General features: G+C 62.2%; 46 protein-coding genes and 4 tRNA genes. 5 read left to right on the forward strand and 45 right to left on the reverse strand.

Features of this window, described 5'->3' with window-relative positions; genetic code table 11:
* Window positions 1-128: 128 nt before the first annotated feature.
* On the forward strand, window positions 129-1217 hold the full coding sequence (locus AB5202_RS01465; protein WP_368144402.1) for a M24 family metallopeptidase: 1089 nt from the start codon (window positions 129-131) through the stop codon (window positions 1215-1217).
* 105 nt (window positions 1218-1322) lie between these two features.
* On the opposite strand, the gene AB5202_RS01470 is transcribed toward AB5202_RS01465, so the two are convergent.
* The 29 genes from AB5202_RS01470 to AB5202_RS01610 form a co-directional block, all read right to left on the reverse strand.
* Window positions 1323-2666: a bifunctional folylpolyglutamate synthase/dihydrofolate synthase gene (locus AB5202_RS01470; RefSeq protein WP_368144401.1), complete on the reverse strand. Its 1344-nt coding sequence runs from the start codon at window positions 2664-2666 to the stop codon at window positions 1323-1325.
* Between the two features lie 278 nt (window positions 2667-2944).
* A complete protein-coding gene (locus AB5202_RS01475; protein ID WP_368144400.1) occupies window positions 2945-5641 on the reverse strand; it encodes a valine--tRNA ligase in 2697 nt (898 codons plus the stop codon).
* A gap of 287 nt (window positions 5642-5928) precedes the next feature.
* On the reverse strand, window positions 5929-7335 hold the full coding sequence (clpX, locus tag AB5202_RS01480; protein ID WP_368144399.1) for an ATP-dependent Clp protease ATP-binding subunit ClpX: 1407 nt from the start codon (window positions 7333-7335) through the stop codon (window positions 5929-5931).
* 1 nt (window position 7336) lies between these two features.
* Window positions 7337-7957: an ATP-dependent Clp protease proteolytic subunit gene (locus tag AB5202_RS01485; RefSeq protein ID WP_022095182.1), complete on the reverse strand. Its 621-nt coding sequence runs from the start codon at window positions 7955-7957 to the stop codon at window positions 7337-7339.
* 163 nt (window positions 7958-8120) lie between these two features.
* Window positions 8121-9422, reverse strand: a complete 1302-nt coding sequence (gene tig / locus AB5202_RS01490) for a trigger factor (protein WP_161145190.1) — start codon at window positions 9420-9422, stop codon at window positions 8121-8123.
* Between the two features lie 88 nt (window positions 9423-9510).
* Window positions 9511-9594: transfer RNA gene (locus AB5202_RS01495), tRNA-Leu, on the reverse strand.
* Window positions 9595-9732: 138 nt separating this feature from the next.
* Window positions 9733-12564: a molybdopterin-dependent oxidoreductase gene (locus AB5202_RS01500; RefSeq protein ID WP_368144398.1), complete on the reverse strand. Its 2832-nt coding sequence runs from the start codon at window positions 12562-12564 to the stop codon at window positions 9733-9735.
* Window positions 12564-13466, reverse strand: a complete 903-nt coding sequence (locus tag AB5202_RS01505; RefSeq protein WP_368144397.1) for an FAD binding domain-containing protein — start codon at window positions 13464-13466, stop codon at window positions 12564-12566. The genes AB5202_RS01500 and AB5202_RS01505 overlap by 1 nt, the downstream gene beginning before the upstream one ends.
* Before the next feature lie 241 nt (window positions 13467-13707).
* The gene (gene gdhA / locus AB5202_RS01510) at window positions 13708-15063 is read right to left on the reverse strand and encodes an NADP-specific glutamate dehydrogenase (protein WP_368144395.1); all 1356 of its coding nucleotides are present in this window, start codon (window positions 15061-15063) and stop codon (window positions 13708-13710) included.
* A 332-nt stretch (window positions 15064-15395) separates the two neighbouring features.
* Window positions 15396-15791 carry a putative Se/S carrier protein gene (locus tag AB5202_RS01515; protein ID WP_368143476.1) on the reverse strand — a complete coding sequence of 132 codons (396 nt, stop codon included), beginning with the start codon at window positions 15789-15791 and terminating at the stop codon, window positions 15396-15398.
* A gap of 15 nt (window positions 15792-15806) precedes the next feature.
* The gene (gene mobA / locus AB5202_RS01520; protein ID WP_368143477.1) at window positions 15807-16439 is read right to left on the reverse strand and encodes a molybdenum cofactor guanylyltransferase; all 633 of its coding nucleotides are present in this window, start codon (window positions 16437-16439) and stop codon (window positions 15807-15809) included.
* 155 nt (window positions 16440-16594) lie between these two features.
* Window positions 16595-16691, reverse strand: a tRNA-Sec gene (locus AB5202_RS01525).
* 36 nt (window positions 16692-16727) lie between these two features.
* Window positions 16728-18695 carry a selenocysteine-specific translation elongation factor gene (gene selB, locus AB5202_RS01530; RefSeq protein WP_368143478.1) on the reverse strand — a complete coding sequence of 656 codons (1968 nt, stop codon included), beginning with the start codon at window positions 18693-18695 and terminating at the stop codon, window positions 16728-16730.
* A complete protein-coding gene (gene selA / locus AB5202_RS01535) occupies window positions 18692-20149 on the reverse strand; it encodes an L-seryl-tRNA(Sec) selenium transferase (RefSeq protein WP_368143479.1) in 1458 nt (485 codons plus the stop codon). The genes selB and selA overlap by 4 nt, the downstream gene beginning before the upstream one ends.
* Window positions 20150-20225: 76 nt before the next feature.
* Window positions 20226-22343, reverse strand: coding sequence for a molybdopterin-containing oxidoreductase family protein (locus AB5202_RS01540; protein ID WP_368143480.1), 2118 nt, complete (start codon window positions 22341-22343; stop codon window positions 20226-20228).
* 123 nt (window positions 22344-22466) lie between these two features.
* Complete coding sequence (locus tag AB5202_RS01545) at window positions 22467-23306, reverse strand: formate/nitrite transporter family protein (RefSeq protein WP_368143481.1); 840 nt, start codon at window positions 23304-23306, stop codon at window positions 22467-22469.
* 39 nt (window positions 23307-23345) lie between these two features.
* The gene (hycI, locus tag AB5202_RS01550; RefSeq protein ID WP_368143482.1) at window positions 23346-23849 is read right to left on the reverse strand and encodes a hydrogenase maturation peptidase HycI; all 504 of its coding nucleotides are present in this window, start codon (window positions 23847-23849) and stop codon (window positions 23346-23348) included.
* Complete coding sequence (locus AB5202_RS01555; protein WP_346964727.1) at window positions 23849-24430, reverse strand: formate hydrogenlyase maturation HycH family protein; 582 nt, start codon at window positions 24428-24430, stop codon at window positions 23849-23851. Before AB5202_RS01555 ends, hycI begins: the two co-directional genes overlap by 1 nt.
* Window positions 24431-25213, reverse strand: a complete 783-nt coding sequence (locus tag AB5202_RS01560) for an NADH-quinone oxidoreductase subunit B family protein (RefSeq protein ID WP_022095195.1) — start codon at window positions 25211-25213, stop codon at window positions 24431-24433.
* Window positions 25214-25215: 2 nt separating this feature from the next.
* Entirely contained in the window at window positions 25216-25932 is a 717-nt protein-coding gene (locus AB5202_RS01565; RefSeq protein WP_346964729.1) for a formate hydrogenlyase complex iron-sulfur subunit, read from the reverse strand.
* Window position 25933: 1 nt separating this feature from the next.
* On the reverse strand, window positions 25934-27706 hold the full coding sequence (locus AB5202_RS01570; RefSeq protein WP_346964730.1) for a hydrogenase large subunit: 1773 nt from the start codon (window positions 27704-27706) through the stop codon (window positions 25934-25936).
* A 3-nt stretch (window positions 27707-27709) separates the two neighbouring features.
* Complete coding sequence (locus tag AB5202_RS01575; RefSeq protein WP_117847577.1) at window positions 27710-29269, reverse strand: hydrogenase 4 subunit F; 1560 nt, start codon at window positions 29267-29269, stop codon at window positions 27710-27712.
* Window positions 29270-29272: 3 nt separating this feature from the next.
* The gene (hyfE, locus tag AB5202_RS01580) at window positions 29273-29926 is read right to left on the reverse strand and encodes a hydrogenase 4 membrane subunit (RefSeq protein ID WP_368143484.1); all 654 of its coding nucleotides are present in this window, start codon (window positions 29924-29926) and stop codon (window positions 29273-29275) included.
* Between the two features lie 13 nt (window positions 29927-29939).
* Window positions 29940-31397 (reverse strand): hydrogenase 4 subunit D, encoded by a 1458-nt coding sequence (locus tag AB5202_RS01585; protein WP_368143485.1) that lies wholly within the window; start codon window positions 31395-31397, stop codon window positions 29940-29942.
* 15 nt (window positions 31398-31412) lie between these two features.
* On the reverse strand, window positions 31413-32339 hold the full coding sequence (locus AB5202_RS01590; protein WP_368143487.1) for a respiratory chain complex I subunit 1 family protein: 927 nt from the start codon (window positions 32337-32339) through the stop codon (window positions 31413-31415).
* Between the two features lie 12 nt (window positions 32340-32351).
* Complete coding sequence (hyfB, locus tag AB5202_RS01595; RefSeq protein WP_368143488.1) at window positions 32352-34370, reverse strand: hydrogenase 4 subunit B; 2019 nt, start codon at window positions 34368-34370, stop codon at window positions 32352-32354.
* Window positions 34363-34980 (reverse strand): 4Fe-4S dicluster domain-containing protein, encoded by a 618-nt coding sequence (locus AB5202_RS01600; RefSeq protein WP_117746396.1) that lies wholly within the window; start codon window positions 34978-34980, stop codon window positions 34363-34365. Before AB5202_RS01600 ends, hyfB begins: the two co-directional genes overlap by 8 nt.
* 78 nt (window positions 34981-35058) lie before the next feature.
* On the reverse strand, window positions 35059-37281 hold the full coding sequence (fdhF, locus tag AB5202_RS01605; protein WP_082222889.1) for a formate dehydrogenase subunit alpha: 2223 nt from the start codon (window positions 37279-37281) through the stop codon (window positions 35059-35061).
* 75 nt (window positions 37282-37356) lie between these two features.
* The gene (locus AB5202_RS01610) at window positions 37357-37950 is read right to left on the reverse strand and encodes a 4Fe-4S dicluster domain-containing protein (protein ID WP_368143532.1); all 594 of its coding nucleotides are present in this window, start codon (window positions 37948-37950) and stop codon (window positions 37357-37359) included.
* Between the two features lie 352 nt (window positions 37951-38302).
* Here AB5202_RS01610 and AB5202_RS01615 point away from each other — a divergent pair, with 352 nt between their 5' ends.
* The 3 genes from AB5202_RS01615 (at window position 38303) to AB5202_RS01625 (ending at window position 40357) form a co-directional block, all read left to right on the forward strand.
* Window positions 38303-38626: a type II toxin-antitoxin system RelB/DinJ family antitoxin gene (locus tag AB5202_RS01615; protein ID WP_368143489.1), complete on the forward strand. Its 324-nt coding sequence runs from the start codon at window positions 38303-38305 to the stop codon at window positions 38624-38626.
* Entirely contained in the window at window positions 38619-39095 is a 477-nt protein-coding gene (locus AB5202_RS01620) for a type II toxin-antitoxin system VapC family toxin (RefSeq protein ID WP_368143490.1), read from the forward strand. The genes AB5202_RS01615 and AB5202_RS01620 overlap by 8 nt, the downstream gene beginning before the upstream one ends.
* Before the next feature lie 266 nt (window positions 39096-39361).
* Entirely contained in the window at window positions 39362-40357 is a 996-nt protein-coding gene (locus tag AB5202_RS01625) for a hypothetical protein (protein WP_349070074.1), read from the forward strand.
* Window positions 40358-40567: 210 nt separating this feature from the next.
* Here AB5202_RS01625 and AB5202_RS01630 read toward each other — a convergent pair.
* From AB5202_RS01630 to AB5202_RS01705, 16 genes are all read right to left on the reverse strand, one after another.
* Window positions 40568-40641: transfer RNA gene (locus AB5202_RS01630), tRNA-Gly, on the reverse strand.
* Window positions 40642-40647: 6 nt separating this feature from the next.
* Window positions 40648-40724 (reverse strand) — tRNA-Pro (locus AB5202_RS01635).
* A 91-nt stretch (window positions 40725-40815) separates the two neighbouring features.
* Entirely contained in the window at window positions 40816-42174 is a 1359-nt protein-coding gene (gene brnQ, locus AB5202_RS01640; protein ID WP_368143491.1) for a branched-chain amino acid transport system II carrier protein, read from the reverse strand.
* Between the two features lie 77 nt (window positions 42175-42251).
* The gene (locus AB5202_RS01645) at window positions 42252-43391 is read right to left on the reverse strand and encodes an aminotransferase class V-fold PLP-dependent enzyme (RefSeq protein WP_161159916.1); all 1140 of its coding nucleotides are present in this window, start codon (window positions 43389-43391) and stop codon (window positions 42252-42254) included.
* On the reverse strand, window positions 43388-43639 hold the full coding sequence (locus AB5202_RS01650; protein WP_161159820.1) for a putative Se/S carrier protein: 252 nt from the start codon (window positions 43637-43639) through the stop codon (window positions 43388-43390). Before AB5202_RS01650 ends, AB5202_RS01645 begins: the two co-directional genes overlap by 4 nt.
* A 19-nt stretch (window positions 43640-43658) precedes the next feature.
* A complete protein-coding gene (gene yedF / locus AB5202_RS01655; RefSeq protein ID WP_055286145.1) occupies window positions 43659-44285 on the reverse strand; it encodes a sulfurtransferase-like selenium metabolism protein YedF in 627 nt (208 codons plus the stop codon).
* Window positions 44286-44342: 57 nt separating this feature from the next.
* Complete coding sequence (gene selD, locus AB5202_RS01660; RefSeq protein WP_368143492.1) at window positions 44343-45392, reverse strand: selenide, water dikinase SelD; 1050 nt, start codon at window positions 45390-45392, stop codon at window positions 44343-44345.
* Entirely contained in the window at window positions 45385-46602 is a 1218-nt protein-coding gene (locus tag AB5202_RS01665) for a glycosyltransferase family 4 protein (RefSeq protein ID WP_368143493.1), read from the reverse strand. Before AB5202_RS01665 ends, selD begins: the two co-directional genes overlap by 8 nt.
* Before the next feature lie 14 nt (window positions 46603-46616).
* Window positions 46617-47381, reverse strand: a complete 765-nt coding sequence (locus AB5202_RS01670; protein ID WP_368143494.1) for an acyl-CoA dehydratase activase — start codon at window positions 47379-47381, stop codon at window positions 46617-46619.
* Window positions 47382-47536: 155 nt separating this feature from the next.
* The gene (locus tag AB5202_RS01675; protein ID WP_055286141.1) at window positions 47537-48700 is read right to left on the reverse strand and encodes a double-cubane-cluster-containing anaerobic reductase; all 1164 of its coding nucleotides are present in this window, start codon (window positions 48698-48700) and stop codon (window positions 47537-47539) included.
* Window positions 48701-48854: 154 nt separating this feature from the next.
* On the reverse strand, window positions 48855-50138 hold the full coding sequence (locus AB5202_RS01680) for a double-cubane-cluster-containing anaerobic reductase (protein ID WP_368143495.1): 1284 nt from the start codon (window positions 50136-50138) through the stop codon (window positions 48855-48857).
* A gap of 429 nt (window positions 50139-50567) precedes the next feature.
* On the reverse strand, window positions 50568-51638 hold the full coding sequence (locus AB5202_RS01685) for a sulfate/molybdate ABC transporter ATP-binding protein (protein WP_368143496.1): 1071 nt from the start codon (window positions 51636-51638) through the stop codon (window positions 50568-50570).
* A gap of 3 nt (window positions 51639-51641) precedes the next feature.
* Window positions 51642-53084, reverse strand: a complete 1443-nt coding sequence (gene modB, locus AB5202_RS01690; RefSeq protein WP_368143497.1) for a molybdate ABC transporter permease subunit — start codon at window positions 53082-53084, stop codon at window positions 51642-51644.
* A gap of 68 nt (window positions 53085-53152) precedes the next feature.
* Window positions 53153-54025, reverse strand: a complete 873-nt coding sequence (modA, locus tag AB5202_RS01695) for a molybdate ABC transporter substrate-binding protein (protein ID WP_368143498.1) — start codon at window positions 54023-54025, stop codon at window positions 53153-53155.
* Between the two features lie 205 nt (window positions 54026-54230).
* A complete protein-coding gene (locus AB5202_RS01700; RefSeq protein WP_368143499.1) occupies window positions 54231-54710 on the reverse strand; it encodes a MogA/MoaB family molybdenum cofactor biosynthesis protein in 480 nt (159 codons plus the stop codon).
* Between the two features lie 10 nt (window positions 54711-54720).
* Window positions 54721-55983, reverse strand: a complete 1263-nt coding sequence (locus AB5202_RS01705) for a molybdopterin molybdotransferase MoeA (RefSeq protein WP_368143500.1) — start codon at window positions 55981-55983, stop codon at window positions 54721-54723.
* Window positions 55984-56193: 210 nt separating this feature from the next.
* On the opposite strand from AB5202_RS01705, the gene AB5202_RS01710 reads away from it, so the two are divergent.
* Entirely contained in the window at window positions 56194-57615 is a 1422-nt protein-coding gene (locus AB5202_RS01710) for a chloride channel protein (protein ID WP_368143501.1), read from the forward strand.
* The last annotated feature ends 56 nt before the right edge of the window (window positions 57616-57671 follow it).

The following is a 57671-nucleotide window of genomic DNA, read 5'->3' on the forward strand; positions in this document are numbered from 1 at the left end:
GCCTGACCCCATATCGTTGGGGCCAGGCCCGATTTTGCCTCTTGACAATGTCCTGCTCATATTAAAAGGAACGTCCCTATCTGCCGGGCTTGGGATACCATGGTGGCACCCTAGCGAAAGGATGTTTCATGGCACATGTCGATGACCAGCGTGTGGCGCGCGTGCTCGATGCGCTCGAGGCTCAGCATCCCGGCGCGCAGCTGCTTGTGAATGACCCGTGGTCGATCTACTATCTGACCGGGTTTTATGCCGATATGTTTGAGCGTTTTTGTGGCGTGCTGCTCGCGCGCAATGCCGAGTCGGTAATCCTAGTCAACGCTCTACACCAGCTGCCGGAATACGACAATGCCCGCGTCGCCTACCACACCGATACCGACGTCGTAACCGATGCCATCGCGAGTGAGATCGACCCAACCAAGCCGCTCGGCATCGACGCCGTCATGCGCTCCGGCTTTTTGATGCCGCTTATGGAGCGCCACGCCGCCAGCGAGTTTTTCCTGGGTGACTTTGCCGTCACCGCCGCACGCACCTACAAGGATGCCGCCGAACAGGGGCTGATGCGCGCGTCCTCGGTCGCTAACGACGCCGTAATGGCCGACGCCATCAAGCTCGTCCACGAGGGCGTGACGGAACGCGAGATTGCCGACCAGATGCTCGGCCTGTATCGCAAGCACGGCTGCGAGGGCTTTAGCTTTCCGCCCATCGTGAGCTTTGGCGCCAACGCCGGCGACCCGCATCATGAACCCGACGACACCGTGCTCAAGCGTGGCGACGTGATGCTGTTCGACATTGGCGGACGCCATCGCAACTACTGCTCGGACATGACGCGCACGTTCTTTTGGGGCGAGCCGGACGAGAAGACGGCGCGCATCTACGACATCGTGCGCCGTGCCAACGAGGCCGCCGAGGCGCTCATCGCACCGGGCGTGCGCATGTGCGACCTGGACCGCGCCGCACGCGACGTGATTGAGGATGCGGGCTATGGGCAGTACTTTACGCACCGCCTGGGCCACTCGATTGGCCTGCAGGACCACGAGCCGGGCGACGTCTCGCTTGCCAACGAGCAGGTTGTCGAGCCGGGCATGACGTTCTCCATCGAACCGGGCATCTACCTCCCCGGCCGCACCGGAGTCCGCATCGAGGACTTGGCCCTGGTCACCGAGTCCGGCGTCGAGATTCTCAACGCCTACCCCCACGACCCAGTCCGCCTAGACTAGCCTGGTCCCCAAGCCCCCAAACTAAGTTGCGGTGGAATAGTTCCTGGATGGGCTGCTAGAACCCAAAAACAGGAACTATTTCACCGCAACTGATGAGGGGATGGGCTAGCGCAACAGGCCTGCTACTTCGCCGGCTAGGGTGATGGTGCCGGCTGCTACGAAGGGCTCGTTGGCGGCATCGAAGGCAGCGAGGGCCTCGGACACACTCGGATATACGCCAGCGAGCTTATCGGCGTCCACCAGGGCGGCGAGCTCCTCTGCCGGCAGGGCGCGATCGGAATCGGTCTGGGTCACGACTACGCGAGGGAACGCCGGAACCAGAACGTCAACGATGCCCGCCACGTCCTTATCGGCCAGTGCGGCACACAGCAGCGTGGGGCGCTTCTCCACGCACGGATCGATCTCGTCCAGCGCGCTCACAAAGTTCTCGCAGCTCTGAGGGTTATGGCAGGCGTCGATCAGCTTGAGCGGATCGGTTCCCAGCACATCAAAGCGACCCGGCGTGGGGCAACCCATAAGCGAAGCGTCGAGTGCATCGTGGTCGAGCTCGCGACCCAAATAGCCCTCGCACAGCATAATCGCACACGCGGCATTCTGCGGCTGATACGCCGGCTTAACCATCCTCGACGTATAGATCGCGCGCGGCGTGGTGCAGCTAAACTCCACCGTATCACCCACGTGTGTCGGAAGTTTGGTCGTCGTATGGCTCACCACGAGCGGCACAACGCCGCACTCACGGCAACGAGCATCCATCACACACTGAACACTCGCCTCATGCGTACCCTCGCCCAAAACAACCAAACGCCCAGGCTTTATAACCGCAGTCTTCTCCCCCGCAATGGCCTCGAGGGTATCACCAAGGACCTTCGTATGGTCGAGTCCAATGCCCGTAATGGCGACGGCCACGGGATCGGTCGCACTTGTGGCATCCCAGCGTCCGCCCATGCCAACCTCAAGCACGGCCACGTCCACGCAAGCCTCGGCAAACATAGTCAAACCAGCCACGGACAAAAGATCGAAGGGCGTAATAGAACGGAGCTCCTCGCCCGCCGCCTCACGACGTGCGTTGAGACGACGACCAGCCTCATACGCCGCAGAGACACCATGGGCAAAGACCTCGTCTGAGACGACCTTTCCGTCAATCTCCATACGCTCGGGATATCGCACCAGATGAGGCGACGTAAAGAGTGCCGTCTTAAGGCCCTCACCACGAAGAATGGCAGCCGAGAATCGCGTCGTCGAGGTCTTTCCGTTGGTACCGGCTACCTGGATGCAATCATAGAACTCGTCAGGACGACCAAGCTCATCGAGCATCTCGACGACGGTCTCGAGCAGCGGCGTGGAATAACGCGCGATCTTGCCCGTATCGGCCGCAAGTGCAACAGCCTCATCAAAAGAAAGCTCCGGAACCTCAAACGGCACCGAATACAACCCCGAACGCTTCGCCATAACCAAAGTCCCCTCAACATAAAAAGAGGCCCGTAATAAACAACGAGCCCCTCCCATTCAAAATATCAGCCAAACACCGCTTGCAGCAGAATCAAGGCCACAACCCAGTGGCCCTAACGCACCAGATGCAAACAACCACGTAACTGCACTAGGAGCGGCCCGACGCTTTGCTCGATACAAGTTCCGCACGCAAAGGACAGCACTTAATGTGCTGTCCGTCTTGCGCAGGACTGTCCGCAGTAGCGAGCAAAGCATCGGGACGCGCCCCTCAGTAAGCCCTACGAGAAGTCAGCAACCTGAGCAGTCAGCGCCGCCAGGATCTCCTTGAGCTCAGCTGCACGGTCCCTCTTCTTCTGGACCACCGCGGGCGCGGCCTTAGCCACAAAGCCCTCGTTGGCCAGCGTCTTCTCGCAGCCGGCGAGCTCCTTCTGAGCCGCGGCGATCTCCTTCTCCAGGCGTGCCTTCTCGGCCGAAAGGTCAACCTTGCCCTCAAGCACCACAAAGACCTCGACGCCGCTGTCAACAACAGCGATGCTCGCAGACGGCTTCTCGACATCGGTACCCATGACCAGCGAGGCGGTGTTTGCCAGCGGCTCGATGGTCGAGCGCAGGCTCTCGAGCTTCTCGATGTCCTCGGCACCGGCACGCACGACCACGTCGAGCTCGGCCTTGGGGCTCAAGCGATAACGCGAACGCGTGGCGCGGGCGGCGGACACGACGGCGCGGCACAGCTCAAACGCGCGCTCGGCGTCCTCGTCAACATACTTGGCGTAGTCGGCTGGCTCGGGCCACTTGGCGATCATGAGTGCCTCGGCGCGGTCAACGTTGCCCTCGGCATCCAGGTCGAGCACGCTCGCCGGCATGTTGTCCCAGATCTCCTCGGTAACGAACGGCATAAGCGGGTGCATCAGGCGAATGGAAGTATCGAGCACAAAGATCAGGTTGCGCTGAGCCTGCAGACGGCCCTCGCCCTTCAGGCGGGCCTTGGTGACCTCAACGTACCAGTCGCAGACCTCGTTCCAGAAGAACTGCTGCACGCCGCGGGCCATGTCGCCAAAGGTGTAGTTCTCGATACCCTCGGTGACCATGTTCACGGCCTTGGCCAGGCGGCTGAACATCCAAGCGTCGGCCGGCGTCTCCACGACGGGCTCGCCGGGCGTGTAGCCCTCCATGTTCATGAGCAGGAAGCGGCTGGCGTTCCAGATCTTGGTCACAAACGACTTGGCCTGGTCGGTGCGCGGGCTGTCGATAAGCTTCTTAGTCTTCTTGTCGATGTTCGCGTCGAACTTAACATCCTGGTTGTTAGTGCACAGCGTGAGCAAGTTGTAGCGCATAGCATCGGCGCCGTACATGCCGATGAGGTCCATGGGGTCAACGCCGTTGCCCTTGGACTTGGACATGCGGCTGCCGTCCTTGGCAAGGATCGTTGGGTAGATGACGACGTCCTTAAACGGCACCTCGTCCAGGAAGTACAGCGAGCTCATGACCATGCGGGCGACCCACAGCGCGATGATGTCGCGCGCGGTGACAAGCGCCGTCGTGGGGTGATGGCCCTCGAGCAGCTCCGGCTTTTGCGGCCAGCCCTGCGTGGCGAAAGTCCACAGCTGAGAGCTGAACCAGGTGTCCAACACGTTCTCGTCCTGATGCACGTGATGACCGCCGCACTTGGGGCACACATCGGTGTCCTCGGTAAGGGCGTCCTCCCAGCCGCAGTCCTCGCAGTAGAACACAGGGATACGGTGGCCCCACCATAGCTGGCGGCTGATGCACCAGTCCTTGAGGTTCTCCATCCAGGTGGTGTAGGTCTGTGTCCAGCGCGCGGGATGGAAGGTAACCTTGCCGGAGTTGACGGCGTCGAGCGCCGGCCCCTTGAGCTTGTCGACGGCGACGAACCACTGCTCGGACAGCCACGGCTCAAGCACGGCGTCGCAACGGTAGCAGTGCATGACAGAGTGGTCGTGGTCCTCGACGTGATCGAGCAGGTCATGCTCCTCAAACCACTTGATGACGGCCTCGCGGCACTCCTCGCGGGTCATGCCGGTGAACTCGCCGTAGCCCTCGACGACCACCGCGTGCTCGTCGAAGATATTGATCTGCGGCAGGTCGTGAGCCTGACCCATGGCGTAGTCGTTGGGATCGTGAGCCGGGGTGACCTTAACGAAGCCGGAGCCAAAGTTGGCGTCGACATGCCAATCCTCAAAGATGGGGATCTCGCGGTCGACGATGGGGAGCTTAACGGTCTTACCCACGAAGGCGGCCTTCTCGGGATCCTTAGGAGAGACGGCAACGCCCGTGTCGCCGAGCATGGTCTCGGGGCGCGTGGTGGCAACGACGATGTAGTCCTGGCCGTTGACCGGCTCGGTCAGCGGGTAGCGCAGGTGCCACAGGTGGCCCTTCTCGTCCTTGTACTCGGCCTCGTCGTCCGAGATGGCGGTGGTGCAGTTGGGACACCAGTTGACGATGCGCTTGCCGCGATAGATCAAGCCGTCGTGGTACCAGTCGCAGAAGACCTTGCGCACGGCCTGGGCATAGTCCTCGTCCATGGTGAAGCGCTCGTTGTCGAAGTCGACGGAGCAGCCCATACGCTTGATCTGCTCGACGATGATGCCGCCGTACTCGTGGGTCCAGTCCCAGCAGGCGTCGACAAACTTGTCGCGACCGATCTCCAGGCGGCTAATGCCCTCGCTCTTGAGCTTCTTGTCGACCTTGGTCTGCGTAGCGATACCGGCGTGGTCGGTACCCAGCACCCAGCGCGTGGACTTGCCGCGCATGCGGGCCATACGGACGATAGCGTCCTGGATGGAGTCATCGGTGGCGTGACCCATGTGGAGCTTGCCGGTCACATTGGGAGGCGGAATGGTGACGGTGCAATCGCCCACGCCCTCGCGGCGCTTGTAGTAACCGCCGTCGAGCCACTTCTGCAGGATCGCCGGCTCGTTGGTCGACGGATCGTAGTTCTTGGGCATTTCTTCCATATATCTCTCCCTTGCCCGTCGGGGAGGAATGTAGGCCCGATTTTCGCTCGGTCAAGTCCTGGGCTCGCTCGAAGACCACATTAAGTGGTCTTCGGCTCGTGCGGAATCTACGAAAATCGGGCCTACATTCCTCCCCTTAGGTATCGATTACTTCAGTCTGATATGACTTCGCTGAGGCTTAAACAAACACACAGAATAACACAGGTAGTTGGGGTTATTGCGCATATATAAAATAGCCTCCGACCGCGGGTGGCCGGAGGCTATTTGCAAACACGTTTTAGGCAGGTCTAGCCGTAGATGCGCTGGGGCTGTTCTTCGCCCTTGACGGCCGCTTCGGTCACGACGACCTTGGAAACGCCTTCCTCGCTGGGCAGGTCGAACATCGTCTGCTGCAGCACGTCCTCGCAGATGGAGCGCAGGCCGCGGGCGCCGGTCTTGCGGGCGAGCGCCATGCGGGCGATCTCGTGCAGCGCCGCGTCCTCAAACTCAAGCTCAACGTCCTCGAGCTGGAACATCTTGCGGTACTGACGCACCACGGCATTCTTGGGCTCGGTCAGGATCGACACCAGGTCGTCCTCGTCGAGCGCCTGCGTCTGGGTGACGACGGGCGTACGTCCCACAAACTCGGGGATCATGCCAAAGGCGTTGAGGTCCTGCGGGAGCACCTGGCGCAGCAGGTCGTTCTCGTCGACCGAGGTGGGGCCGGCAATCTCGGAGTTAAAGCCCACGCCCTTGTTGCCCACGCGATCGGCAATGATCTTATCCAGACCAACAAAGGCACCGCCGCAGATGAACAGGATGTTCGTCGTGTCGATCTGCAGCAGCTCCTGCTGGGGATGCTTGCGGCCGCCGGTGGGCGGAACGCTGGCCACCGTACCCTCAAGAATCTTCAGCAGCGCCTGCTGAACGCCCTCGCCCGAAACATCACGGGTGATGGAGAGGTTCTCGGCCTTGCGGGCAATCTTGTCGATCTCGTCCACGTAAATGATGCCCACCTGCGCGCGCTCAATGTCGCCATCAGCGGCGTTGATGAGCTTGAGCAGGATGTTCTCCACGTCCTCGCCCACATAGCCGGCCTCGGTGAGCGCGGTGGCGTCGGCGATGGCAAACGGCACCTCGAGGATGCGCGCGAGCGTCTGGGCCAGCAGCGTCTTACCGGTACCGGTGGGACCGAGCAACAGGATGTTGGACTTGGCGAGCTCAACCTCGTCCATATCATCGTCGAGTTGCGAGTCCAAGCCGTCGTCAAAGGCCGAAAGAGCGGCGCCGCCCTCGATCACGCGGCGATAGTGGTTGTACACGGCCACCGACATGGCGCGCTTGGCGTCCTCCTGACCCATAACATAGGCCGAAAGCTCGTCATAGATCTCGTGCGGCGTCGGCACATGCGTGATGACCTGGCGGTCGTCCTCGAGCTCAAAGCCCTCGGCCTCGGGGTCCATAGAGGGCTGCCCGGCAGCCTGGCCGTGGTCGTTGAGGAAACCCGGCAGCTTGCCGTTGCGGGCAGCGTCCATAAAGTCCGAAGCAAGCGACTCCTCCAAGATCTCGGAGCAGGCGGCGACGCACTCGTCACAGATAAAGATGTTGGTCGGGCCCTTTACGAGGCGACGAACCTGGCCCTGCTCTTTTCCGCAGAAGGAGCAGCGGATGGGGTTGCCGTTCTCGTCAAAGTTGTCCTGCATGTTACCTGCCATCCTAGGCGTCCTTCGCGGCGAGATCGCGTGAGGTGACGATACGGTCGATCAGGCCGTAGTCGAGGGCCTCGGCAGCGGTCAGGTAGTTGTCGCGCTCGGTGTCGGCCTGGACCTTCTCGATGGGCTGACCCGAGGCGTCGGACAGGATCTGGTTGAGCTCGCGGCGAGTCTTCTTGATCTCCTCGGCCACGATCTCGATCTCGGTCTGCTGACCCTGGGCACCGCCGCTGGGCTGGTGAATCATGACCTTGGAGTGCGGCAGGCAGAAGCGCTTGCCCTTAGCGCCGGCCGAAAGCAGCACGGCGGCCATGGACGCGGCCATACCGACGCAGATGGTGGAGACCTGCGGCTTGATGAAGTTCATAGTGTCAAGAATCGCCAGGCCGGAGTAGACCTCGCCACCGGGCGAATTGATGTAGAGCGAGATATCCTTCTCGGCATCCTGGCTCTCAAGATGCAGCAGCTGGGCAACGACCAGGTTGGCGCTGACGGAGTTGATCTCCTCGCCCAAGAAGATGATGCGGTCGTTGAGCAGGCGCGAATAGATATCGTAGCTGCGCTCGCCGCGCGGCGTCTGCTCGATAACGTATGGCACGAGGGCGGAATCGAACTTGGCGATCATACGCATCTCCATTTCTCTCTTGCGGACCAAATTGGTTCTAGATAAACGTACGGTGCCCGCATGCTATGCATTGGCTGGCACCGTACGAAGCAACCGGATAACCGGTGTATAACTTTACCCCATCACGGGCGCACCCATGCGCTCGCGGGCAAGGTGGCGAGAATTACTCGGCGTCCTTGGCGGTCTCGTCGACCTCGGTCACCTTGGCGTTCTCGACCAGGTGGTCGACGGCCTTGGAACGACGGATGGACTCACGGACGGCAGGCATGCGGCCATCGGCGATGAACTCGGCCTTGGAAGCCTCGACGTCCTTGACGCCGGCCTTCTCGAACTCAGCGTTGATGTCATCCTCGGTGACCTCGATCTTGAGCTCGCGGGCGAGGGCGTCCAGAGCCAGGGACTCACGGGCAACGTCGTTGGCCTGCTTGTGCAGGTCGCCGATGAACTGCTCCATGGTCAGGCCGGAAGCGGGCAGCCAGGTGTCCAGGGTCATGCCGCGGGCAGCGAGGTTGGACAGGAAGTTCTGGCCAAGCTCCTCAAAGACGGACTGCTCGTAGTCGGCATCCATCTCGTCGAGCTGCAGGCGCTCGGCGAGAGCGGAGACGCAACGGTTCTCCTTCTCCGCCGGGAGGCGGGAAGCCTTGTCCTGCTCGATCTCGATCTTGATGGCGTCGCGCATAGCGTCGATGCTGTCGAAGCCAAAGTCGGACTTGACGAGCTCGTCGGTGAGCTCGGGGGTGTTGCGGACCTTGATGCCCTTGACGGTGACCTCGACGGTGTGGGTCTCGGCCTCCTCGCCCTCTTCGACCTCGTCGGTCCAGGTGACGGTCTTGACGTCGTCAACGTTAGCGCCGATCAGGGCCTCGTTGAACTCCTTGGGGTTGCTGTCGCTACCGGCGATGAGCATACGGCCCTCGGCGGCAAAGTTGTCGGCGTTCTCGACGGCCTTGAGGTCGACGGTAACGTAGTCCTCGGCCTCGACGGCGCGACCCTCGACGTCCTCGAAGGTGGCACGGTAGTTGAGGAGCATCTCAACCTGATTGTTGATCTCGGACTCGGTGACCTCCGCAGGGGGCATCTCGATCTCGACAGCGTCGAAGGAGGAGAGCTCAGCGGCGGGACGCAGGGAGAACTCGACGGTGTAGGTGTAGTCCTCGTGATCCTTGGCGAGGTCGAGGTCCTTGTAGTCACCGTTCTTGGTGGGGACGATGTCCAGCTCGTTGAGGACGGCGGGCTCGTTGGCGGCGATCAGGTCGTTGGTGGCCTGAGCGAGGGTAGCCTCGGCGCCAAGTGCGGAGTCGATGACCGGACGGGGAGCCTTGCCGGCGCGGAAGCCCGGGAAGCGGTACTTCTTGGCGGTGTCCTTGTAGGCCTTCTTGATCGCGGCGTCGACGTCGGCGGCCGGGATGGTGACCGTAGCGGTGAGCTTGGCGTCCTTGACGTCAGAAGCGGTGATGTTCAACACGTTCCTCCTCATACTGCCCAGCTTATCTGAGGTGCTGGTACCTTTATGCAACAAAGAGTCGCGACGGCCGAGGCCGACGCTGGTGCGTTGGTGCGGGCGAAAGGACTCGAACCTTCACGGGAATCCCACCAGAACCTAAATCTGGCGCGTCTACCAATTCCGCCACGCCCGCATGAGCGCACAGACTAGGAATGATAGCAGATACGAGCGGCAAGCGCACGCACACGTTTTTAGCTCACGACCTCACCATGAGTGCAAAAGGCGGGGCGAGTTGCCCCGCCCCGCCAATTACGACTTGTTCGCTGACCCGCTACTCCCCCAGCAGGGCCTTCTCGGGCGTGATGGGCAGCGAGCGGACCTGATGTCCGGTGGCGTGTGCCACGGCCGAGGCCACGGCGGCGAGCGGCGTGTTGATGACGACCTCGCCGATCGACTTGGCGCCAAACGGGCCCGTCGGCTCGTAGCTCGGCTCAAAGGCCACGCGAATGCTGCCGATATCCAGGCGCGTGGGCAGCTTGTAGCTCATAAAGTTGCCGGTGCGCAGGCGGCCGCGGTCATCGTGCTCGACGATCTCGTAGAGCGCGTGGCCGATACCCTGGGCAATGCCGCCCTCGGCCTGGACGCGCGCGAGCGCCTCGTTGATCACGGTGCCGCAATCGACGGCAGCGGCGTAATCCACCACGGTCACCTTGCCGGTAGCCTTGTCGACCTCGACCTCGGCAATGCCGGCCATAAACGGCGGGGGCGAAACGGGCAGGCAGGCAGAAGCATGCGAGGTGAGCGCGTCGCCGCCCGCGATATTCTTGACGCACAGGTTGGCAAAGTCGCGCAGCGTGAGGTAGCGGTTCTGCTCGCGCGCGGCACGCTCGTCGGACAGGCGCACGTACTGACCATCGAAGACTACATCGGCGACGTCCACATCCCACATCTGGGCGGCCTTGGCGCAAATCTTCTCGCGCAGCTCGGTCGCGGCGTTCTTGGCGGCAAGGCCCGTCACGTACGTACCCGAGCTCGCGTACGAGCCGGCGTCAAACGGCGACACATCGGTGTCCACGCCGCGCACCACGATCATCGAACTCTCCACGCCCAGCTCCTCGGCGGCAATCTGCGCCAGGATCGTGTCGACGCCCATGCCGTTATCGGTGGCGCCGGTGCCAATGGTAATGAAGCCGTCCTCTTCAAGGCGCATGTCGATGCCGGCGATATCCACGTTGGAGATGCCCGAGCCCTGCATGGTAAGCGCGCAGCCCAGGGCGCGCACGCGGTCGCCCAGGTCCACGGCCAGCGGCTTGTCGCGCCAGCCGATCATGTCCATCGCGCGCAGCAGGCAGCGGTCGAGCGCGCAGGCGTTGAGCTTCTCGTTGTAGTACTGCGGCATGATCTCGCCCTCGCGCACGATGTTCTTAAGGCGCAGGTCGGCGGGGTCCATGTGCAGCATGTCGGCGAGCTCGTTGACAGCGCTCTCCACGGCAAACTGACCCTGGGTGGCACCGTAACCGCGATACGCGCCGCCGCGGTTGGTATTGGTGTAGACGGCGTCCCAGCTAAAGCGGCTCGCCTTCACGTGGTTGTAGATGGGCAGGCTCTTGTGGCCCGAGAGGCCGATCGTCGTGGTGGCATGCTCGCCATAGGCCCCGGCGTTGGACAGCGTATGCAGATCGATGGCCGTGATGGTGCCGTCGTTCATGGCGCCCAGCTTAACGGTCATCTGCATCTGGTGGCGCGAGTTGCCCGCGGTGATGGTCTCCTCGCGGGTATAGCAGCAGTAGCTCGGACGGCCGGTCTGCTGGGTCACAAACGCAACGAAGATCTCGCAGCAACCCGTCTGCTTGGAGCCAAAGCCGCCGCCGATGCGCGGCTTAATGACCTGCACCTGCGACTGCGGGATGTCGAGCGACTGCGCGACCATGCGGCGCACGTGGAAGGGCACCTGCGTAGAGGTGGTCACCGAGATACGCCCGAACGCGTCGGTCGTCGCGAAGGCGCGAAAGGTCTCCATGGGTGCGGTCTGCGTGGCCTGGCTGGTGTAGGTGCGGGTGAAGACGATGTCGCTCTGGGCGAACGCCTCATCAAGATCGCCAAAATCGCTGGTACCGCTGCACACCAGGTTACGAGCAACGTCGCCGCCCTGCGGAAACATAAAGGTCACGTCGCCCTCGGGGTGAACCACGATGTCGTTATCGAGTGCCTTGGTAAAGTCGAGCAGGGGCTCAAGCACCTCGTAGTCGACCTTGATGAGCTTGAGCGCCTTGTCGGCGGCCTCCTCGGTCTCGGCGGCGACGATCGCCACCTCCTCGTTTTGGTAACGGACGAGGTTCTCGAGAATCAGGCGGTCGTAAGGCGAAGGCTGCGGATAGCTCTGGCCGGCGATGGTAAAGCGGCGCTTGGGCACGTCCTCGTAGGTGTAGACGCCCACGACGCCGGGCACCTTCAGGGCGCGCGACGTATCGATGGAGCGGATCTTGGCGCGGGCATAGGGGCTGCGCTTGAGCTTGACGATCAGGGCGCCGGCGGGCACCAGGTCGCCCGTGTAGACGGGACGCCCCTCGAGCAGGGCCTTCGAGTCCTTCTTGGGCTGCTTATGAGTGATCTGCTTATAGGAGACGCCGTCAGAACTGGTGTCGTTGACCGGCAGCTCGGGCATCTCAAAGCCCACCTGCACGCCGGACTCGTTGAGGAAGCGCACGATGGCGCGCAACTGGCTCTCGTAGCCGCTGCAACGGCAGAGGTTGCCGGCGAGCTGGCGCGAGAGCTCCTCGCGCGTGGCGACGAGGCTCGGGTCCTCCTTGGCAGCGCGGGCAAGCGCCAGCACGTTCATGATGAGGCCGGGAGCGCAAAAACCGCACTGCTCGGCGCCTTCGGCAGCCATTGCGCGGGTCAGCGCCTCAGACTCGGCCTTGAGACCCTCGAGTGTGGTGATGGAGCGGCCCTCAACACGGGCGGCGGGAACCGAGCAGCTCAGCACCGGGTCGCCGTCGAGCCACACCGTGCACAGGCCGCAGTTGGTAGTCTCGCAGGCGCAGCGCACCGACGCGCAACCCTGCTCGCGCAACAGCGCAAAGAGCATGGTGTCGGGGGCAATCTGAACCTTGACCTTACGGCCGTTGAGCGTAAAGGAAAGATCGATGAGTTTGGCAGCCATTAGCGCACCTCGCTAGAATCGACGCCGGGCACGCGGCGGCAGGAATACTCGTCCGTGGCAAACTTGGGGACCTGCACGGTCTCGAGCTCGCGGGCAAGCGCGGCCGAAAGCTCGATGCCGGCGGCGCGGCGCACGGCCTGAATCGCCAACGGGGCCGAGATGCGGCGGCGGTATTCGGCCGAGCCCCACAGGTTGGTGCCGTAGCCCAGCGAGCGCACGGATGCGGCCAGGGCGCGAAGCTCGTCCTCGGAAGGATGCTCGGCGGTAAGGCCGCATGCCTCGCCCTGCAGCAGGGTCGCGCGCAGCGGGCGGGCGCCCACGGTGACATGCCAGGAGCCGTCCCACCAGGCGGCGGTAAAGTTCAGCGAGGGAAAGTCGGTCGCGGCCTTGCGCACGGCCTCGTAGCTCGCACGGTAATCGTGCTTGACGACCACGACATGCTCGATAACGTCGCGCACGTAGCCCATGTCAACGAACTCCGCGAGCGGCACGCGGCCGGCGCCCGTCAGCTCAACATAGGAATCGAGCGCGAGGAAGGCGGAGAGAACGTCCGAGAAGCCAAAGCGGCCGTAGATGCTGCCGCCCACCGTGGCGGTATTGCGCAGCTGCACGCCCACGATATCGTGGACGGCGAACTCAAAGACATTGTTGACAAGCGCGTTGAGCTCGGCATGGCGCTCGAGCTGGCGCAGGGTACACATGGCACCGATGCGAAACTCGGTCTCGGTCTCCTCGATCTGATCGAGTCCGCAGGCCGAAAGGTCAATCGCCGTCGCCACGCGACGCGAACCCAGGCGCATCCAGATGCCGCCTCCCACAATCTTGTTGTTGCGGTTCTTCTGTAAGAGCTCATAGGCTTCGGCCGCGTTTCCAACACGGACGTAGGTACCGAACTTGAGCACGTTCTCCCCCATCTCTTCACTTGTCCAGTACTTTTAAGTGTACCAAACGAGGGGCCGCACACCGTTTTAGGACAAAATCCACCCACCCATCCATAACTTGCGGTGATATACGGACTGATTAGCCGTTCTGGAACGCAAAACAGTCCGTATATCACCGCAAGTTATGAGGAGTCCTCCGGGATAGAAAAGGCTCCCAGCCGGATAGCTGGGAGCCTCATCGCATGCTATGTCGAGCGAAGATTTAGCAGACGCCCTGGGCGAGCATGGCGTCGGCGACCTTCAGGAAGCCGGCGATGTTGGCGCCCATGACGAAGTTGCCCTCCTCGCCGTACTCCTTGGCGGTGTCGTCCACGTTGTGGAACATGCCGCGCATGAGCTGCTCGAGCTTGCCGTCGACCTCCTCGAAGGTCCAGGACAGGTGCTCGGCGTTCTGGCTCATCTCCAGGCCGGACACGAGCACGCCGCCGGCGTTGGCAGCCTTACCGGGCATAAAGGCGACGCCGTTCTCCTGGAAGTAGGTCGTGGCCTCGATGGTCGTGGGCATGTTCGCGCCCTCGCCGACCACCTTGCAGCCGTTGGCGACAAGCGCCTGGGCGTCCTCGAGCAGCAGCGTGTTCTCGCGAGCGCAGGGCAGCGCGATGTCGCAGGGAAGCTGCCATACGCCGCGGCCGTCGCCCTCGTGCCACACGGCGTTGGGCTTCTCGTCAACGTACATAGCGAGCGTAACGCCCTTGTCGTGGCCGGAGCGCTTCTTGTTGTAGACATGCTCGAGCACGGTGTAGTCGATGCCGTCGGGATCCTCGACCCAGCCGTGGGTATCGGAGCAGGCGAGCACCTTGCCGCCGAGCTGGGAGACCTTCTGGACGGCGTAGATGGCGACGTTACCGGAACCGTGAACGACGACGTTCTTGCCCTCGAAGGAGTCACCGCGGCTCTTGAGGTACTCGTCCACAAAGTAGACCAGGCCGTAGCCGGTGGCCTCGGTACGGGCGAGCGAACCGCCAAAGGAGAGGCCCTTGCCAGTGAGGACGCCGGTCCACTCGTTGGTCAGGCGCTTGTACTGACCGAACAGGTAGGCAACCTCGCGACCGCCAACGCCCAGGTCGCCGGCGGGAACGTCGGTGTTGGGGCCAATGTGGCGATAGAGCTCGGTCATGAAGGACTGGCAGAAGTGCATGATCTCGTTGTTGGACTTGCCCTTGGGGTCAAAGTCGGAGCCGCCCTTGCCGCCGCCCATGGGGAGGGTGGTCAGGCTGTTCTTGAGGATCTGCTCCAGACCCAGGAACTTGAGCATACCCAGGGTGACCGTCGGGTTAAAGCGCAGACCGCCCTTGTAGGGTCCAATGGCAGAGTTGAACTCGACGCGGTAACCGCGGTTGACCTGAACCTTGCCCTGGTCGTCGACCCAGGGAACACGGAACATGACGATGCGCTCGGGCTCGACGAGGCGCTCAAGCAGGGCGGCCTCCTCGTACTCGGGATGGGCGTCGAGCGCCGGCTGGATGGTGCCGAGAATCTCGGTCGCGGCCTGGATGAACTCAGGCTGCTCGGGATAGCGGGCCTTGAGCTCTTCGAGAACTTTCTGCGTGTAGCTCATGCTTCCTCCAATTGATGGAAAAGAAAAGTGTCGTTCGAGGCGCCCCATGCGCCGCGAGCTTTATCGAGTATGGATAATATCGCACTGTTGCAGCAAAGTTTCGCATAAGCCGACGAGCAGATGTTTCGTTTTGATTACGATGCAGGTAGAAGCGTTTTTGAGCACCCAACGTGCAAATCGCGTGTTTCAAAGCTGTTTCGTCCATATGGTCCATACCACCACATTGGGGACAGGCACCTTTGTGGTGGTTTGACTCGTAATGCCACAAGAAGGCCATTCAAGCAGCGAAACCACCACAAAGGTGCCTGTCCCCAATGTGGTGGTTTTGGTGGCTAGAGGACGAGTTGATGGTAGTCGGCGGGGGTTATGCGGCCTTCGGTGGCAGCGCGGAAGGCGGCGAGCGCATCGCCCGAGAACGGCATGGCCCAGCACAGACCGCAACCTGCGGTAATGGAGCCGGGCAAAGGCATAATGCGCCCGGGCACGCCGGCATCCAGGCACAGCTGCTCGCATTCCATCACATCGAAGGTGCTGTCAAACGACACGATAATCTTGCGCTCGTGGTCGAGGGCCTCACCGGACGGGTCTTCGCGGTGTGCATCACGATACGCCGCGGCGGCCGCTTCCTCTTCCGCAGTATGTCCACAGCTACCACAACCGCAGGTACAGGGTTCGGATCCGTCGCAAGTGCAAGGCTCTCCCGTGTCGGGACAAATATCGTGAGACATGGCAACTCCAATCGTCTAGGCGAGTAACTCGGCCGCCGCAAACTCCTCGGGCGTATTGACGTTTTCGAAGCAGAGCGTCGAGCCCGCGGCCTTAACGATCTGCGGTTCATCCATATAACCAGCCTGAACGCGATTGATCAGGCAGCGAATGCGCTGGCGGTCGCAGGCGAGCAGCTCATGGGCGGCCGGCGCACACGCGTCACGGCGCCAGACGGCGCAAAGCGGCTCAATCCCCCGCTCCTCGCATGGCACGCACACGTCGAGCGCCTCGGCCTCAACACGATCGGCGAGCGCGCCGATGAGTTCCGGCGAGACAAACGGCATATCGCAGGCGACGATCGCCACGAACGGCAATCGGGCCGCAGTCAGCGAACTCGCGATGCCGCGCATGGCACCCGCCGGTCCTTCAAGGTCCGCCACCACACGCGGCACCAGGCCGCCAAACGTGCGCTCCTCAAGATAGACAAGCTCGCTGGGACGCGAAGTCGTCACGACCAACTCGCCGGCAACTGGCGCCAGCCGGCCCAGCACGCGCTCGATGAGCGGCTCGCCGCAAAACGCCATGCGCGCCTTATCGCAGCCCATGCGCGACGACAACCCGCCCGCCTGGACGACACAAGAAAGATCGGCACGTCTTACGGTAGTCATACGACAAAACACCTCCATCGGCATGCTCGAAACCCGATGCACGAAGCCAGATACCGTCGCCGATAAAGCGGGCGGCACGGCAAACCTGTGCAAAAACAAAACAGCGCCTTTGCGGCACGCAGCAAGACCGCGAGCACAAAAGCGCTGGTAGCGTATGGCGGGAACGTATGTGAATCGAACACATCCAAGACGTTTTGCACGCCTCGCAACGGTTTTGAGGACCGCGGAGCCCACCGGAGCCCATCCGTTCCCAAGTGCGGCGGTATTTTACCAAACCGAGCAGCCAATCTAACGCAGGGAGCGCAGGCCGCCAGAATCCTTGTCGAGCACCGTAAAGCGCACGGCATCTAGGTGCTCCAAGATGCTGATGGCACGTTTGCGCGACACACCCAGGGCCTCGCGCAGTACGCTCGTGGTGGCAGCACCGCCGGCTGCCTCAATGGCGGCGGCAACAAGCTCGCGCGCATGGGCCTCGGCGGCAGCGGACAGGGCAACGTCGCGCTCGACCTTAACGATCGAGCGATTGAGCGAAAGCTCGCGCAGGGCACGCGTCATGGTGTCGCGACCGAGCTGCAGTTGTTCGCCCACCTCGGGCAGCGCCGGTGCATCCAGGCCGGCCTCGTCAAGAAGCGCGACGATCCGTTCGCAAGCCTCTCGCACCACGCGTGCCGCTGCGGCGGCCGAATGCGGATCGAATACCTCGGCGCCCTCGGCGGCGCACACGCCACGCGAGCATCCCTCGGCAATCAGGGCCGCGGCAACGCCTTCATCAGCGGCAGGCCACGCAGCATGGGCAACGGCGCCGGGCGTAAAGCCCGTCTCCTTGGGAGCCGCCGCGTGCATAGCTGACAGGGTCGCCGCCAATGCATCCATCGCGGCGTCGAGCACCATGGCATCCGCCAAGAGGTCAGCATCACCCACGGCAAGCTTACGAACGGAGCCCTGCGACACCAACCCGCGCAGTGCGGCATCGACCTCGCCGACACCAAGATCCAAAGCCTCGGCAACATCAACCGCCGAAACCGGCAGCATCTGCAGCGCCAGCCAAGCACCCACACCGCCCGCGATATCGCCGGCCTCAAGCGCCGCAAGCAGCGTGCACTCCTCCGCCGAAAGCTCGCGCGAGCGACGGCAGCGCGAAAGCAGCACACGCCCGCCGCCAATGAGCATAACGGGCGAATACGACAGCACCACGGCATGGTCTCCGGCGCGCAGCGGCAACGGCTCCTCCAAGCGCACCTGTACGGTACGGGTCTCGCCCACTGCCATGGGGGCCTCGCCCTCCATGAACATGATGCGGCCGACGACCTCGGCCGTACCGGCCATCACGTGCACGCGCGCGCCCGACTCCAGCACGCGCGGCTTGGCACCCTCGCGACCCAGATAGGTGAACGTCATCATAAAGCGCAACGTCTGACCAAAGCGGCCCGCCACGCCCAGCATCTCACCGCGATCGAGCGTGGCGACGGCATCGCCCGCCAAGTTGAGAGCCACACGCTGACCGGGCAACGCCTGCGGCGTATCGCCATGCACCTGAATCCCACGCACGCGACAGACCGTACGCGACGGCAAAGCCATCAGCTCGTCGCCCACCGCCACCGGCGCATCGTGCAACGTTCCCGTCACGACGGTGCCGACCCCCTTGATCGTAAAGCAGCGGTCAATCGGCAGGCGAGGCACGGCATCGCTCCGATCGGAACGGTCGCGGCAGGCATCCCAGCAGGCACTTACTTGCTCGTCGAGCACCGCAAGCAGCCCCTCGATCCCCTCGCCCGTCTTAGACGACACGGGCACAATTGGCGCGCCCGCAAACACAGTACCCGACAAAAAGTCATCGACATCGAGCTCGGCAAGCTCGGTCATCTCGGCATCGGCCAGGTCGCACATCGTCAGCGCGACCACCATATGCGTAACGCCCAACAGCTCCAGCACATGCACGTGCTCGCGGGCCTGCGGCATTACGCCCTCAACGGCAGAGACCACCAGCACGGCAACGTCGATGCCTGTCGCACCCTGCACCATAGCGCGCAGGTAATGCGCGTGGCCCGGCACGTCGACAAGGCCAACGATCTTGCCGCTCGGCAGCGCCAGTTCGCCAAAGCCCAGCTCCACGGTCATACCGCGACGACGCTCGACCTCTAGGCGATCGGGATTCTTGCCGGTCAGCGCCTCGATCAGCGCCGACTTACCGTGGTCGACGTGGCCCGCCGTGCCAACGATAACGGGACACTCCACCAACGCCTGAACCTCACTCATCGTGCAACCGCCTTCTCAACGCACGCTACGAACGTCGATGCCGCCGTCTCGATATCTCGGTCGCCCACGAGCGTGCGCACGTCAAACAGGACGCGATCGTGCGAGGCGCGCGTGACGACCGGCGTGTCGAAGTCTTGGACGAGCGAGCGCTTGAGCGCGTCGACGGACAGGCGCTCGTCGACCGGGCAGACAGCCACGCACATCGTGGGCAACTCGACGGTAGGAAGCGAGCCGCCGCCGGGAGTCGACGACTCCTCGACGATTTCCACCTGCACGGCACACGGGCAGCCAGCCTTATCGAGGCCCGCCACCATCAGCTCGCGCAGCTTGCGTGCGCGACGCTCCAGATGAGCCTGCGGAAGCGTGAGCATGTTGAGAACCGGCACCTCACGATGGGCAACACCCGCCCCGTCCATGTAAATGCGCAGTGTGGCCTCGAGCGCCGCCAGCGCGAGCTTGCCCGGGCGCAGGGCACGCATAAGCGGATGTGACCCACAGGCCTGGACCAGCTCGCGACGGCCCATGATGATGCCAGCCTGCGCCGCGCCCAGAAGCTTATCGCCCGAGCACGACACGATATCGAGCCCCGACGCCACCGAAGTGGGCGTAGTCTCCTCGCCGCCGCGAACCAGGATGTCGTCGGGCAGCAGCGCGCCCGAGCCCTGGTCCTCGTAGAACAGCAGGCCATGCTTGTGGGCCAGAGCGGCAAGCTCCCGAGAGCCCACCTCCTCGTGAAAGCCCTCGATGCGATAGTTGGAAGGATGGACCTTAAGGATCATCGCCGTGTCGGGCGTGATGGCGCGCTCGTAGTCGCCCAAATGCGTGCGGTTGGTGGCTCCGACCTCGACGAGCTTGGCGCCCGAAGCCGCCATGACATCGGGGATGCGAAAGCTGCCGCCAATCTCGACAAGCTCGCCGCGACTGACGATAACCTCTTTGCCCGCGGCATGAGTCGCCAGCACTAGCAGCACCGCGGCGGCGTTGTTGTTGACCACGAGCGCGTCCTCGGCACCGGTGAGTGAGCGGATCAGCTGCGCCGCATGCTCCTTGCGCGACCCGCGCGAGCAGGTGTCCACACTGTACTCGAGCGTGCTGTACCCGCGCGCGACCTCGGCCACGGCCTTGGCAGCCGACTCCGCGAGCGGGGCGCGACCCAAGTTGGTATGGATGACCACACCCGTAGCGTTGACGGCAGGGCGCAGGCTCGGCAGCGCGGAGCGGTGCGCACGCCACTCAATAGCCGAAGCCAGGTCGCGCTTAGAGCGCGGGGCGGCGCCGGCGCGAATGGCGGCGCGCTCCTCGTCGAGCTCGGCCGTCACGGCAGCATGGACCACCGCGTCGCAGGTCTCCCCCGCCGCCTTCACCACCGGCCACTCGGCAAGCAGCTCATTGACGGAAGGAATGGCGCGCAGGCGGGCGCGTACCTCATCGGACATGTTCTGGCTATCGCTCATGTGCGGCCTTTCAAAACCAAAGGTAAATCAATCGTTCGGACGTCAAGCAATCAGACAAATCGATCGGCTGAGTCAATCATTCACTATTATCCTCGTGCTCCGCGATCTTTTCCACGTGAACGGCGTTTTCCTGGGTGAGCGCGGCACCCGTCAACGGGTCCCAGCGCAGCGGCGTGTGGTCGAGCGGCCCCACGCCCAAAGTTTGAGCGCCACCGGCATCGGCGCCAAACGAACGCCCGCCGGGAGCGGCCGAGGTGAAGATGCACGCCGGATGCAGATAGGGCGTCGTCTCCACGCGTACGCGATCACGGCCCACGTCGCTCACGAGCTCGACGACCTCGCCATCGGCAATGCCCATGCGCGCAGCGACATCGGCGTTCATCTGCACGGCGTCCAAGTCCGATCCCGCCTCGGCGGCACCTTGGACCGCAAGCCTGCGCGAGGTATGCGACCCAAAGGGACGGTTGCCGCTAATGAGGCGAAACATCCCCGGGCTGGGCTCCACCATCGGCGCGATCCAGCCTGGCACGCGTCCCAGGCCGGCACGCTCCCATACGTCACTTGCCAGCGCAATCTTGCCGCCGGCAAGCGGAATCGCCGGCTCACCCGTGCGCGACGGCAGCGACACGCCCGTATCGGCCCAACCGCGCTCCTTGAGCTCGTCCAGATCAACCCCAAAAGGCTCCACCTGGGCAGCTGCCAGATCGTCAGACGTAAACCGAAAGTACTCGCCCACGCCACACGCCTGCGCCAGACCGGCAAAAATCTCCCGACCGGGACGTGTGTCGTCATGCTGCACAGGCAGCACGGCGTTGCGGTAGAACACCCGCGAATCGTTGACGCCCACGACCGAGCCCACGCCGCGGTCGGCCTCCAGATACGTCACGTCGGGCAGCACGAAGTCAGAAGCACGCGCCGTCTCGGACCAGCGAATATCAATCGTCACGAGCAAGTCGAGCTGCTGCAAAATACCCAGCCAAGCCTGTGCATTGCCATAGCCCGCACCGGGGTTACTGGCATAGACGATGAGCCCACGCAAATCACCGGCAAGAATCGACTGACCGATGGTCGTGCACAGGCCGCGCACCGGATCGACCAGCGGATAGCGCTCGGACCCCAGCTTGGGCCCACGCGGCACCGACGGCGTCGCAAAGCGCGTGGGATCGAGGTCGCCCAACACAAGCGGCGTGGGCGGGTTGAGCGCGCCGCCCGCATGCCCGATACAGCCCAGCAGCACATCGACCAAGCAGATAGCGCGCGCTGTCTGGGTGCTATTGGCATACGCGATACCGATGCCACCATGAAAACCCGCATCCACCACAGCGGCAGGCGCGGCGGCAGCGAGATCGTGCGCCGTGGCGACAATCTCTGCGGCCGGCACGTCGCACATCGACTCGGCCCACTCGGGAGTCCAAGCACCGGCCGCCTGCGCCAGCTCGTCAAAACCCGTGGTATAGCGGGCGACGAACTCGAGGTCGTACAGGTCCTCGGCAATCAACACGTGGGCAATACCCAACAGCAGCGCCAAGTCGCAGCCCGGGCGCACGCGGAGCCAGCGATCGGCAATAGCAGCCGAGCCGCTGCGCCGGGGGTCGACCACGATGATTTTCGCCCCGCGCCGGCGCGCATCGTTGAGTGCATCAACGGCCCCCATCGTCGACGAATCGACGAGGGAACGCCCCAGGTACATGATGCAATCGGTATGCGCCAGGTCGGAGGCGGGGCTATAGCCCAAGCTATGCTCCCAACCAGTGAGACGGCTTACCTCGCAGGCGCCATCGGCACCGTACACGTTGGGCGAACCCAGCGTGTGCATAAGACGATAGCCCCAGTAACGGTCGAACGAGGGCACGCCGAGCGTCATGCCCAGCGCGCGCGGACCATGCCCGTCAACAATCCCCAAAAGACGCTCTGCAATCTGCGCGAACGCCTCGTCCCAGGAAATCGCATCGAACCCCGAGCCATCAGCTCGGCGACGCATGGGGTGCAAAATCCGGTCGCGCTCATCAAACGGCATTGCCAGGCGATGCCGTCCGCGGGCGCACAGGGCACGCGCCGCGCACGGATGCCCCGGCACCGGCAGCTCGGCCACCACGCGACCGTCCTCAACGCGTGCCGCAAAGGCGCAATCGGCATAGCATCCCCCGCATGTGGTCACCACGGCGCGACCGTCACGCTTCACAGCAGATGCCATCTCGATTACCCCTTTCATCAGCCAAACACAACAGGCCAAAAGCCCGGCAACGAGCCCCCAGACCCAAAAAGCCTCCCGCACGGCAACGCCCCGCGGGAGGCCCAACGTCAAACAGACGGTACCTTACGCCTCGGACTTCTTGGCGTAGATAAACCAGTAGCCGAGCGCGACCAGAACCGCGCCGCCCACGATGTTGCCCAGCGTGGCGGCGGACAGGTTAAACGCAATGCCCGCAGCGTTGAGTGCATCGGCGCCGGCGACGTCGGCACCGTAGCCGCATGCATGCATCACGGCACCCATGGGCAAAAAGTACATGTTGGCGACGCAGTGCTCAAAACCGCAGGCCACAAAGGCGGCGATGGGCAGCAAAATGCCCACAACCTTATCGACCACGGTCTTGCCGGCGGTACCGATCCACACGGCCAGGCACACAAAGATGTTGCACAGGATGCCGCGGAAGAAGATCGTCACCCAGTCGATCGTCACCTTGCCGGCGGCGACGCTCACCATGGAATTGGCGACCGCCTCGCCGTTAAGCTTATAGATGCCGGCCATGTACACCAAAAAGACGATGAACAGGGCACCGACAAAGTTACCGACCCATACGACGACCCAGGCCTTGAGCATCTGGACCAAGGTAATCTTTTTGCTCTTGAGCGCGCAGACCATAAGCGAATTACCGGTGAACAGCTCAGCACCGCACACCAGCACGAGCACCAGGCCCAGGCAAAAGCACAGGCCGCCCACGACGCGCTGGGCGGCCCAGCCCAGCGTGCTATCGCTCAAGAACACGGTAAAGAACAGGCCGCCGAAGGCGATGAACGCACCGGCGAACATTGCCAACAGAAAGGCCTTAGCGACCGGCAGGTTAGCCTTGGTCACGCCGGCGGCCTCGGTCTTAGCCTCGATCGCGGCGGGCGCCAGGCAATCGGGAGCGGGATATTCTGCCTTGGAATCTGCCATGTCAATCACTTCTTTCCTAATCAGCAGGGACAAGCGCTCCTATTGCTCTTGCCCCAAGCGGACAAAGTGGGAAAAGTCGTTGGCGGCCACGGCGTCGTACACGGCGTCGACGGCGTCAAAGACCTCCGGGGACATGGGGTTGTAGAACTCCGTATCGCCCGGCTGAATCCCTATGAAGACGATATCTTCGCACGATTGCTCGATTTCCTCGATCAGAATCGACAAAGGGAGCGAATGCGTGGTGAACATCGACTTGCGGGCCACGTCACGTTTGTCGAGCAAGCGGATGGCGCCGACGGGCAGCGCCATGTCGGCGGCATCGACCAAGACCAGACGCGGCGGACGCTCGCGCTTGACCTCGATAATGTCGTCCTCGGGCGTTTGGCCTCCGTCGATGGTGTACCAACCGGCAATGGGCGCGTCTTCCATCTTTTTGGAGAGCACGGGGCCGGCGGCATCGTCGGCACGCAGCACGCTTCCCGCCGTGAGCACGATGCCCGCAAACGGGGCGCCGTTCACACATCCATCCACAACGCGACCCATTACTGCAACCTTCCCGTCAGATACACGCCCGACACATCGCGCACGCGCTCAACCAGATCGCGGAACTTCATCAGAAACGCGACCTGCTGGGCATGCAGGCCAAAGTCGTCGTCGAACACCGAGATGCCAGCCTTGGCCGACCCACGAAAACCGCGTTCGTCGAGCAGCGCATCGCAGGCCTCGAGCAGCGACGGCACCGCCGCCTTGTCGAGCTGGCACTCGCCAAAGGAGCGGATGGCCTCGAACTTGGTCTTGGCCTCCCCCTCCGGCAGCGCGTCGACGAGCGAATAGAAGACATCCACCGGCACCGACAGGCGCGGCTCAAAGCAGTCGAGCACGCCGGTGTGGTGGCCCACGGCGAGCGTGTAGTACAGCACGTCGCAGGCCTCCTGGGGAACGTCTTCCTCGGTCTCCACAAACTTACGCGTGAGCTCGTAAAAGACCACTTGGTCGGGCGCATGGCCCAGGCAGGGATCGGCGACGCCCTCGGCGGCCTCGTCGCTTGCGCGCAAGGCATCGCCAAAGGAGCCGCCGAGCATACCGGGGCCCGCAAAGTAACCAGAGCGGTCCGTGAGCTCCATCTAGCGACCTCCGGCCAGCACCAGATCCTGCAGCGCCGAGTAGACCTCAACGCGGCGAGGATCGTCCTGCTTATCGATGAGCAGCGCCATGGCACCGCGGATATCGCCCTTGGGCGCGCCCTCGAGCGTATCCATAAACTCGTTGGCCAGGTCGCGGCCGTAACGGTAGCCGCTCATGGCGCGAGCCTCGCGCTCGATGGCAACGCGCAGCTTGTACGGCACGCCGGGGTGCAGGATATCGGCCTGCTCGCCGGCGGCCTCCACCGTGGTCTCGGCATGGAGCTTTTGGTCCAGCAGACCGAGCGCCATGGCAAAGCCGTAGATGGTCTGCGCGGGGCTGGGCGGGCAGCCGGGGATGTAGACATCGACCGGCAGAATCTTGTCCGTGCCGCCCCAGACGCAGTAGTTGTCGTAGAAGATACCACCGGTGCAACCGCACGCGCCATAGGACACCACGATCTTGGGATCGGGTGCGGCCTCAAAGGCGCGCAGGGCCGGCATGCGCATGGCACGCGTCACGGCGCCGGTGTACAGCAGCACATCGGCGTGACGGGGCGAAGGCACGACCTTGATGCCAAAGCGCTCGACGTCGAAGACGGGCGTGATGGAACCGAAGATCTCGATCTCGCAGCCGTTGCAGCCGCCGCAGTCGACACGGTAGACGTACACCGAGCGCTTGATCTTCTTAAGAAGAGTCGCCTTGGCCTTCTCGATGCTCTCGTCGAGCTCGATCTTGGTCGGGCGGTACTGAAGCCGCTCGGGCAAAAGCGTGGGTTCGGCCATGGTTACTCCTCCTTCGTTTCAAAATCCATGATGATGCCCTCGACCGGCGCCGGACCGGCGGGGATCTCGGGCGCATCGGGGTTGAGCTCGCGGTCGACATACTCCGGGTTCACGCCGTGGCCGCCCAGATACTCCATGCCGGGGCCCTGGGGCTCACCGGACGCAAGCGTCTCGTTGGCAGCCATGCCGCGCGCGTTGCCGGTCTTTACGGCCGAAGCGGCGCGCAGGGCATCGAGCTCGCGCTTGCACTCCTGGCACATACCGACGGTACGGGCGGCCTGCTCGGCCTCCATGCCGCCGGCCTTTTGCAGCAGGCGCTTGGCGTAGTCGATCTCCTTGTGCGGGGCAAACGGCTTGCCGCAACGCGAGCAGTGCTCGAGCGTATAGACGCTCTTGCTGGTGAGGTCGTCCTTGCTCATGACGGCCAGCTCAAACTCCTCGGTGAGCTTGATGGCCTCCATGGGGCAGGCCTCCTCGCAGCGGCCGCAAAAGATGCAGCGGCCGTAGTCGATCGACCAGGTGATGGTATCGGCCGCAAGGTCGGTGTCCATGCGAATGGCATCGGCCGGGCACGCCACGCCGCAGGCACCGCAGGCGATGCAGAGCTCGGCGTTGTGCTCGGGCTTGCCGCGCATGTCCTTATTGGTGGGGAACGGCGCAAACGGGTACTTGACCGTCGCGTCGCCGGCCTTGGCGTTGACCTTCCAAAGCTTCAGCATATTAGAGCGCCTCCTCATCGAGCGGAGCGGCCATGGTGCCCTCGCCCGCAAGCGGCGACTTGTCGCGCCAGACGTTCTCGAACTGTTCCTTGTCGAGCACATGGTCGCGCTTGGCGGCGACATCGGTCACCGTCACGCGGTCGGTGCAGGAGTAGCACGGGTCGAGAGAGCCGACGATCAGCGCCGCGTCGCCCACGGTGTTGCCGCGGAACATGTAGCGCAGGACCGGCCAGTTGCTGTACGTGGCGGCCTTGGCGCGCCAGCGGTAGCACTTCTGGTTATTGCCGAGCATGGCCCAGTGCACGTCCTCGCCGCGCGGCGCCTCGGTGGCGCCGATGGCGTACTTGTGCGGGGTGTACTCCCAATCCGTGGTGAGGATGGGGCCCGACGGGCAGTTCTCGAGCATGGTCTCGATCATGTCGATCGAATCGTAGACCTCCTGGATGCGAACGGCGGTACGGCCGAAGGCATCGCAGGTGTCGGCCGTGGCAGCATGCATCTTTTGGACGTCCGGATCGGCGTAGCCGTCGAAGGGATGGTCAAAACGCACGTCGCGGGCATAGCCCGAGCCACGCATGAGCGGGCCGACCGGCGAGAAGTCGCGAGCGATCTTACGGTCCAGAATGCCGATGCCACTCGTACGCTCAATAAAGTTGGGCGTGGAGAGCAAGACGTCGACGAGTTCCTGAACCTCGAAGCGCAGCTGGTGGATGGTCGTGAGCGTGGAGAGCTTCTGCTCGGCCAAAATGTCGCGACGCACGCCGCCGATTACGTTGAGACCGTAGGTCTTGCGGTGACCGGAGAGCTTCTCGGCCAGGTCCATGGACTTCTCGCGGACGCGGAAGAACTGCTGGAAGCCGGAGTCGAAACCCGTGTAGTGCGACGCCAGGCCAATGTTGAGCAGATGCGAGTGTAGGCGCTCGACCTCGAGCATGATAGCGCGGATGTACTGGGCGCGCGGCGGGACATGAATGCCCTGGGCGCGCTCGACGGCCTCGGCGTAGGCCACCGAGTGGGCGCAGCCGCAGATGCCGCAGATGCGGTCGGCGAGGAACGTCACGGCGTCATAGTTCAGGCGCGTCTCGGCGACCTTCTCCATGCCGCGGTGCACGTAGAACAGGCGGTAGTCGGCGTCGACGATCGTCTCGCCCTCAACGAACAGGCGGAAGTGGCCGGGCTCGTCGGAGGTAATGTGCAACGGGCCCATGGGGACAAGTGTGGTCTCCTTGCCCTTGGTATCGGCCAAGAACTCGTAGTTTTCCATGTCACTCGCGGGAGCGGGACGGAAGCGGTAGTCCATGGAGTCCTTGCGCAGCGGGTACAGGCCGCTGGGCCAATCGTCGGGCAGCACCAGGCGACGACGGTCGGGCAGACCCTCGGGGATCAGGCCGAACATGTCGCGAAGCTCGCGCTCGCCCCACACACAGGCGGGGACGAACGGTGTCACGGACGGGAACGTCATCTTGGCGGGATCGACCTCGGTGCGCACGGTCACCCAACCGGGGTCCTCCCCCTCCATGGAGATGACATAGTACACGGCGTAACGGCCGCACAGGCTGCGCTCATCGTTGCCGATGATCACGGGAATCCAGCCGTAGCGCTCGTAATACAGGTAGTGGACGGCCTCGGGCAGCTTGTCCTGCTTGACGGTGATCGTCAGCTGGTCCTCGCACTGCCACTCGACCTTCTCGATGCAGCCCGGAACGGCGCGGCGCAGGGCCTCGACATGGCTCTCGCAGCGACGGGCGTACACCTTGTTCTCAGTTTCAATCATTCGTTACTCCACCTCGCTCTGAGCGGTCTCGGTACCGAACACAGCGCGGTACATCGGCGTCGCGTGAAGTTCCTCGGTGCTCTGCTCGAGCACGATGCCGGTCGCGGTCTCCACACCGTGCACGAGAGGCAGCGGGGTGGCGATGCCAAACCACAAGATCATGACGGCCAGGATGATTTCGGGGATAAGCATGAGCGCCGGGGCCTCATGCTTGCCCATGCCCTGGGGCGCATGGCCGAACACCGACTTGAGTGCGATGCGGGTGAGCGCGGAGATGGCCACGGTAAGACCGAGGGCGACCACGACGACCAGCCACATGGGACCGGCGGTGACACCGGCGACAAAAGTCAGGAACTCGGAGATAAACATGCCAAAGGGCGGGAAGGCACCAAGACCGAGCAGTGCCAAGATGGCGAGCGCGGCGGTTGCGGGGGCAACCTCGACGACACCCTGAATCTTAGCCAGGCTACGCGTGCCAAAGGCGTGCTGGATGTTGCCGGACACGCAGAAGGCAAGCGTCTTGGTAAAGCCGTGGAACACGCAGTGCAGCAGGGCCGCGGCGATACCCAGCGGGCCGCCGATACCCAGGCACAGGGCGATAACGCCCACGTTCTCCACAGACGAGTACGCAAAGCGGCGCTTGAGGTCGTCCTGGCGAAACATCGAAAGTGCCGCCACCAAAATGGACAGCGTGCCGACGATCAGCAGCAAAAGCTGCGGATACTCGGCGCCCACGGCCTGGATGGTAAAGCCATAGAAGCGCATGATCACAAGCATGGCGCACTTAAGCAGCACGCCAGAGAGCAGGGCCGAGACAGGGCTCGGGGCCTGGGAGTGGGCATCGGGCAGCCAAGTGTGCATGGGGAACAGGCCGGCCTTGGTGCCAAAGCCGATCACGATAAACGCAAAGGCGAGGCGCATGAGCGTCGGGTCGAACTGGTCGGCATACGGCAGCACGCACGATAGGAATGCGGCCTCGTGGGCGTTGGGAATCACGTCGGCGGCGTTGGCGTAGATCAGCAGCGTACCGAACAGGCCAAAGGCCACGCCGGCGGTGCAGACCATCGCATACTTCCAAGAAGCCTCGAGGGCCGTCTTGTTCTTGTAGATACCCACGAGGAACACGGTGGAAAGCGTGGTTGCCTCCACGGCGGCCCACGTGAGGATCATGTTGTTGGACAGGCACGCGAGCAGCATGGTGAACACAAACAGGCTAAACAGCGCAAAATACTGCTTGGCGCGCTCGGCGGGCATGGAGCCCTCCTCGATATCGGCCTTTACATAGGGCAGCGAGAACAGCCCCGTAAGAAAACCGATAAAGCCGATGAGCAGCACAAAGATGGCGCCCAGCGAATCGAGGTGGAACCACAGGCCAAGAGCGCTCGCGGTTTCGCCGCTCATAAGGACGTCGCCGGCCGTCATAATCGACAGCACCAGGACGGCTGCGACGGAGACCAGGTTGAGACCGGCAAACACGTTATAGGACGTGTTCTTGGGCAAAAACGCCATTACCAGCGAGAACACCAAAGGAGTCGCGAGCAGGGCGAGAATCAACGTTTCCATGGACTACCCCCTCAGCTCGGACAGGTCGCGCGCATCGAGCGAGTGGGAGTCGTCCCAAATGCGACGCACGACGATGGACATGATGATGACGGTAAAGATGGCGTCGGTGGCGATACCGATCTCGATGATCTCGGGAGCGGTGGGGGCCAAAAGCGCGAGCGTCACATGGCTGCCGTTTTCCATAAGGCAGTATCCAAAGATCTGCTTCATGATGTTGCGCTGCGAGATGATGCAGGTGAGGCCCACAAAGAAGTGAGCGAAGCTAATGGCGAGCGCAGGCGTTGCGACCTCGGCCGTAGGCAGGCTGATCTGCGTCACGACGGCAAAGCAGATCGCGACCTCCACGGCGATGATGCAAATGGCCCACGCGGGCTTAAGGCCGGCCTTGAGCGATGCGTCGCTCGGCTCGCCCATCTTCTTGTATGCGCGGTTGAGGATATAAGGGACCAGGACGACCTTGGTGATAAAGGCAGATCCAGCCCACATAAGCAGCTCCTGCGCACCGGTGGTGGCACCGAGCGTGGCGAGCAGCCCCACGAGCACCAGCGACTGCACCGCATACCAGTGGATGGAATGTTTGATGTTCTTGGAGACAACCACCATGGTGGACGTGACGATCAGAAGGCCGCCAAGGATGTTGACGATCGAATAACCCATGTCGTTCTACCTCCTAACCGATCCAGCTGGCCGAAAGCGGGCCGCTGACGATGACCATGATGATGAGCACGATGAACACGAACGCCATCGCGCGGGGAAGCGGGGCTCCCGCAGCAACCTCTTCGCTCGGCTCGCCGGGCAGACAATAGCCCATCCACTTGAGGAACCAGGCAAAGGTGGCGACGGTCTCGGCGACCATGATGCACACGAGCACCAGGATCACGACGTTGCCGGCACCCACAGAAAAGCCGCCGGCGATGATCTGGAACTTCGAGAAGAACGTGTTCATGGGCGGCACGCCGGCAATGGCGAGTGCCGCGACACCAAAGCCCACGCCCGAGATCGGGTACTTCTTTACGATGCCGCGAAGCTTGGGCAGCATACGCGTGCCGAGCGTAAAGGAGAACGAACCGGCGATCAGGAAGAACAGCGTCTTGGCGAAAGCGTGGTTAAAGATGTGGCACACGGCGCCATCAAAGGCCAGCTGGCTGCCAAAGACCGAAAGGCCCAGACCAAAGAACACATAGGAGAGCTGGGCGATCGTGGAGAAGGCCAGCAGGCGCTTCATGTCCTTTTGCGGCAGGTACATCAGGAAACCAAAGAGCATGGTGACCATGGCGTCGATAATGGCCACCCAGCCCACGATCTCGGGAATCTCGCCGGCAGAGACGAGTGCACGCGCGAACACGCACACGCCGACCTTGACCATCGAGGCGCCATGCAGGTAGGCCGAAACAGGCGTCGGCGCCTCCATGGCCGAAGGCAGCCACATGTACATGGGGACCTGCGCGGACTTGGCCCAAGCGGCAAAGAGCACCAGCAGAAGGACGATGGCCTTGAGCTTGGCGTCGAGGCCGGCGATCGCGGTGATGGCGAAGGTGCCGGTGTGGGCAAACACGATGGCGGCGCCCAGATACAGGCCGAGCGCACCGATATGCGTAATGATCAGGGCCTTCATGCCGGCCTTCTTGGCCGTAGGCGACATGTAGTAGCTAATGAGGCCCCAAGAGCAGGCGCCCGTGATCTCAAAGAACACGAGCTGGCCCAAAAGGGTCGAGCTGTACACGAGGCCGGCCATGGCACCGATGAAGGTCGCGAGATACGCGTAGAAGCGACGACGCGGTGCGTCGGGATGCTCACGGTTATTCTCGCTCATATAGGGAATCGAATAGATCACGACAAGCAGGCCGATACCCACAAAGGCGGGCGCGAGCAGCGTGCTCATGCGATCGAAGGTGAATCCCATGACGAGGGTCTGCCCAAACGAGATCAGGGGGACCTGCGTGTCGGGCATGCCGGCGCCAGCGAAATTCGCGGCGAGGGCGATGGTGCAGGCCGTCGAGACGGCGGCACCCAAAACGCTGAACCACTTGGCGTACGGACGGGGGAACAGGGCGACGAGCACCGAGGCCACCATCGGGGCCGCGATAGCGACCAAGCCGAGAAGGGACAGACTGACTGCAAATGACATTGTTTCTCCCTTCTCCTACACGCCGACGACCACGAAGACAAACGTCAGAACGGCGATGCCCACGACAGCCCAGGTCTGATTGCCAAGCACCTTAAAACGCGAACGCGAGCAAGAGTTCTCGATCACGCCGCACACGACAAAGTCGATCAGGCACTTCACCAGGAAGATGACCGCGCCCAGAACGGCGGCAGCGCCCACGGTCGCGGGCTCGCCCCAGGGGACGAAGATCGCGCAGAACCAAGCGACGACCAGGACCTGCTTCATGGACATGGCGAGCTTGGCCATGGCGAGCGACGGGCCGGAAAGCTCGGCGAGCGGACCTTCCTGAAGCTCTTGCTCGGCCTCGGCCTGATCAAACGGCAGCTTGCCGAGTTCCATGTAGCAGGCAATCGCAAAGGCGATACCGGCAAGGATCACGGCGACCGGCGCGTCGATGGCGCCCGTCATGATGTGCTGACCCATGGTGGCGATGTCGGTGGAGCTGCAAACCAGGGCGGCGGCAAACAGCGCCAGCAGCATGGACGGCTCGATGAGCACGCTCATGAGCAGCTCGCGAACGCCGCCGATACCGGCGTAGGCGTTGGACGAATCCACACCGCAGAGGGCGAAGAAGAAGCGGGCGAGCGCCAGGCTGTACATGATGGTGATGGCGTCACCAAAGACCGGGATGGGGCTTTGTGCTGTAAAGAGCGGCAGACCCATCGCGAGCATAAAGGCGACGGCGAAGAACAGCGGCGGCATAATGCGCAGCGCAAAGCTCGCATCCTCGCTCTGGGACTCGGGGCGCGCAAAGAGCTTGGCCAGGTCGCGATAGTCCTGCATGATGCTGGGGCCGCGACGGTTGTGCATCTTGGCGCGGATAACGCGACCGAGACCGGAGAAGAACGGTGCGACGGCCATGACGACCACGCCCTGCAGAACGGCAAGTACGATGTTGTTCATGCTCTCCCCTCCTTAACCCATTTGCACGGCGAGCACGAGGAACACCACGAGTGCCGCGACGATGTAGCAGATATAGATGCTGTAGTTGCCGCCCTCGAGCTTAGTCGCGAGGTCGGCGAGCTTCTCGACACCCTTATGCGGGGCATCGACGAGAACCTTGTCGGGTACGGGCTCCACAGCCTCGGCCACACCGGTGAGCTTCTGGAAGAAGTGCGCGATGGACCAGCAGACGGCCGTGCAGCGGTCGCGCAGCGTGTAGAGCGGCTGCATAAACCAGGACACCTCGGAGGCAAAGGTCGTGGCCACGACAGGCATATGCTCGTTGGGAGCATAGCCGCATGCCCACGGCTGGGACTTCTGCACCTTACCGACGGTCTTGAGCTTGCGATAGCCGCAGGCAAGGCCGACGAGCACCACGAGCGCAATAGCGATCGCGGGCGTGGAGGTGGCAGCGCCGGAGTATTGGTTCATGAGCTCCATGCCCTCGGCGGCAAATACGCCACCGTACGGATGCAGCACGGACGCGGCGACATCGACCAGCACGGGCGCGATCACGGGAGCGCCAATGCCCAGCACGACGCAGATGGCCGCGAGCAGGCCCTGCGCAAACACCATGGGGGCGGGAACCTCCTTGGCATTGACCGCGGCCTCGGAGCGGGGCGCGGAGGCAAAGGAGACGCCATAGGCCTTGACGAAGCACGTGACGGCCAGAGCGCCGGTAATGGCAAGCGCGACGGCAGCGAACACGGCCACGATCATGACGGCCTTGTCGCCCTGCATGGCGGCGTTAAACAGCGACTGGTAGGTAAACCACTCGGACACAAAGCCGTTGAAGGGCGGGATGGCCGAGATGGCAAGCGCGCCAACGAGGAAGCAGATGGCCGTTGCCGGCATACGACGGAACAGGCCGCCCATCTTCTCCATATTGCGCGTACCCGTGGAGTACAGCAGTGCACCGGCGCCCAAGAACAGCTCGCCCTTAAACATCGCGTGGTTAAACGTGTGGTAGAGGGCGGCCATCAGAGCCAGGACGGCGATGCCGACCGAGTTGAGCGCCATGGCGGCCATGGAAGCGCCGACGCCGAGCAGAATGATGCCGATGTTCTCGACGGAGTGATAGGCCAGCAGGCGCTTGATGTCATGCTCCTGCAGGGCGAAGGCCACGCCGAGGACCGACGAGATCGCACCGAAGACCATGACCATAAGGCCCCACCAGACCTGAACGCCCGAGGCGGAGAGCAGGTCGAGACCCACCTTGAGGATACCGAAAATACCGATCTTGATCATACCGCCTGACATGAGGGCCGACACGTTGGACGGCGCCTCGGGATGTGCCTTGGGCAGCCAGCCGTGCAGCGGGATGATACCGGCCTTGGCGCCAAAGCCAAAGAAGGCGAGCACGAAGCACACGGATGCGACCGCGGGGCTAAACTGCGTGGCGCGGAAATCCGCAAAGGCAAACGAGCCACCGGCGAAGTTGGTCATGGTGAGGAAGCTCGCCATGATGAGCACAAAGCCCACGTGCGCGATCACAAAGTAGAGCCAACCGCCATGGATGGAGTTCTCGTTCTCCTCGATCACGACCAGGAAGTACGAGGTCAGCGACATGAGCTCAAAGGCGACAAGGAACCAAAACACGTTGTCGGCGGTGATGACGAGCATCATGGACGCCACGAAGGTGTTATAGAAGAAGCCGGCGCGGCCCTTTTTGCCCGGGTACTCATCAAAGTAGTTGAGGCCGTAGATCGAACCGGCAAACGCGAGCACCGAGATGAGTGCCACGAACAGGCCGCACAGCTGATTGAGCAGCAGCTGGAAATGGGCAAACGGGAAAAACACGATGGTGTCGACCGACGTGACATCGCCCAGCACGGCCTGGATACCGGCCACAAACGAAAGCACCGCGGCGACGGCGCCGATAAGGCAGCCGGCGGTCTTGGCGGCGTTATCGGCCTTGATCAGCAGAACCGAGGCGAGCGCACCGATGCACGAGACGGCAAGCGATGCGATAAACAGCGTCATGCTATCCATTGTTTACGCTCCCTTCTGCTTTCTCGGACAGACCCTGGGCCACAGCGGTAACGTCGACGGACGGACCGTTTTCGATCGAGCGCAGGCGCTTGGCCTCGTCGAGCTCGCGATCGGCCGCGCCACCCATGACGGTCAGCGCCTTGGTGGGGCAGGCCGCCACACAATGCGGGCCGTCCGGATCGAAGGCGCACAGGTCGCACTTGACAGCGCAGGTGTACTGGCCAGGAGCCCACGTAAGCAGGCTGCTCAGGGACTTAGGATACGAAGGCGTCGGGTCGCACATGCCTGCGACACCGGCGATAGACGTGCCATCGGGATGGATGGCACCGAAGGGGCACGCGATGGCGCACAGCCTGCACCCGATGCACTCCTGCTCCTTGACGTGGATGCGGTCGCCATCGTGCTCGATGGCATTCACCGGGCAGACCTCGGCGCAGGGGGCACCCTCGCAATGGTGGCAGGCAAGGGCGGCCGAAATACCGCCGGTCTTCACGAGCGCCAGGCGCGGCGTATCCTGAAGACCCTGCATCCGGTGGGCGTCGGCACAGGCGGACTGGCATGTTCCGCAGCCGATGCACCTCTCCGGGTTGATGTCGATGAAGCGGTTCATCCCCACTTCCTTTCAAAATAACGGGCCGGGCTCCCGAACGTACGGGACGCCCGGCCCAAAAAGCCAACGAGAACGGGACTACACGATTTGGTTCACGTGCGTCTCGTCGTCGAACTTGGCGGCGCCGGGCTCAACGTCCTGGGGAGCGGCGGCGTCCACCAGAGCCTGCTTGAGCTCGGTGTACTGACGCTCGACCTCGCCCTCGGCCCAGACCTGGTCGGCGATAGCGTCGACCTGGCAGGCGGAGAACTTGTCCTCGGGCGTATGCGAGACCGGGTCGACCTTGTGCATGGTCAGCTCGTTGCACTTGCCGATCCACCACTGATAGGTCATATAGACCGTGCCCTTGTTGATGCGATCGCTCACGTCGGCACGGCTGTATACCTGGCCACGGCGGCTGTGAATCGAGACGATGTCGCCATTCTTGATGCCGCGCGCCTGGGCGTCCGCGGGATTCATGCGGACAAAGCCGGGCTCGTCGGCAAGCAGTGCCAGCGTCTTGCAGTTGCCGGTCATCGAGCGGCAGCTGTAGTGGCCGACCTCGCGGACGGTGCACAGGATGAGCGGGTACTCATCGTCGGGAAGCTCAGAGGGCGCCTCCCAGTCGTGCGCCATCAGGTTGGCGCGGCCGTCCTTCGTGGTGAACTTGCCACCAGCGAACATGTCGGGCGTACCGTGGTCGTTCACATCGGTGCTCTTGACCGGCCACTGGGCGTAACCGCCCTCGGGAGCCATCTTCTCGTAGGTCGCGCCCACAAAGTTGGGGCACAGGCTAATGCACTCGTTCCAGATCTGCTCGGTGTTGTCGTAGTGCATGGGATAGCCCATACGCGTGGACAGGTCCGCGAAGATCTCCCAGTCGTGGCGGCACTCGCCCTTGGGCGGAACAGCCGCGTCAAAGTGCTGGAAGCTACGGTCGGATGCGGTAAAGACACCCTCGTGCTCGCCCCAAGAGGTAGCGGGCAGGATGACGTCGGCGAGCATGGTCGTCTGCGTCATAAAGATGTCCTGGCAAATGAACAGATCCAGCTCGGAGAGCGTCTTGCGCATGCCGGCCGAATCGGGCTCGGTCTGCACCGGGTCCTCGCCGTAGTTGTAGAAGCAGTGCACCTTGCCCTCGTCGACCAGGTGCCCCAGGTCGGTGAGCTTGTAGCCCTCCTCGAGCGGGAGCTTTTCCTCGGGTACGCCCCAAGCCTTGGCAAACTTGGCACGCACTGCCGGGTCGGTGACCTTCTGGTAGCCAGGGTACAGGTTGGGCAGCATGCCCATATCGCAGGAGCCCTGGACGTTGTTCTGACCACGCACGGGCGCGAGGCCGGAATTGGGTTTGCCGATCTGGCCGGCAACGCAGGCGATGGAGGCGATGGTGTGCACCGTCTTCAGGTTCTGCTTCTGCTGGCATACGCCCATACCCCAGCCAATGATGGCAGAGGGCTTCGCCGTGGCGTACATCTCGGCAGCTTGGTGGATCAACGCGGGCTCGACACCCGTGATGTCCTGTACGGATTCGGGAGTGTAGTTCTTGATGGTCTCCCACCACTCGTCAAAGCCGTTCGTATGCTCGGCGACGAATTCCTTGTCGTAGAGGCCATCGTTGACCAGACAGTTGGCAAAGGCGTTGAGGAACGCAACGTTGCAACCGTTCTTGATCGGAAGGTAGAGATCGGCGATACGCGCGGTTTCGATATGGCGCGGATCGGCGACGATGATCTTGCAACCCTTTTCTTTGGCTCGCACGATACGCCTTGCGACGATGGGGTGCGAATCGGCAGGGTTATAGCCGAAGAGGAAAATGCAGCCCGCATCCTCCATACCGGGGATGGAGCATGACATGCAACCTGAACCAACCGTGTCCATCAGACCGAGGACAGTAGGGCCGTGTCAAGTACGGGCGCAGTTGTCTACGCTGTGGGTGCCGATGCACGCACGCGTAAACTTCTGCATGACGTAGTTCGCCTCATTGCCGCCGCCTCGCGAAGAGCCGGTGGTCATGACAGCGTTAGGACCATATTCGTCAATTATGGCCTGCATCTTAGATGCGGTGAAATCCAGTGCCTCGTCCCAGCTTACGCGCTCAAGATCCGCGCCCTTAGTGCGGCGGATCATCGGGTGCAGCACGCGAGGAGTCAAGATCTTGGTGTCGTTGATGAAGTCGTAGCCGCTCATGCCCTTAAGGCACAGCTCGCTCTGGTTGGTGATGCCGTTGAGCGGTTCGGTGCCCACGACCTGGCCGTTTTGGACCAGGAGGTTGAACTGGCAACCGGCGCCGCAGTACGGGCAGATCACTTTATGCTTCTCCATGACACCCTCCTTCCTTTCTCTGATACCGAATACTCGGTACGTATTTGACAATCATTGGGCCTGTCGCCCCGACGCTTACGCCTCGTTTTCGATGGTGGCGCGGGCACGCTCGGCAGTCAGCTCCGCCAGGCGCTCCTCGTCTACCAGGGTGAGGCCCTTGGTCGGGCACGCCTCGGCACACGCCGGACCGCCGGGACGGTCCACGCACAGGTCGCACTTGAGCACGAAGCTCTTGGTCTGCGAACCCACGCGCACATCACCCATCAAGACGGGGACCTGCGTGGTCGCAACGCTCACGGCGCCAAAGGGGCAGGCCATGACGCAGCTCTTGCAGCCGATGCAGTTGTCCTCGTTGACGCCGATGCGATGGTTCTTTGGATCAAAGAACAAGGCGCCCGTGGGGCAGGCCTTGGCGCACGGAGCGTCCTCGCAGTGGTGACATGCCACCGGCGCGGAAATCTCGTAGGTGCGCGTTACGCGCAAGCGAGGTGCGGCGATGTTGCCGGGAATATCGTGTGCCTCGATGCACGCCGCCATACAGGTTTGGCACCCAATGCAGCGTGAAGAATCAGCCACGACTCGTTTATTGCCCATGTTGTTCACTCCCTCCTGAATCCCATGCCGGAGAGACCCTGCCGACGTTGCCCCGGACCGCCCTTGGTCCGGCATCGGCGTATCGAGTGCATGCGGCGAAACAGGCACTTCGATAGAATTCCTCCAACGATATACAGGTTAAATATACGCAGTTGCAGGGGGCAAACTTGAGCATAGGCCCTGCAATACGGGTGTATTGCAGGGGTTTTGGCAGGTTGGAATTATTCTCTAGAAGCTATAAAGGTGAGTGTATTACATGCGTACGCCTCAGAGATTTTTATGCGCTCTCATTTTGGATGTACTACGCTTGTATTCGTGTTTATGGTTATCAACTTGAGTGAAATAAAGTAATCGTTATAAGATGCTCAAGTATCGGCACATGCCGCATTTGACCGACTATATTGCACGCTCATTAAGGGGGCCAGTGATGTCATCGACTCAAAAAAGAGCCATCCTGCAGGTGCGCATTCGCGAGGAAGACAAGCAGCATGCCGAGCATCTCTACGATGCCATGGGCACATCGCTCGCCGAGGCTGTCCGCTTATTTGTCGCGCAAAGCATTTTGATGCGCAAGCTCCCCTTTCAGCCGGTCGCCGTGCGCTCAAAGAACGGCACCGCCGCCTATGGATCGCTCAAAGCATATGGTGACCCCAATCGCCGCTCCGAAGAGCGCAATGCCTGGATTGAGTACCTTGCCACAGAAAGCGACGATTCGATTTTGGGTCCCGAGGAAGTAGATATCCATGAGTAGCACCATCATCGACGAGACCGTCATCCTGCGCTACCTGCTTGACGACGACGAGGTTCTGTCACCGCGCGCCGCCAAGGTCATCGCCACGCGCACCGCTCGCGTCTACCCCGAAATCATCACGCGCGTCGTGGTCACACTGCGCGACGTCTATAAGGTTCCCCGCGTTGAGATTACTGCGGCCATGAAGAGGTTGCTCGATGACGTCATGGTCGACGAGCCCACCGTTGTCGCCCTTGCCGTCAAACTCTTTGGCAAGACCCATATGGACTTTACCGACTGCCTCCTCGCAGCCCGAACCGCCATCTACAACGATGATGTCGTGAGCTTTGGCAAGCCCATCATCCAAGGCATGATCGACTACCGCCGCCAGCGCCAAACCGCCGCCGACGCCCGCGACCGCGCCGCCGAAGCCCGCAGCCGAAGCACCGACTCCACCATCGACAAACTCCGCCACCGCCCCCGCAGCTAACCCCATCCCCATCTGAGTTGCGGTGAAATAGTTCCTGGATTTAGGCTATTCGAGCTTTTCAGGAACTATTTCACCGCAACTTTCTGTAAGGGTGGTTTTTAGTGCCGCCGAGGGGCACTAATCAACCGTTTGCCGATATGTTTGGCTCCGACTCATGGCTCTGACCTGCCCCGTCAAGCTTTTGGTCAGTTCATGGCAAGGTCTGGCGGACCAAATATGGGATAGCGTAGTGTCATTCACTCCCCCTCGAGACCATGGGGTCGAAAATGAGTCATGATAAACGCTGTTCCAAATCGCAAGCAGAGCTATTCTTCCGGTTATTCGAGGCCCATCATGGCGGGCATCTGTTTGTAGCTACCAAAAAATGGGATGAACGCTGTGCCTACGCGCTCATGCAAAAAGAGATGATTATTCGACTCTACAACCATGTCTACGCTGACCCCGCGTATTGGAATGACCTCGGCGTCGAAGATCGCATCTTTCAATTGGCATCCGCTATTGCGGTCGTTGAACCGGATGCCGTGTTTTGTGGAGCAACGGCGGCACTGCTCTATGGCGTCGGTTCTGCATATTCGCTTCTCGACAAGGTGCAAGTGCTGCTGCCGCGTTCCACCAGACGCGATATGTACGAATTCGTTGAATACCGACGCTGGCGGCCGGGCGACGTATGGCAGCTCGGCCCGTTTACGTTAACGGATCCATATCGCACGGTGGTCGACATCGCCCGAACGAGCGCTTTTCGATATGCACTAGGCTATGTCGACGGGTTGGCTCGTGAGTACGGTGTCGAGCGTGAAGAATTGCGTGCATATGCACAAGCGAACTGCCGCGGACTGCACGGCATCGCGCGCGCATTTGACGTTTTTGAACACATGGATGGCAGATCGGATAACGGTGGAGAATCCGAGGCACGGGCGGCAATGATTCTGGCGGGAGTTGCCGCTCCCGAACTTCAGGTTGAAATCACTCGACCGGGAAACGCCGGTTATTATTTGGCAGATTACGGCTGGCAGATGCCAGACGGCTCTTGGATGCTGGCTGAGCTGCATGGACTAGGCAAGTTTGAGGACGATGCCCAAAATAATCCGGAACATACTGCGGCAAAAACCTATCGAGCTGCCCTCATGCGCGACGCGAACCTGCGTGCCATGGGCCACAACGTCATTCATTTCAAGCTCTCAGACACCCTCGATGTCAAAGCGTTCGGCTCCATGATGCGCGGCTACGGTATACCAACCACAAAACCCTACACAGACTCCTGACCGGCTGCCCTCATCTTCTCGACAACAGAACCCATCATCGACCCAGCCCGCTCGGCCTCAATAAGTTGCGGTGAAATAGTTCCTGGATAACAGCTTTTGCGGCTAATCCAGGAACTATTTCACCGCAACTTAGGAGGGGATGTGGGGTCCCGGCATGTATATGAAAATGGCTCTGGTCCCAAAAGGAACCAGAGCCATTCGTCTATCTTATGGAGCGGGCGACGGGAATCGAACCCGCGTCATCAGCTTGGAAGGCTGGGGTTCTACCATTGAACTACGCCCGCAAGATATGGTCGGGACGACAGGATTTGAACCTGCGACATCCTGCTCCCAAAGCAGGCGCGCTACCAAACTGCGCCACGTCCCGAAGGTGTTGAGCAGCTAAGGTCTAAACCTTGCGTGTCCCAAAGCGAAGGAAATTATAGGGGAGACTCCCCGCCTGTGCAAGCATTGACGCCTTAGCTCCTCGAATGTGCGACAAAACGACTATGGAGCAGACCGATCACAAAGGCAACCACGGCAACCGGCGCCCACGCGGCTCCAATGTCCGCAAGCGGCAGTGCATCGAACGGCAGCCACGCGCCCGCAAAGAACGCATCGCGGACCGAGGTGATCACACTCTGCACCGCGACAACGCCGCCGACCCACACCCACACCTGCGGATGAGCGTCGCAAAAGCCGTGCACCAGGCCCATCAGTACCAGCACGATGGCAACGGGATACAAGGCGTTGAGCATGGGCACCGAGAACATAAGAATCACGTCGAGGCCCACATTGGAGAGCACGCACGAAAACGCTGCGAACACAAAGGCGAGAATCGCAAAGGGACGGCGCATGGCCTCCTCGGAGGCCTCCGCTCCCCCTTCGACCACATACGTCTCACAGAAGTAACGCGAGCAGCAGCTGATGAGGCCGATGCACACGTTCATGCAGGCGAGAAAGAAAATCGCAAATACCACAACCGTGCCGGCAAGGCCAAAGTGCATGGAGGCCGAGCGAGCAAGGATTGCAGCGCCGTTGGTGGCGTCGGGCATCACGGTGCCGAGCTGCATACCGGCAAGGGCCAAGCCGCAATAGATGATGGCCATGAGCACGCCGGCGATCACACCGGAACGCGAAATCTCGAAGGCCACGCGTTTGTCATCGGTAACACCCAACTCGTGGATGGTCTCGGCGATGATGATGCCGAAGGCGAGCGACGCAAGCAGGTCCATGGTCTGGTAGCCGGTCAAGAAGCCTTGAACCGCAGCGCCGGCATCATAGGGAGCTTGCGGGGCAGCAGCCGGTCCCAGCGGCGAGATCACGGCAGCACCCACGACCAGCACGATGAGCGCGATGAGCGCGGGGCCCGTAATGCGACCGAGTACGCGTGTGATGACCCCCGGGCGCAGCGTAAGCACAAACGCGACGACAAAGAAGCCGACGGCAAACACCAGGCGAGCCGTGCCGAGCGAGACGCCCTCGGGCAGCAGCGGCACTAGCATCTCGAACGCCGTAGAGCTTGTGCGCGGAATGGCCAGGCACGGACCGATGGCCAGGTAGACCGCCGCAACGAAGAATTCACCAAACTTAGGATGCACGCGCCCGGCCAGCTCGCGGGCCGTGCCGGCGAGCGCGACGGCGATAAATCCCATGACGGGCAGACCGATGGCGGCAATCAGAAAGCCGAGCATGGCGACCGGCGTGGCAGAACCTGCCTGGAGCGCCAGCAGCGGCGGAATAATGAGGTTGCCGGCGCCGAAGAGCATCGAGAACAGGGCGATGCCAACGGTAACGACATGATCGGAGCGTAGACCACGCGGGGCGGATGAGGCCATATGCACACCTTTCGGGTCGAAACAAAAACGGGACGGGCAAAAACACCCGTCCCGCAAGTATAAACGGTCTAGCAGCTTTAGCAGGCTAAATCGCATAGAGCATCGATAGCCGTGTCAACTTCTTCGGTAGTGTTGAAATACCCAAACGAGAAGCGAACGATACCCTGGCGCTCGGTCCCCAGCGCGCGGTGCATGAGCGGAGCGCAATGGGCGCCGGGGCGCGTCGCAATCCCCCACCCTTGCATGAGCGCGTCCGAGATCTCGGCAGAGTCGATATCGCCCACGTTGAGCGACGCAATCGCAGAGCGCATCGGCTGGTCAAAGGCACCATAGAGCTTAATCCCCGGAATCTCGCGCACGCCGGCGAGGAAACGCTCGGCAAGCGCGCGCTCACGCGCCGCAATCGCCTCGGCCCCACCCTGGGCCTCGATAAAGTCGAGACCGGCAGAAAGGCCCGCGATGCCGTGACCGTTGAGCGTGCCCGCCTCAAGGCGCGTGGGCCACTCAAGCGGCTGCAGCGCATCGAAGCTGTGCACGCCCGTGCCGCCCATGGCCCAGGGCGCCACGTCGACACCCTCCGCCACGGCCAGACCGCCGGTGCCCTGCGGGCCCATCAATCCCTTGTGGCCGGTAAAGCAAACGACGTCGAGCCCCATGGCCTGCATGTCGATCTTCGCCGTACCGGCAGACTGGGAGGCGTCGACGATCACCAGCGCACCGGCAGCATGAGCCATGGCCGCCACGCGCGCAATGTCGACCGCGTTGCCGGTCACATTGGAGGCGTGCGTCACCACCACAGCACGCGTGCCCAGCGTGACCAACCGCTCGAGCTCGTCGTAGTCGAGCACGCCGCTCGCATCGCAGCCCGCATGCTCAACGGTCACACCCTGCTCTGCCGCAAGGCGGTTAAGCGGACGCAGCACGGAGTTGTGCTCGAGCACCGTTGTGACCACACGGTCGCCGGGGCGCACCACGCCGTTTATGGCAGTGTTGAGCGCCGCCGTGGAGTTGGGCGTAAAGCACACATGGTCCGCCCTCGGGCAACCCAAAAGGCGCGCGAGCTTGGCACGGCAAACGTGAATCGTACGAGCGGCATCGAGGGCACCCGACGTGGCGCCGCGCCCGGCATTGCCGAGCGAGCACATCGCCTGCGTCACGGCATCGATGACCGTCTGCGGCTTGTGCATGGTCGTCGCCGCGTTATCCAGATAGATCATCGCACGACCTCCCACATATCAATCACGGTATAGCCCTCGGTGGGAACACCCGCCTCGGCGAGTTCGCCGCGCAGCAGCTCCTCATCGGCAGGCAACGCCTTCCACGCCAGACCGCAGCCGGCAGCGACCTCCCCGGGCACGGGAATCGTTCGCCCGGGAAGGCCGCGCTCAATGCACAGGGACTCGCAGCCCATGGCGGCCGCCGTGGTGGGAAACGTGATGACAAGCGCCGGGCGCTTCTCCCTCATGGCAACTCCAACCAATACGCTACGGGCGCACGACGCGCACGGCCTGCTCCATCTTCTCCACGATCACGTACATATTCGTGACCTCGCCCACCGCAAGCTGGTCTTTAATGCCATAGTGGTCGAGGCAGGTACCGCAGGTGAGAATCTCGACGCCCTGCTCGGCCAGGCCCTTCAGGTCATCGAGCACCGGCGAGCCCTCGACGGTGAGCTTGGCACCGCCGTTGTAGAACAGCATGGTCGCGGGCAGTTCCTCCTGCTGCGTCACGGCAAAGATAAACGCCTTCATGAGCTTGTGGCCCAGCTCGTCGTCGCCACGGCCCATGCAATCGGTGTAGACGGAAATGACGAGTTTGCCCTTGCCGGCGCTGGCATCACAGAAGGCAGCGCCATCCTGCTCGGGATCGGCCACGGCAACGGCGCCAGAGGTCGCCACGGTCACGTGCCACTCGGCGTCAGAAACCTTCTCGACCGAGGCCGTGCAGCCTTTCTCCTGCGCCATCTTGGAAATGTTCTTAACGGCGGTCTCATTATCGACCGAGGTCACGACGGCGCCCTCGCCATCGAGCTGCTTCAGGGCTTTGAGCGTCTTGACGACGGGCAGCGGGCAGGCATCGCCCATGGCATTGACTTCAATTTTGGTAGACATAGCTTTTCCTTTCGAATAAATCGTTTTAGAACGGTACATAGCTCAATAAACGTGTCGTTAACGGACAACGTGGACGGCTGGACCGCCTGGCACCGGCTCGCACACGCGACCGACGACGGCGGCAACGCGCCCCTCGGCATGCAGACGACGCGCAAGCTCATCCACATCCGCCGCGGGCGCCGCAATAAGCAAACCGCCCGAAGTCTGTGGATCGTACAGTGCGTCGAGCATGCCCGGCTCTAGGTCCTCGTCGACCGCCACGCGCGGGCCAAAGAAATCCTGGTTGCGGTAGGAGCCCGCGGGGATAATGCCCAAACGCGCCATGTCGAGCACCTGGTCAAAGAGCGGCACCACCCCCGATGCAAGCTCAACCTGCACGCCCGAGCCCTCGGCCATCTCGCACGCGTGCCCGATCAGACCAAAGCCCGTAATGTCGGTGCACCCGTGAAGCTCAAGTCCCTCGGCTAGGCGAATCGGCGCCTCGTTGAGGGTGCGCATCGAGTCAAACATGGCTGTGGCCTCGTCCTGCTCGATGAGCTCGCCCTTAATGGCCGTGGTGATGATGCCTGAGCCGATCGCCTTGGTCAGCAACAGGACGTCGCCCACGCGCGCGCCGCTATTGGCAAGCATGCGATCGAGCGCGACAAAGCCGCTCACGGACAGGCCGTACTTGGGCTCGTCGTCGTTGATGGTGTGGCCGCCCGCGATGGAGCAACCCGCCTCGACGCACTTGTCGGCGCCGCCCGCCAGAATCTGACCGGCAACCTCAACGCCCAGGCAGCTCGGGATGCACAGCAAGTTCATGGCATGGCTCGGCCGCCCGCCCATGGCGTAGATGTCCGACAGTGAGTTTGCCGCGGCAATCTGGCCAAACAGAAACGGGTCGTCGACCATCGGCGGGAAGAAGTCGATGGACTGCACGAGGCCCAAGTTATCGCCAACGCGAAAGACGCTCGCATCGTCGGAGGTATCGAACCCCACGAGCAGGTTGTCGTTATACACATTGGGCAAGTCGCCCAGGACCTGGGCGAGGGCTCCGGGAGCCAGCTTAGCGGCTCAACCGCTCGCAGCCGTCATGGACGTGAGCCTCATGGTGTCCTTAGCCATACGAACCCCCTTCCAACAAATCAACGACTTTAAGTATACGCCCCAGGCACGCTTCCCAAGAGACCGCCGACGGCTCGAACGTCGAAGGCGGAGCCGCAAGCGCCTGCGCGATAGCATCTGCCAGTGCGCGCTTAAACAACGGAAGGTCGGCCGCCACGGGCGTGTCGACATCCGTCATACGCGGCGACGCCACCCACGTCACGGGAGCACCGGGAAGCATCGCCTCCATCCAGGGACGAACGCCGGGCAAATCGGTCGCCACAACTTTGCAGCCGCACGCGAGGGCCTCGATCGTCACGAGCGGCAGACCCTCGTAAAACGAAGGCAGCACAAAGACGTCGGAACTGCGGTAGGCATGCACGAGTCCATCGCTATCCAGGCGCCCCGCCAGCTTCACCGGCACATCCGAGGCCGCGGCCAAGCGCTCGATACGCGCGTACTCGGCATCGTCCCCGCGACCGCCCACAAGTACCAAGCCAGATGGGCGGACGTCATCGTCAATCGGCAATGACACGGCTCGGACCAGCGACTCGACGCCCTTTTTAAAGCAAATCTTACCCACGTACACAAGCGATCCCGGCCGCCTCGCCACGCTTGCGTCGCGGCAGAAGACGCGATGGTCGTAGCCCGTCCCAATCACGTGGATGCGATCGGCATCGACGCCGCACACCAGGCCAATCTGCTCAGCCTGCTCAGCATGGAGCGCAAAGACGGCATCGAGCCGACGAACTGCACTTACGATGCGATCGCGCTCGAGAGCATGCGAACGCAGCTGGCGCAGGTCGGTCGAATGGCACACGGCAACAACCGGCACGCCCCGGACGCACTCGCGCGCCAATGCGGTCACCAGATACAGATGATGACAGAGCACCAGATCGGGCCGAAACTCAGCCACCGCCCGATCGATTGCAGCGGCAAATGCCCGCTCAAATGCCTTGAGCATCGAAGGCGTCAGGTCACGATAGCGCGTGGAGGGATAGGGCATGACATCGGACATACCGCAGATGGGAAACGGCAGCTCGGACGACTCGAACGGTACGGCAAACACGGCAGCACGCCGGTCCAGCTCGCCTTGGGTATCACCCGGTGCCGCGCCGCAAAGCACGGCGGCGCGATGCCCCGTCTCGATCTGCTCGCGCACGAGCGCGGCAAGGTAGGTGCCGCTGCCGGTGCTATCTGGTTTTTGTGCCGAGATATTGAGGATGCGCATGTCGCGGTACACCCCTAGGCCAAGGCGGCGGCGCGGACAGCCGCGCCGATCGCTCCGGCAAAGCGCGCCTGGGGCGAGGTGGTCACCGGCGACCCCAGTAGCTCGCCCAACCGCTCCACCACATAGGCGTTCTCGCACAGGCCACCGGTCAGATAGTACGGGGCGCCCGCGGCCTGCCCGGCCATGGTCGCCACGCGCGAGACCACGCTGTCGATCACGCCACGCGCAATGTTCTCGCGCGGCTCACCGCGACCGATCAGGCTGATGACCTCGCTTTCGGCAAACACCGTGCACATGCTGCTGATCTTGGTGGGCTCACCGGAACGCGCAAGGTCGGCCATCTGCTGCTGGGAAATGCCTAGGCGGTCGGCCATGATCTCCAAAAAGCGCCCCGTGCCGGCGGCGCACTTGTCGTTCATGGCAAACTTGGCCACGCGGCCACTTTTAAGCTGAATGACCTTAGTGTCCTGACCGCCCACGTCGATCACCGTGCCGTGATCGCCGAACAGGCGCACGGCACCGGTGCCGTGACAGGTGATCTCAGTCACGACCTTGTGCGCATAGGGCACGGCGACACGGCCGTAGCCAGTCGCGATCACGCGCACGTCGTCGGCAGCCACGTCATAGCCAGCCGCTGCCAGTGCCTCGCGCAGCCGCTCGGAAGCATCGACCGAGGAGAACCCGGTTGGCTGCACGCACGTCCACGCCACCGAACCCTCCCCGTCGACCACAGCGGCCTTAGCCGCCGTAGACCCGATATCGATCCCGATCCCTATCATGGCTCTCTCCCAATCTAAACATCAAAGACAGCTGCGCGTTCAGGCGCCTTAGCTCTAGGTTTCTCAGGTGCCGGAGATTGCCCCGAAAGAGGAGCGCAGCGTACTTTGGGTACGCAAGCGACGGTTTGAGGAGCAAGATCCGGTGCCTGAGGAAGCTAGAGGGTTTCGATGAAGGCGGCGATGCGAGTCTCGATCTGGCCCATGTCACCGTTGCTGTAGTCGGTCTCGATCTTCATATACGGAATACCCACACCCTCGACAGCCCCCTGCATGCGCGCGCTCTCAACGTTGAAGGTGTGGCAGGCCTGTAGCACGCTCTCTACCACGCCATCGACATGGTACTTCTCGCACATGGCCAGCGTATTTTCCATACGGCCGTCGTTGGGCGTCATGACCGAGCAGTTGATGTCCAGGTAACGGTCGGCGATGGCGCGCAGGATATCGGGAGCCTCCGGGTCGATCATCATGGCCGCCGTGCGCTCACCCGAGCAGTCGTCCATGCACACGACCACACCGCCGTTGGACTCGATGGTGCGACCGATCTTGTTGATTACGCCACCCACTGGGCAGCCGGTGATCAGAATGCGCTTGGCATCCGCCGCGACCGGGCGCTCGCCCGCGTCGTAGGCCTCGCGCAGCTTGACAATCTTTTGCTCCAGCTGCTGCGCATAGGCCTCGATATCAAAGCTGAACGTGCCGGCAAACATGGTGCTCATCAGGTCGACGCCGCTCATGGCCGCCGGCTGGTTGGCCTGCAGCGCAAACATCTCGAGCTGGGCCGCACGCAAGCGGTTGCGACGACGGACGGCAGCGCGCAGGTCATCGTCGGTAATCGTGATGCCGTAGAAGTTCTCGAGCTCCTCCTTGAGCAGGCAGCACTCCTCGTACCAGCCTTCACGCTCGTAGGCGCGATCGCGACCCTGCGGAAGATGCAGAATGTGCGTGCGCTTGAGCTCGTTGAGTAGCTCGTACATCTTCTTCTTGCCGTCGCAGGTGGTCTCACCGATGATCATGTCGCTAAAGTACGTAAACGGGCACTTTTGCGAATAGGCAAAACCATACGTCGACTTGATGAGCGGACACAGATTTGCCGGCAGCACCTTCTCGGCCTCGGGAATCACCTCATCGGACGTACCGCAAAGGGCCACGCTCGAGGCGCCCGCGGCATCGATAATCTCGAGCGGCGTATAGCTGCACAAAAAGCCGACCAGACGATTGCCCGCCTGCTTGTAATCCTTGACACGAATAAACGCCGCCTTGCGCTGCTCGTTGAACTCCTCAAACGTGGATGGCAACGGCTGCTCCATATTTTCCGACATATAACTCCTTAACAAACCTTTTGACCAACCAAGGAAACGGCTTTCCCAGGTGCCCGAGGTTGCCGTGAAAGAGAAGCGCCGCGTACTTTGGTACGCAAACGATGGTTTGAACGGCAAGATCGGGTGCCTGGGGAAGCCGCCGGGACGGATACCCCTAAATGGTTTCCAAGAAAGCCTCAATCCTGGTTTGCAGTTGGCCTGCATCCTCGCCGGCGTAGTCGGTCGTGATGTGCATAAACGGAATGCCGGCCTCCTCGGCAGCCTTCTCCACGGCAAACGACTCCATCTCGTAGAGCGTGCAGAACTGCAGGGCCACGTCGACGATGCCGTCGGCATGCAAGTCCTTGGCCATCTGGACAATGTCCTTCATACGCTGATCGTTGGGCGTAAAGACGGCGCAGTTAATCTTAAAGTAGCGCTCGGCGATGGCGTCGAGCATCTCGTCGACCGTCTCACCGGACTCGTCGACCAGGTCCTTGTAGTAGCGCGAGCCCGTGCAGGACTCCTCGCCTACCACAACGCCGCCGGCCTTCTCGATGAGGTTGAACAGCTTCCAGTTGGGCACGGCCATGGGCGTGCCGGTGTACAGGATGCGCTTGGTCCCCTTGGGCGCCACGCCCTCGCCGGCCTCAACGCGCTGCTCGCACTCGGCGGCCATCTCGTTGATGGCTCCGGTCAGACGCGGCGTGTCGTCCATAAAGGCGGCCTGAACGGTCAGCAGGCTGTCGAGACCGCTGATGGGCGCCGGATCGGCAGCGCGCGTGGCAGCCAGACGCTGCAGGGCGCGACGCTTCTCGTTGACGGCGTGGATGGCAGCCTTCAGGCGCTCGGGCGTAATCTTGACGCCGCACTCTTCCTCGATCTTGGCGGCAAGCTTTTTAACCTCGGCCTTCCAGGTCACGAGCGTCGACTCGTCGTGCACGTTGGGGATATCCATGACGTACATGTTCTTTTGCGTGGCAAAGAACTCGTAGGCCTTCTTCTTGCCATCGCAGGTGTTCTCGCCCACCACCAGATCACTCGACTCAATGTAGGGGCAGACCTCGCCCAGCTTAAAGCCGGCAAAGCTCTTGATGAGCGGGCAGGTGTTGCGCGGCAGATGCTCCTCGACCTTGTCGGTCGCCCAGTCGGCACCCGAGCACAGGCCAACGGGGATGCCATCGCAGGCAAGCACGATCTCCTCGGGCACGTACGCACAGAACGAACCGACGATCTTGGTGGCCTCGCCGGCCTCCTTCTTGTCGAGCATCTCCTTAATACGGCCGCTGTGGATGTTGGTGGCGACAAAATCCAGGTAGGACGTGGACTTGGGGCGATTGTTCTGCGTCAGGAACATATCGCCGTACATCTGGCCCACAGCGCCCAGCAGCATGTCGTGATCGGCAAGATTCATGCCGAGGCTCTCCCACATCGGATGGAAATCGAATTCTTCAGCCATGACGGTTCCCCTCTCGAACCAAATACGGATAACTACGGTATTGCTGCACGGTGGGCGGCGAAAACCCAGCCGTGCCTAAACCCGGAATTTTGGGGAACCTGCTTTGCGGTCGATTATTTAGTTGTGCGTCGTCTCTCCCGGAGCCGTGAACATACCTGCTCATATGCGACTCCGAGCCATATACAGGGCGCGCGCGGCAACGCGGCGAATGTATGTCGTCTGCGGCATGTGCGCGTCCTCCTTTACAAGTTAAGGTCAACTATATCAACGGTCGTCGACCATGCGAACACCGTTGACATTCGTACGACAGCGTCGTGTGCCGCCGTTTAATAAATAATTATCTGTGTTGATAAGAGTTTGTCATTCCCCATTAGGCGAACGGCAAGACAAAGCCGCCGAGACTTATATCCCCGACGGCATTACCCGGCGCTACCGACAAACCAGATGGATCCTGCTGGCATCAAAATGCATACGCAGGGTCTCGCCTTCTTGCGGTAACCCATCCGCTGGTACGCTCAATTTGTTGACCTTCCACTGCAGACGCGTTGGCGCATCGGCCCGCGGCGCATCCAACAGCACCAGGCGCTCAAAACGCGAATCGCTCACGCGCGCCACGTGCAGGTCGTAGCTGTTGCGACCCCGCTCGGCACGGTTGTCCACATGGAAGTAGCTCGCGCGAATGCCCAGGTACGCCACATTATCGGGAACCTCGCGACCCACGTTAAAGGTCATGCCCCAGTCGAGGGCCTCAACTTCTTCGTCGCCGATCTTGCACGCCCGGCTTGTATTCTTGCAGCCCGTTAGGCGCAGCGCCGCCAGCGTCTGCGGACGGCGGACCACGTCCTCGACAGAACCGATCTCCTCAACATGCCCGTCGTGCATCACGCAGATACGCTGGCACAGGCGGCACGCTTCGTCGATGTCGTGGCTCACGTAGAGCACGGTACGGTTACAGACGTCGAACAGGTCGAGCATGTTCTGCTCGAGTGCGCTCTTAAGATAGGAATCGAGCGCGCTCATGGGCTCGTCGAACATAAAAATGCCCGGATGCGCCGCCACCATGCGGGCAAGCGCCACACGTTGTTGCTGACCGCCCGAGAGTCGCGCGGGATAGCGGTCGGCAAAATCGGACAGACCGAAAATGCCCAGATAGCGCTCGGCGAGCTTTTTGCGCGCGGCGGCGTCGCCCGCATCCTTTACACCGGCGCATACGTTATCGGCCACCGTCATGTTGGGAAACAGCTGATAGTTTTGGAACAGCAGGGCGCATTTTCGCTCCTGGGGCGACAGGTTGATGCCCGCCGCCGAGTCAAAAAAGGTCACGCCGTTGACGACGATCTTGCCCTCGTCGGGCGTCTCCACGCCGGCGATGCAGCACAGCGTACAGCTCTTGCCGCAACCCGAGGCACCGAGCAGCGCCACACGATCCTCGCCGGCCTCAAGCTGTATGTCGAGCATAAACCCGGGATAGCGCTTTTTGATATCCAGAACGAGCGACATGGCCTATCGACCTCCCTGCAAAGCGGCATCATCGCGCATGAGCTCGGCCAGCGCCTCGCGATCGATACGCAAGGCATCGCCGCCCGCCGGGTCGAGCGAATCGCCCTGTCCGGCAAGATCTTTGGCCTGTTTGCGCTCCGCACGGGAAAGGCCCCGCTCGCGATACTTTTGCGAATGAGCGGTGTACATATTGATGAACAGAATGACCAGGAAGCTGAACGCAATTACGACCACGACCCAAAAGAGGGCTACCGACGTGTTGCCCCCCATCCACTCAAAGTAGATGGCGATGGGAATGGTCTGGGTAATGCCGGCATAGTTGCCCGCAAAGAACAGCGTGCAGCCAAACTCGCCCATCGCGCGGGCAAAGGCGAGCACCGTGCCCGCTGCGATTGAGGGCCAACCAAGGGGCATCATAAGCTTGGTAAAGATGCGACGCTCGGACCAGCCAAGCGTGCGCGCCGCATCGAGCATCTGCGTGTCGAGGCTCTCGAAGGCTCCGAGCGCCGTGCGGTAGACCAGGGGAAACGACACAACGACGGCAGATATCACCGCTGCCGGCCACGTAAAGACAATCGAGATGCCGCGCGCGATCAGCCACCGACCGACCCCGGTCGATCGACCAAATAGCATAAGCAGCAAAAAGCCGCAGACCGTGGGCGGCAGCACCATAGGGATGGTAAAGACCGAGTCGAGCAGGCCCTTGATGCGACTCGAGGTACCCATAGTCTTCCACGCGGCGAACAGACCCAGCGCAAAGGAGATCAGCAGGGCAAGGCCGCTCGTTTTTATGGACACCCAAAACGGGCGATAGTCGATGCCGCCCAAAAAGGAGGCCAGAGAGGTCAAGGGCCCCTGCTCATCCCGCAACACGACAGACGATGCTTCTACCATGTGAGCGCTATCAAGCCAACGCGCGCCGCCCTTGGCATCACCCGAGGCTGATGCAATCACCACATAGCGGTCCCCATCCGCACCGCACTCGTCAAAACCATAGGTATACCCGCCGGATTCAAACGTTGTTTCCGCCGTGACATACCAAGGAAGGTCCACGTCCCCTAGCTGCGCACCTCCCATGCAGTTTGCGCTGTCGAGCTCACAGACGAGGGCCTTAAGACCCGATACGCACTCGTTGTCCTGCGGATCCAATCCATACTTCTCGGCCGCGTTGGGCGATATCCACACCACAACGCGATCGGCAGCAAGCGCCACTACAAGGTCCACGTCCTCGTCAACGGGAAACCGGTAGCCCTCAGGCTGGCCCTCCATGGCACGAGCGGTCCCCTTGGCCAACCGCTCAAAACCCTCGATCCCATAGGAAAGCCCATGGGCGGTCGCAGCAACCTGGGCCCCGTCCTCAGCGTCCCCAGCAAACGCAAATCCCGGCACCCAGCAAAGCGCGAAGGTCAAAGCACAGGCGACAAGCATGCGGAATCTATTAAGCACGAAAAGCTCCAAGCGAATACAAGGACGGAGTGAAACACAAAACGATGGAATTATCGCGCCAAGCCGCACTACGCGGAAAGCTCAAAGCCGTACTTGGCCCAAATCTTCTGAGCCTTCTTGTTGGTCAGGCAGAAGTCGATGAACGTCTTGGCCTCGTCGGCGTGCTCGGAGCTCTCGGCAACGGCACCCGGGTACACGATGGGCTTGTGCGAGTCCTCGGGGCACACGAAGGCCTCCTCGATGCCGTCGTAGCGGTAGATGTCGGAGCTGTAGACAAAACCGGCCACGCAGTCGCCTGTGGACACATAGGCGGCGGCGGTGCCCACTTTATCGGCCAGTACGACCTTGTCGGCAATCACGGGAGTATAGTCGCCGTCGTCGCCCTCGGTGCCGGTGTAGAGGCCCACGGAGGCCAGGGCCTGGTTGGCATACTTGCCGGCGGGGACGGTCTTGGCGTCGCCGATGGCAATCTTGCCGTCCAGATTCGCGACGTCGGCGATGGCCTCGACCTTGGTGTCGGAGCCCTCGGCGCGAATGATCACGAGGTCGTTGACGAACATATCCTCACGGGTGTCGGCGTCGACGAGCTCGGCGGCCTCGGCGTCGTCCATGGTGCCCTTGGAAGCCGTGATGAGCACGTCGACGGCGGCACCGGCGCGCATCTGCTCGACAAGGTCGCCAGACGCCTTAAACTGCGCGTCGGCAAAGGTGGCGCCGGTCTGCTCGGTGTAGAGCTCCTGAACCTCGGGCAGGGCCTTCTCGAGCGAGTTGGCGGCAAAGACCTGCAGCTCGACAGCTTTCTTGGAAGATGCCTTAGCAGAACCGGCATCGGATCCGGCCGGCTCGGACGTCTTGCTGCCCGAACAGCCGGCAAGACCAAGGCCGGCAGCGGCGACAGCAGAAAGCGAAACGAATCCGCGGCGAGAAACCATATCGAACATGTTCAACCCTTTCGAACGCTATGCCCGGGCACCCCGCCGCAGGCTTTATTCTGTAATAAGATTATACTTCGGCGCGAATAATGTTTATGATAAATATCTCTCGCCTGATAATTTTCTTTTACCGACAACCACGAGACGTCCCACACTGCCGCTGCATAAAAAGGGCGGAGCGACTCGCAAGATCGCTCCGCCGCAGGTAGCGCGCTTATTTGGCGTGCCCGCCGCCCGCCGTCATTTGGGCCGCATGCTCCAGCTGGTCGCTCACAGCCTCCCAGCTTTCGCGGGCCGCTTTCGTAGATCCTGGAAAGTTGATGACAAGCGTATGCCCACGCTGCATACACACGGCGCGCGAGAGCATGGCGCGGCGCGTCTTGGTCATGGAGTACGCACGGATTGCCTCTGCAATACCCGGCACATCGCGGTCGCAGACGGCACGCGTCGCCTCGGGCGTCACATCGCGCATCGAAAGCCCCGTGCCGCCGCAGGTGAGCACGACATTGGCGTGGCACTCATCGGCGGCTTCCACAATGGCATCACCAATCTCGCTGACGTCATCGCGCACGACCACATGTGAGGCGACCGTCCAGCCCTGTGCCTCGATAAGTTCCTCGAGTGCGGCTCCAGCCTCGTCCTGGGCAAGATCACGCGTATCCGAGCACGTCACAATCGAAATCTTCAGCTCCATAGCATTCCTCCTACAACACGGCGCCCTCGGGCAGGTCGACGCGAACAACGTCCACGACATCTCCCGCCCTGAGCTCGCACGGTCCTTCGTCAATACACAGCAGGCAGTTCGCACGCTGCATAGTTCCAAGCAGCGCCGAATTCTGCGTCTTAGCCTCGGTCACCAACAGCTCACCGGTCTCGGGGTCGCACAAAACCGTGGCGCGATCGAAGAAGCGGCGATGCTGGCGCTTCTTCACGCTATGCGTAAGCGTCGCCCGCTGCACGGGACGCGCACCCTCGGCAAAGCCGCGCATCTTGCGAATCGCCGGACGGGCAAGCATCTCAAAGCCCACATACGCCGCCGCGGGATTGCCCGAAAGCCCCAAATACGGCTTGCCGCCGAGCAAACCAAACGTAATGGCCTTGCCCGGGCGCATCGAGATGCGATCGAACAGCACCTCGCCCTCGCGCTGGACCAGCGCCGTCACATAGTCGTAATCGCCCGCCGAGGCGCCTCCGCTCGTAATGACAAAATCGCACTCTTGCACCGCGCGATGCACGAGCTCGGCAATCGCCTGCTCATCATCAGGCGCAATGCCGTAGAACACGGGCTCGGCTCCTGCATCGAGCGCCTCGGCCATCAACGCCGAGGAGTTGGAGTCGCGAATCTGACCGCGCGCCGGTACCTTGCTCGGTGCGACCAGTTCCGTGCCCAGCGAGATAATGCCCACGCGTGGGGCAGCGTGAACCTTCACGCTCGCATATCCGGCGCTTGCCAGCAGACCCGCGCCCGCCGGAGCCACAACCTCGCCGGCGTGAATCACAACATCGCCGGCATGGGACTCCTCGGCGGCAGAGCGAACGTTCTCCCCCACCTTGGCCGGCGCCGAGAACCTCACGTGTGAGCCCTCGTTGCCGTCGCCGTCAAGCACCTCGACGATCTCGTATTTCACCACGGCATCCGCACCCTCGGGCACCGGCGCGCCCGTCATGATGCGAACGGTCTCGCCCGGGGCGATTGCGCCCTCAAACACATGGCCCGCGGCCTCGTGTCCGATAACGTCGAGCGTCACCGGCGCCTCGCCAGACGCCTGCACCAAGTCCGCCGAGCGCACGGCATATCCGTCCATAGCGCTGTTGGCAAACGGCGAGATGTCGATATCGGCCACCGCGTCCTCGGCCAAGGGAAGACCGGCGGCCTGCCACACGGGAATCTCGATGAGATCCGTCGGAACAACATGCGACAGAACAATCGACTGCGCGTCCTCCAGCGGAATGAGTTTCTCTGCCATATGCACCTCTTAATGCCACGGCGCACAACAGGAGCGCCGATTCTTTATGTTTATCTCAGTATAATCCCCCGCCGCACGACGGCGGCACGGCCCATGCCCACGAATACACCTGTCGGTAACGGACGGCGAAACAGAACCGAAACCAACCTGCCGGTTTGTCACGTTTGGCACGTTCTATAATGCTCGTGTTGCAACCTAAAAGAGGAACGTATGGCTTTTACCGACAAACCCGAAAGCGCAAACGAGGCGCAGGATCATTCCCAACCGGTCGACGACGGCGGCTTTTTCTCCCTTAACGACGTCATCGTGGCAGGCAGGCATCAGCTCACCCGCTCCGAGCATCTCTTGGCTGTCGACACGCGCCGCAACGTCCGCAACCTATTCGCGAGCGCCAAGTTGCTCATACTCGTCGTCATCGTCTCGCTCGCCATGGGCGTTGCCGCTTGGGCGTTTTTGGCCTCGCTGAATATCGCGACCGATTATCGTGAGCACCATGCGTGGATTTACGCGCTGCTTCCCGTTGTAGGCGTTGCCACCGCATGGGTGTACAAAAACCACGGTCTTGCCGCCAAACGCGGCAACAACCTGGTCATCGACTCCGCTCTGGGCACACGCCTCATCCATATGCGCATGGCCGTCCTCACGTTTGTGTGCTCCACGCTCACGCACCTAACGGGCGGATCGGCCGGTCGCGAGGGAGCCGCGGTGCAGATCGGCGGCACCATCGCCAGCAACATCTCGAGCCTCGCCCACCTCGAAAAGCATGACCACCACGACCTCATGCTCGCCGGCATCTCGTCGGCCTTTGGCGCCGTATTCGGCTCGCCCCTTGCCGGGGCTTTCTTTGGCATGGAGATGTGCTTTATCGGCAAGATCGACTACACCGCGGGCATCTACTGCTTGGTCGCCTCGTTTACCGGCTACTTTACATCACTCGCCCTGGGTACCGAGTACGAAGCGAATGTCATCGCCAGCGTTCCCAACATGACACCCAAAACGGTCGTCATCGTTGTTATCAGCGCCATTATCTTCGGTCTGACGGCACGCCTCTTTGCCTGGTCGGTTCGAACCGTCAAGAGCCTGTACGGTCGCTTTATCACCAATTACCTCGTTCGCGCACTCATAGGCGCACTCGTGGTTTTGGCCGCCTATGCCCTCCTCGACGCCTGGAACTACGCCGGCCTTTCCACGTGGCTTTCCGGCGCCGGATTTGCCGGCAACACCACCCTGGCGGACGCAGCCATAAAGTTGGTCGTCACAGCGCTTACCCTGGGCGCGGGCTTCCAAGGCGGCGAGGTCACGCCCCTGTTTGGCATCGGTGCGGCACTCGGTGGCTGGATCGGTTACCTTACCGGGCTCGACCCCAGTTTTCTGGCGGCTCTCGGCATGCTCGGCGTGTTCTGCGCCGGCCTCAACGTGCCCATCACCACCTGCATGATGGCCATCGACCTGTTCCACGGCACGGCAGCCGGGTTCTTTGTCATCGTGGCCTTTATCAGCTACCTAACCGCCGGACACCGCGGCGTATACCCCGCCCAGCGCATCATCTCGCCCAAGCGCCGTTCGCTTATTGTGGATGAGGGCGGTACGGTAGCAGATGCTATCGAGCGCCACAACGACCTGATAGAGTAGACGTAAGTATTCGACGTGCAGCCACAATCGGGGGCAATTAGACCTGAGCGCGACCG

It is taken from the genome of Collinsella aerofaciens (genome assembly GCF_040915545.1).
In the GTDB taxonomy this organism is placed as follows: Bacteria; Actinomycetota; Coriobacteriia; order Coriobacteriales; family Coriobacteriaceae; genus Collinsella; species Collinsella aerofaciens_BE.

Excerpts from the sequence above, each read along its gene's own strand:
- AB5202_RS01685 (WP_368143496.1), bottom strand. The coding sequence starts at position 51,638 with ATGTCGCTCGTTCTGGATATCAAAAAGCGCTATCCCGGGTTTATGCTC.
- brnQ (WP_368143491.1), bottom strand. The coding sequence starts at position 42,174 with ATGGCCTCATCCGCCCCGCGTGGTCTACGCTCCGATCATGTCGTTACC.
- AB5202_RS01540 (WP_368143480.1), bottom strand. The coding sequence starts at position 22,343 with ATGGCATCTGCTGTGAAGCGTGACGGTCGCGCCGTGGTGACCACATGC.
- AB5202_RS01545 (WP_368143481.1), bottom strand. The coding sequence starts at position 23,306 with ATGGCAGATTCCAAGGCAGAATATCCCGCTCCCGATTGCCTGGCGCCC.
- mobA (WP_368143477.1), bottom strand. The coding sequence starts at position 16,439 with ATGACTACCGTAAGACGTGCCGATCTTTCTTGTGTCGTCCAGGCGGGC.
- AB5202_RS01590 (WP_368143487.1), bottom strand. The coding sequence starts at position 32,339 with ATGAACAACATCGTACTTGCCGTTCTGCAGGGCGTGGTCGTCATGGCC.
- AB5202_RS01680 (WP_368143495.1), bottom strand. The coding sequence starts at position 50,138 with ATGGCTGAAGAATTCGATTTCCATCCGATGTGGGAGAGCCTCGGCATG.
- AB5202_RS01470 (WP_368144401.1), bottom strand. The coding sequence starts at position 2,666 with ATGGCGAAGCGTTCGGGGTTGTATTCGGTGCCGTTTGAGGTTCCGGAG.
- AB5202_RS01700 (WP_368143499.1), bottom strand. The coding sequence starts at position 54,710 with ATGGAGCTGAAGATTTCGATTGTGACGTGCTCGGATACGCGTGATCTT.
- AB5202_RS01620 (WP_368143490.1), top strand. The coding sequence starts at position 38,619 with ATGAGTAGCACCATCATCGACGAGACCGTCATCCTGCGCTACCTGCTT.
- AB5202_RS01650 (WP_161159820.1), bottom strand. The coding sequence starts at position 43,639 with ATGAGGGAGAAGCGCCCGGCGCTTGTCATCACGTTTCCCACCACGGCG.
- selA (WP_368143479.1), bottom strand. The coding sequence starts at position 20,149 with ATGAGCGATAGCCAGAACATGTCCGATGAGGTACGCGCCCGCCTGCGC.
- AB5202_RS01515 (WP_368143476.1), bottom strand. The coding sequence starts at position 15,791 with ATGTCTCACGATATTTGTCCCGACACGGGAGAGCCTTGCACTTGCGAC.
- AB5202_RS01575 (WP_117847577.1), bottom strand. The coding sequence starts at position 29,269 with ATGGAAACGTTGATTCTCGCCCTGCTCGCGACTCCTTTGGTGTTCTCG.
- modA (WP_368143498.1), bottom strand. The coding sequence starts at position 54,025 with ATGTTCGATATGGTTTCTCGCCGCGGATTCGTTTCGCTTTCTGCTGTC.
- AB5202_RS01500 (WP_368144398.1), bottom strand. The coding sequence starts at position 12,564 with ATGGCTGCCAAACTCATCGATCTTTCCTTTACGCTCAACGGCCGTAAG.
- AB5202_RS01675 (WP_055286141.1), bottom strand. The coding sequence starts at position 48,700 with ATGTCGGAAAATATGGAGCAGCCGTTGCCATCCACGTTTGAGGAGTTC.
- AB5202_RS01475 (WP_368144400.1), bottom strand. The coding sequence starts at position 5,641 with ATGGAAGAAATGCCCAAGAACTACGATCCGTCGACCAACGAGCCGGCG.
- AB5202_RS01710 (WP_368143501.1), top strand. The coding sequence starts at position 56,194 with ATGGCTTTTACCGACAAACCCGAAAGCGCAAACGAGGCGCAGGATCAT.
- AB5202_RS01645 (WP_161159916.1), bottom strand. The coding sequence starts at position 43,391 with ATGATCTATCTGGATAACGCGGCGACGACCATGCACAAGCCGCAGACG.
- hyfE (WP_368143484.1), bottom strand. The coding sequence starts at position 29,926 with ATGGGTTATTCGATCGTCAACATCCTTGGCGGCCTTCTGATCGTCACG.
- AB5202_RS01670 (WP_368143494.1), bottom strand. The coding sequence starts at position 47,381 with ATGATAGGGATCGGGATCGATATCGGGTCTACGGCGGCTAAGGCCGCT.
- hyfB (WP_368143488.1), bottom strand. The coding sequence starts at position 34,370 with ATGGATAGCATGACGCTGTTTATCGCATCGCTTGCCGTCTCGTGCATC.
- AB5202_RS01705 (WP_368143500.1), bottom strand. The coding sequence starts at position 55,983 with ATGGCAGAGAAACTCATTCCGCTGGAGGACGCGCAGTCGATTGTTCTG.
- clpX (WP_368144399.1), bottom strand. The coding sequence starts at position 7,335 with ATGGCAGGTAACATGCAGGACAACTTTGACGAGAACGGCAACCCCATC.
- AB5202_RS01565 (WP_346964729.1), bottom strand. The coding sequence starts at position 25,932 with ATGCTGAAGCTTTGGAAGGTCAACGCCAAGGCCGGCGACGCGACGGTC.
- AB5202_RS01485 (WP_022095182.1), bottom strand. The coding sequence starts at position 7,957 with ATGATCGCCAAGTTCGATTCCGCCCTCGTGCCATACGTTATCGAGCAG.
- AB5202_RS01600 (WP_117746396.1), bottom strand. The coding sequence starts at position 34,980 with ATGAACCGCTTCATCGACATCAACCCGGAGAGGTGCATCGGCTGCGGA.
- yedF (WP_055286145.1), bottom strand. The coding sequence starts at position 44,285 with ATGTCTACCAAAATTGAAGTCAATGCCATGGGCGATGCCTGCCCGCTG.
- selB (WP_368143478.1), bottom strand. The coding sequence starts at position 18,695 with ATGAGTGAGGTTCAGGCGTTGGTGGAGTGTCCCGTTATCGTTGGCACG.
- AB5202_RS01665 (WP_368143493.1), bottom strand. The coding sequence starts at position 46,602 with ATGCGCATCCTCAATATCTCGGCACAAAAACCAGATAGCACCGGCAGC.
- AB5202_RS01610 (WP_368143532.1), bottom strand. The coding sequence starts at position 37,950 with ATGCCGGACCAAGGGCGGTCCGGGGCAACGTCGGCAGGGTCTCTCCGG.
- AB5202_RS01555 (WP_346964727.1), bottom strand. The coding sequence starts at position 24,430 with ATGGAGCTCACGGACCGCTCTGGTTACTTTGCGGGCCCCGGTATGCTC.
- AB5202_RS01615 (WP_368143489.1), top strand. The coding sequence starts at position 38,303 with ATGTCATCGACTCAAAAAAGAGCCATCCTGCAGGTGCGCATTCGCGAG.
- AB5202_RS01465 (WP_368144402.1), top strand. The coding sequence starts at position 129 with ATGGCACATGTCGATGACCAGCGTGTGGCGCGCGTGCTCGATGCGCTC.
- AB5202_RS01625 (WP_349070074.1), top strand. The coding sequence starts at position 39,362 with ATGAGTCATGATAAACGCTGTTCCAAATCGCAAGCAGAGCTATTCTTC.
- AB5202_RS01560 (WP_022095195.1), bottom strand. The coding sequence starts at position 25,213 with ATGGCCGAACCCACGCTTTTGCCCGAGCGGCTTCAGTACCGCCCGACC.
- hycI (WP_368143482.1), bottom strand. The coding sequence starts at position 23,849 with ATGGGTCGCGTTGTGGATGGATGTGTGAACGGCGCCCCGTTTGCGGGC.
- AB5202_RS01570 (WP_346964730.1), bottom strand. The coding sequence starts at position 27,706 with ATGATTGAAACTGAGAACAAGGTGTACGCCCGTCGCTGCGAGAGCCAT.
- gdhA (WP_368144395.1), bottom strand. The coding sequence starts at position 15,063 with ATGAGCTACACGCAGAAAGTTCTCGAAGAGCTCAAGGCCCGCTATCCC.
- AB5202_RS01585 (WP_368143485.1), bottom strand. The coding sequence starts at position 31,397 with ATGTCATTTGCAGTCAGTCTGTCCCTTCTCGGCTTGGTCGCTATCGCG.